This is a genomic window from Streptomyces sp. NPDC050508, assembly GCF_040655155.1.
Lineage (GTDB): Bacteria > Actinomycetota > Actinomycetes > Streptomycetales > Streptomycetaceae > Streptomyces.
The window spans coordinates 1-57671 of record NZ_JBFAJJ010000029.1 but is presented as its reverse complement, the minus strand read 5'-3'; the positions used below and the strand labels follow the sequence as shown (position 1 = coordinate 57671).

Below are 57671 nucleotides of genomic sequence, written 5' to 3'. Positions count from 1 at the left end.
CCCGGTGGGCCCGCTGTCGCCTCCGCCGGACACCGGTCGCGGTGGAGCAAGGTGCCAGAAGTCACCGTCTACTTCTGGATCATCAAGGTGCTGTGCACGACGGTCGGCGAGACCGCGGCCGCTTCGGCCCCACCAGGCCAAGGGCATGGGCGGACCTCGTCCTGGCTGTGCCGTGCCGTGCCGCGGGCGACCCGCCGGAAGGAGACCGGGCCGGGAAATCGGACCTGCGGAATCCGCCACCTCTGGAATGGTGAGGTCCGCGCGGACATGTATTCGCCCGGAGCGGGCACGTGACGTTCGTCCTGTTCCCCATTTAAGGCGGCATCGTGGCTTCCTCCGTGAACGCCCTCGACGCAACTGCTCCTGCCCGCACGGGAACATCCGAGGTCAGGGAAGACCTGCCGTGGATCGAGGACGGCGGCAAGGTCGCTCCCAAGGACGCGCGCGTGCTGTCCAGGCTGTTCCTGGACCGGCTGCGGGAGTTGGAGGAGGGCACCCGCGATTACCAGTACGCGCGGAACACGCTGATCGAGATGAACCTGTCCCTGGTGGCCTTCGCGGCCCGCCGGTTCCGCAACCGGGGCAGCGGCGACATGGAGGACATCATCCAGGTCGGCACGATCGGTCTGATCAAGGCCATCGACCGCTTCGACCTGTCGCGCGAGGTCGAGTTCACCTCGTACGCGATTCCCTACATCGTCGGCGAGATCAAGCGTTTCTTCCGCGACACCACCTGGGCCGTGCATGTGCCGCGACGCCTGCAGGAACTGCGCGTCGACCTCGCCAGGAGCAAGGAGTCCCTCTCCACGGAGCTGGACCGTATGCCCACGGTGAAGGAGCTCGCCGCCCACCTGGAGCTGACCGAGGACGAGGTCGTCGAGGGCCTCGTCGCCGCGAACGGCTATGTCGCCGGCTCCATCGACACCCCGGGCGACGATGAGACCGACGGCGCGCCGAAGTACGCGGACACCCTGGGCGATGTCGATCCGGCACTGGACCTGTTCGAGGACCTCCACTCGCTCGGCCCCCTGCTGCTCCAGCTCGAAGAACGGGAGCGGACCATCATCGAGATGCGCTTCGGCCAGGAGCTGACCCAGGCGGAGATCGGCCGCGAACTGAACCTGTCGCAGATGCACATCTCCCGCCTGCTGAACCGCACCCTCGCCAAGCTCCGCACCGGCCTCCTGCCCGCCTGATCCCCCGCCACCAGATACGAGCGCCGACCACGATCCACTGCACCAGGGGGGACGAGTCGGTCGCGGACAAACAGGGACGTGTCCGGCTGGTGGTCCCTGGGCGAGCCCAGGTATTCGTCGACGGTAGGTGGACGAGGAAGCGGTCTGTGAGGATGAGCCGCATGAGTCTGCGCGGCAGGAACCAGGTCACGGTGTCCGGCAAGGCCGGCGGGCCGGTGGTGGTACTGGCGCACGGGTTCGGGTGCGACCAGGACATGTGGCGGCTGGTGGTGCCGCTCCTGGAACGCGATGCCACCGTGGTGCTCTTCGACCACGTGGGAGCCGGACGTTCCGACCTGTCGCCGTGGAGCCGGGAGCGCTGCTCCACGCTGGACGGCCACACCGAGGATGTGCGGGAGATCTGCCGTGAGTCGCCCCTCGGCCCGGTGATGTTCGTCGGGCCGGCCGTCGGCCACCGCGGCGGGTTCGGCGCCGAGGACATCGACGAGCTCCTGGGATCGCTGGACGCGAACCACCTGGGCTGGTCGGGCACCATGGCGCCGATGATCATGGGCAATCCCGAGTGCCCGGAACTGGGGGAGGAGCTGACCAACAGCTTCCTCTCCGACAACCGCGACGACCTCGCCCACGTCACCGTGCCCACGCCGGCCGCACCGCGGGAAACGGCCGCCGCGATCGCCGACTTCGTCGGAGCCACCCGCTGATGCGCGGCACCGGCGACAGCGGGAGCGGCGACCGTCCACCACCCGGGAGACCTCCCGCGAAGCAACCAGGAGAACAGCCCGGTGACGACCACGCGGCGTTCTCCGCACTCCTGGAGGACAGCGTGGAGGACCTGTACGAACACGCGCCGTGCGGCTATCTCTCCACGCTGCTGGACGGCACCATCGCGAAGATCAACAGGACGCTGCTGGACTGGCTCGGCTACGACCACGGCGACCTGGTGGGCCGTAGGACCTTCTCCGACCTGCTCACCGTGGGCGGCCGTCTCCACCACGAGACCCACTTCGGTCCGCTGCTGCACCTGCAGGGTGAGGTCAGCGGGGTCGCCCTGGAACTGAAGGCGACCGACGGCAGTCGGCTGCCCGTGCTGGTGACCTCCACGGTCAAGAGCGGCGACGACGGCCGGCCGCTGCTCATCCGCACCACGGTCTTCGACGCCCGCGACCGCCGCGCCTACGAGACGGAACTGCTGCGCGCCCGACAGCAGGCGGATCGCGAACGCGAGGAACTGACCCGCCTCAACGTCACCCTGCAACAGACCCTGCTGCCCCCAACTCTGGTCAATGTGCCGGGACTTGACGTGGCCGCGTACTACCACATCGCCTCCACCGACAAGGTCGGCGGCGACTTCTACGATCTCTTCCCCCTCTCGGCCGGGACCTGGGGGCTGTTCCTGGGGGACGTGTGCGGCAAGGGAGCCGCGGCGGCGGCCGTCACCTCCCTGGCCCGCTACACGCTGCGCGCCGCCGCGGTCTACGACCCCGACCCGGCCGCCGTCCTGAGCAACCTCAACACGGTCCTCAACCACGAGTACAACGGCGACGACCCGCGGTTCTGCACCGTCATCTTCGGTCTGCTCACTCCCGACGGCGCGCACGGCGGCTTCCGCGTCACCCTGTCCGGCGGCGGCCATCCCCCGGCTCTGCTCCTGCGCGCGGACGGTAGCGCCGACCAACTGCCCACCCCCGGCGGACAGCTCATCGGCGTCCTGCCCGACCCGCACATCGCCACCGTCACCGTCCACCTGGAGGCGGGCGACACCCTGCTGCTCCACACGGACGGTCTCACCGAGGCCCGCCAGGCCCGGAACAGCAACGGCGACCGCTACGGGGACGAGGCCCTCCTCGACTTCGTCCGAGCGCTGGCCCCCACCACCGCGTCCGACGCCGTCGCCGCGATCCGCGACCTGCTCGACACGTTCGGCACGGGCATCGACGACGACACCGCCGTCCTCGCCATCAACGTGCCCCGACCCACCAGCGAAGAGCAGCAGTGACCCAACTCGCCGTCCAGACCCGAACCACCCCCACGGGGCCCGTCGTCGAACTGACCGGAGAGCTCGACTACGACAGCTTCTCCCAGGTACGCGACCTCCTGCCCGCCCTCGCACTCCAGGGCGGCCAGCAGCTCGTCGTCGATCTGACCGGGATCACCTTCTGCGACTCCAGCGGTATCACCGCCCTGCTCGCGGCCCGCAACCACGCGCTCGCGGCCCAGGCGGGCATCGCCCTCGTAGCGGTCCCGGCTCACCTCAGCCGTATCTTCCAGATGGTCGGGCTGGACCAGGTCTTCTCCACCCATCCCACCGCACAGGCGGCCGAAGCGGCCTGGACTCCGCCGGCCACGCGTCCCTGAGGCGTCAACGGGCGAGGTAGAAACGGACGGTCGTGCCGTCCGGAGCCGTATGGAGGCGCACGAGATCGGCGACGTAGTGCACCAGGAGGAGCCCGCGCCCGCCGGGCCGGTCGCGTGACGGTGGGAGGCGGCCGGCCAGCGGATCGGTCATCCGGCCGCGGTCGTGGACCTCGCAGACGATCTGCTCGCCCTCGACCCAGATCCGCAACGTCCCCGATCCGCCTCCGTGCAACACGCTGTTGGTGGTCAACTCCGCGACGGCCAGCGTCAGATCCTGCAGCCGTGCGCCTCCCAGCCCCAGCCGCTCGGCCTCCTGGACGGCGAAACCGCGGGTCCTGGGAAGCTCTTCCGTGTCGAACGAGAGGGTCGCCGCGCCCGGTGGATGGGCGAGCGGCTCGTTGTAGCGGGCGATCACCCGCTCCGGATCGTAGGTACCGCCGGCCAGTTCGCCGTGTCCGTCGATGACGACCGGGTGGGTGGCGTGGGCGTCGGCGAGCACCTCCGGCTCCAGGCGGTCCGCGTCGTACGGGCACAGGATCGTCACGGCACGATCCCCGAACACGGTGTTGATCAGCGCCTCGTGCTGGACGCACGCCGGGTACTCCACAGCGGTGCGACCGGGCCAGATCGGTTCCCCGATGATCCGTACCCGGCCCTCGGAGTGGGCGTCGGCGAAGGCCCGCAGCACGCCGGGGATGATCCGCCCCGGGTTGCGGCCGACCTCGGTCATGTCGAGGAACCGCACTCCGGTGGCGCTCGATCCGAGTCCGGCCCTGATCAGCTCCAGGTGGGCACCGGGAACGGCGACCGCGACGGCCTCTCCGGCGGCCAGACCTTCCCGGAGGAACGGCACCGTGCCCGCCGTGTACTGCTCCTCGCCCCGGTAGAACAGCGCGGGATGCGCGAACGGCGCGCTGTCGGTGGCCGTACTCATCGCACCGCCATCTCGCTCCTCGTCGGGCCGGGCCGGAACATGTCCAGGGCGCACGGCGACAGGGCGGACGGCGGGTCACCGCACCGGCAGTCTACGGGGGTAGCACGACGCGTGCCGATCAGGTGTGCGCCGTACGGCTGTTCAGTGATCGTCCCTGATCGTCCCCGCGCGATCAGGAACAGAAGTCCCTGATGGTGCCGGTGAGTATGTCCGTCAGCCGGTGCACGGAGGCGATGTCGGCCCACTCGACGGCCGCGTGTGCTCCTCCGCCGTCAACTCCGAACAGCAGACAGGGGATTCCGGCCCGGTGCAGGAGGGCGCAGTCGGTCCAGTACGGCTCGGCGCGGACGACGGGTGGATGCCCGAGGACGGACCGTGCGTGGCGGAGCAGCGTGCGGACGACGGGCTGGTCCGGGTCGGCCTCGAACGGCTCGCGGTGCAGGCCGCGTCGCAGGCGGTAGGAGAAGTCCGGGACTGTGACGGCGAGTTGGTCGAGGACGGCGGTCAACTCCGCCTGGACCGTGTCGGCGTCCTCGCCCGGTACGGTGCGCCGTTCGATGGTGATCCGGCACCGGGCGGGATAGGTCGAGGGCTCCTCACCGCCGTGGATGACGGAGGCGTGCACGGTTCCGGAGCCCAGCAGCGGGTGGGGTGCGGCCTCGGCGAGGCGCCGCCCCAACTCCTCGACGGCCACGAGGAAGTGACCGGCCTTGGCGATGGCGTCGATCCCCAGGTCGGGCCGTGACCCGTGGGCGGCACGCCCCCGCACGATCACGTCGAACCAGGCGAACCCCTTGTGGGCGAGGGTCACTTGGAGATGGCTCGGCTCGGTGACGATCGCCGCGTCGGCGGTGAACGACTCCAGCACCTCCTCGGTACCGGCACTCGCATGCTCCTCGTCGGCCACACAGGCGAGCAGCACATCACCGCGCAACGGTCCTCGCGCGGTGGCACGGGCCGCGGCGATCATCATGGCCGCGATACCGCCCTTCATGTCGAAGGCACCACGCCCGAAGATCTTCCCGTCCTCGATCCGAGGGCTGAGCGGATCGCCCTCGTAGTCGCCCAGGCCCACCGTGTCGAGATGCCCGTTGAGCATCAGCGACCGGCCGCCACCGGTGCCGTGGGCGACGGCGACGAGCGAAGGGCGTCCCGGGTTCCGCTCCAGCCGGTGGACGTCGAATCCGTGCGCCGTCAGCCAGTTGGTGCACAGGTCGGCGACGGCGGCTTCCCCCGCCCCCGAGGCCGCGAGACCGGGGTTGACCGAGTCGACGGCGATCAGGCGCTCCAGCAGACGTACCGGGTCGAGCTCCTCGGCGCCGGGGATCATCGCCGCTCCTCCGCCACCTGCTCCAGGTGGGGATTGGCGGCCGTGCCCTCGGTGCTGAGCAGGACGACGGTCGAGGCGGGACCGACGCCCAGGGCCCTACGGCGTACGGCGGCGCCCTCACCGGTGAGCGTGGCGCGGGCGCCCGCCAGCGAGGCCGCACCGCAGGGGCCCGAGGCGACACCGACGGCGGCGAGGTCGCGTGCGGCGCCCGCGCCGGCGGCGTCGGTGACCGCGACAGCGGCGTCCAGGCCGTCCCGCAGGAAGGGCCACGCCAGGCTGGAGACGGTGCCGCAGTTCAGACCGGCCATCGTGGTGGCGCCGGTCGGCACGCTGACCGGCTCCCGGCGGCCGAGGCTGGCCAGGACACACGCCGCCGTGACGGGCTCCACCGACAACAGCGCGGTCGCGGCGGCCTCGTCCCGCCGACTGCGGTAGTGGGTGACGGCGGCCTGCGCGAGCGATCCCACGCCCGCCGGGACGACCACCAGGCCCGGCGCCTCGCCGCCCGACTGCTCGTCGATCTCGGCGAACAGAGTGGAGTAGCCCTCCACGATCCAGCCGGGAATCCGCTCGTAGCCGGGCCAGCCGGTGTCCTGCACGAGCACCGAGTCCCGCCCACCCGCAGCCGCCTCGGCCGCCCGGCGCACGGCCTCGTCATAGGTGCCGGGAACGAGTACGACGTCGGCACCCTCGTCCTCGATGGCGGTCACGGCCGCCGGGTGGACGCCCCGCGGAACGAAGACCTGGGCACGCTGCCCGAACAGCCGCGCCATCCGGGCCACGGCCCGGCCGTGGTTGCCGTCGGTGGCCGTGACCAGCCGTACCGGGCCGCCACCCGCCCGCTGTGCCAGCACCCGGTGGATCGCCCAGGACGCCCCGAGGGCCTTGAACGCGGGCAGCCCCAGGCGCGCGGACTCGTCCTTGACGAACACCCGCCCGACCCCGAACTCCGCGGCCAGGGAGGGGAGTTCGGTCAGGGCGGTGGGCGCGTAGTCGGGCAGCCCGGCATGGAAGTCCCGCACCCCGACCGGAGGCGGGGCGCAGGTCCAGGTCCTGGCGACGGACCGGACGTACCACGGCAGACGGCGAGGGGTCGAGTTGCCGGAGAGGAGAGAGGTCTGGGACACGTGATCAGCATGTGATCAGCCATATGATTAGTCCAGCAAATGTTTTCGACCGGTATTCATCAGGAAAACCGACCGATGGAGGCGTCGGCGATGTTCGACCTGCATCGACTGCGCCTCCTGCGCGAGCTGAAGCACCGCGGCACGCTGGCGGCCGTCGCCGCCGCCCTGTCGTACAGCCCGTCCTCCGTCTCCCAGCAGCTCTCCCAGCTCGAATCCGAGGTCGGCGTCCCGCTCCTGGTGCCCGTGGGCCGCAGGGTGCGGCTCACCCCGCAGGCGGAGATCCTCGTCGCGCACACCGAGGCCGTGCTCAAGCGACTGGAGGAGGCCGAGGCGGACATCGCCACCTCCCTCACCGACCTCACCGGCACCCTGCGTATCGCGTCCTTCCAGACTGCGGCCCTCGCGCTGGTGCCGACCGCGCTGACGCTGCTGCGCGACGCCCACCCCCATCTGCGGGTCCATGTCACGCAGGCGGAACCGAGCGACGCGCTGCCGGCGCTCCTCGCCCGTGACTTCGACCTCGTCATCACCGAGGAGTACCCGGGCGACCCGCACCCCCGGCCCGCCGAACTCGAACATCAGCCCCTGTGCGAGGACCCCCTGCGCCTGGCCACACCGAGACCCACCGACGCCGGACCGACGCAGGAACTCCGCGCGCTGGCCGACCACCCCTGGGTCATGGAACCCGAGGGCACTCCCGCCCGGCGCTGGGCCACGGCCCTGTGCCGCACCGCGGGCTTCGAACCCGACGTGCGGTTCGAGTCCGCCGACCTCGTTCTGCACCTGCGGCTGGCCGAACTGGGCCACGCCGCCGCGCTGTTGCCCGACCTCGCCTGGACCGGCCGTCCACCCGCCGTCGCGCTACGACAGCTCCCCGACGGCCATCACACCCGCTCACTGTTCACGGCCGTACGCAGCGGCCGCGGCCACCACCCCGCCGTCCGGGCCTGCCGCCACGCACTCCGACAGGCGATCGGCCCTTAGGAACTCGCCTACGGAGCCGTCCTGTTCAGGTCGAGTCGTCCGACGCGGGCCACGTTCTCCCGGTCGTCGGCGTCCGCGCTCGCCTCGGCGGCGAACCAGGCGTCGAGGATCTCCTTGAGCAGCGGCTCGGAGGTCAGGCGCAGGCTGAGCGCCAGTACGTTGGCGTCGTTCCAACGGCGCGCGCCGTCCGCCGTGTACGCGTCCGTGCACAGGGCCGCCCGTACGCCCGGCACCTTGTTCGCGGCGATCGACGCGCCCGTGCCCGTCCAGCAGCACACGACCGCCTGGTCCGAGGCCCCACTGGCGACCTCGCGGGCCGCGGCCTCCGAACAGACCGCCCACCGCGGGTCGTCCCCGGGGCGCAGTGCCCCGTACGTCACCACCTCGTGGCCGCGGTCGCGCAACGCCGCGACGAGCGAGCGCGCCACAGGTTCGTCCATGTCCGAGGAAACAGAGATCCGCATGGCTCCGAGGCTACTCAGCCGATCAGCTCGATGCCATCGCCGAACGCGCGAACGGAACGGCCCCCACCGGGCCGCGGGCAGGACTGGGCCTACGACCCGGCGGGAGCCGACGAGGGTTACGACCGGCGCCAGATCTGGTTGGCGCCGCCGGTGCAGGTCCAGATCTCCAGTGCCGTGCTGTTGGCCGTGCCGTGGCCGACCGCGTCCAGGCACTTGCCGGAGCCGACGTTGACCACGCTGCCGTCGGAACGCACCCGCCACTGCTGGTTGGCGCCGCCGTTGCAGTCCCAGATCTCCACCGGGCTGCCGTCGGCGGTGGCGCCGCCGGTGACCTCAAGGCACTTGGAGTCGTAGACGGTCAGCTGGTTGGTGACGGTGGACGTCCAGGTCTGGTTCGTGCCGCCGGTGCAGTCCCACAGGGCGGGCGCGGTGCCGTTGGCCTGGTTGGCGCCCGGGACGTCGACGCAGCGGCCGGACTCCTGGCCCTTGAGGGGTGCCGAGACCGCGCCGCGCAGCCAGCTCTGGTTGGTGCCACCGGTACAGGTCCAGAGCTCCAGCAGGGTGCCTGGCGTGGTGCCTCCCGCCGTGGCGTCCAGGCACTTCCCCGAGGTGGGGTTGACCACCGTGCCGTCGCTGTTCACGGTCCACTTCTGGGCGGCGGAACCGTTGCAGTCGTAGATCTGCACCGGGGTGCCGTCGGTCGTGCCGCTGCCCTTGGCGTCCAGGCACTTCGCGCCGCCGTAGACGGTGAGTTGGCCTGCTGGTGTCAGGGTCCAGGACTGGTTCGTGGCGCCGGTGCAGTCCCAGAGCGCGAGCTGCGTGCCGTTGGTCTGGCTCGCCCCGGGTACGTCCGCGCACAGACCGGACTGGCGGCCCTTGAGGATGCCGCCGTGATTGCCCGGCGGGTTGGCGGTGACGGACAGGTTGTCGAACTGGTCGGTCTGGTAGCCCACCACACCGATCCCGATCTGCCCCGCGGCGTACGAACTGTCGCTGGTGGTACCGAGGTTGGCGCCGTCCGCACTGGCCGTGATCTGGTCGCCGGAGAAACCGAGGGCGAGCGTGTGCCACGTGTGTGTGCCGAGGGCCGCCCGGGTTCCGGAGGCCAGCGTGGTCAGGGTGCCGGCCGCCGAACTCCTGACGATGGACCAGGTACCGGTGTCGCTCACCCGCAGCAGGTAGGCGGCCTGGTGACTCTGCGGACGGTTCTGGGTGTTGGCGCGGCCCAACAGCTCGACGGTACCGGCCTGTTGGAGGTTCACGTCGGCCTTGACGGTGTAGTCGGTCCACGTCGGGTCACCGAGCAGCGAGAAGGCGTCGGAGTCGTCCTGCCACTCGATCGGCTTGACCGGCGTCACCTGCTGCACACACTGTCCGCTACGGCCGTCCGCGCACGCACGTGCCTCGAACGAGCCCTGCATGTCGGACAGATACGTGGCCTCCGTGCCGGAGACATCGTTGTCGAACGTGTCGCTGTAGGGCAGCGCGAGGGCGTGGGCGGCGGGCGCGGTGGCGGTGCCCTTGCCCTGGCCGGTGGTCGTGGTGACCGTGTAGATCCAACCCGGCTGCAGCGTCAGCGAGTACGCGCCCCCGGCCGGGGTGATGTCCTGCGTGTGCACGAAGTCGGTGGACGGGCTGGGGCTGTTGACCCGGGTCGCCCACACGTGCACCGCCCCGGTGGACAGGCCGCCCTGCACCTGCACGTTCACCGTTTGCGCGGCGGTGGCGGTGGTGGTCTCCAGGACCGTGGAGTAGTCGGAGCCGTTCGGCGACTTCAACGTCGCGTAGGTGCCGTTGGACTCGGTGCCGCCGAGGTAGCCCGACGCGGAGTCGATGAACTTCCAGCCCGGCTGGGCGAATTGGGTGACCTGCGCGGTCGCCCAGGTGTCCTCGCCGATCGAGTAGTTCCCGGACCACGGCGAGTTCGCGGTGGCCAGGCCGACCGTGCTGTAGGGCAGGTTGGAGTAAATGGCCGCCACCAGCGGCCAGTTGAGGTACGCGGTCATCCGCGCGTCCACGTAGCCGCGCACGATCGAGCGGATCAGCGCCGGGGCTCCGGCGTCCATGTCCAGCGAGCCGTTCTCCGACGCCCACAGCGGTTTGCCGTTGTTCTTCGCGGTGGTGGTGCTGGAGCAGGTGTCGGCGCTGCCGCCGTCACCGCCCGCGCAGGGGTAGTGGGCGCCGATGACCGACACGGCGTCGTTGAACGCGGAGTTGTTCGCCATGTCGTCCGCGACGCTCCAGCCCGAGTCGTCGCCGACGATCTGTACGGCGCCGTAGCCGGCGCTGTTGAGCGCGGACCTCAGCTGGATGTACCAGTTGACGTCGTGGCCCTTCTCGTTCCAGCCGCCGAGGTAACTGACCGGCAGGCCGTGCTGCTTGGCGCAACCCAGCCAGGAGATCAGGTAGTTGATGGTGTCGGTGGACCAGAACCCACCGCTGATCCAGCCCGGGGCGGCCCACGCCAGACCGTACAACTTGATGTTCGGGTTACGGGCCTTGGCCTGCTCGGCGAGCCAGAACTCGTAGCCGGCGTCGCAGTTGATCTGTCCCTTGGTGTGCTCGATGGACGGCTCGGAGCCGTCGGTGGAGTTGGCGTCTCCGCCGATCTCCAGTTTCAGCAACTGCAGGTTCGCGCCGTAGCCCGGCTTGAACAGGTAGTCCAGGATCTGTGACTGCTGGGCGGCCGGATAGTCGCGCAGCAGTCGGGAGTTGCCCCCGCCGCCGCTGATCGCGCCGATCCCGTCGAACGTCCGACCGCTCTGACCGCCGTCCACGGTGATCGAGGTGGCCGCCGCTGCCGCCTGGGCCGGCTGCACGCCGACCGAACAGAGGGCGGCGACAAGGGCTATGACCCATAAGGGCAGAAGGCATCTCAAGGCTCTTCGCACAGTGTCGTCCTTCTCCTGAGGGGGGTGAGGACAGCTCCGGAGAGCGCTCTCAAGAGCGGGCGCCGTCCTGACTGTCCGTGGAGGTTTGGGCGACAGTGTGGAGTCGTGTTGACTTATCGTCAAGGTCTAGGCCTGTTATGCCCCAAGGTCTAGGCCTGTTCTTACATGTGGGCGCCGGCTGCTTTCAGTTCTGTTCGTTCACGTCGAGGAGTGGTGTCCCGCCCGTTGACTCGGACGGCTCCCGGGGCATCGTCAGCGGACGACGTCGAGGACGTTCAACTGCAGACCGTTGGCGTACACGGCGTGCTCGACCAGCTTCAGCTTCTGGGTGTCCTTGTCGGTCGCGGGGAACAGACGCTTGCCGGCGCCGAGCAGCAGAGGGTAGACGAGCAGGTGGTAGCGGTCGACCAGGCCGGCGTCCGTGAGGCCGTGGTTGAGGGTGGCGCTGCCGTGCACGATGATCGGGCCGCCCTCGGTCTCCTTCAGGGCGGCGACCTCGTCGAGAGAGCGCAGGATGGTGGTCTCGCCCCAGTTCGAGACGAGCTTGTCGTCGGTGAGAGTGGCCGAGACGACGTACTTCGGCAGCGTCTTGTAGTGGGCGAACTCGTCCATGTCCGGCCACACCGGGCTGAACGCCTCGTAGCTCGCCCGGCCCAGCAGGATCGCGGTGGACTCCTGCTGCTCCCGCCCCTTGATGTCGTACGCCTCGGGCAGGAACTCGACGTCCTTGAAGGTCCATCCGGAGTTGCGGTAGCCGGGCTCGCCGCCCGGGCCCTCCATGACGCCGTCGAGGGAGATGAAGGCGGTGCTGATCAGGGTGCGCATGGGGATCTTCCTCGGGTGTCGGGTGTCGGGTGTCGGGTGTCTGGTTCTCGGTACTGCTCCAGAATCCATCCGACAAAAATAATTGTCAAGGCGATGAGAATTGTCGGTGAGTTGGCAGGAACGGGTACTACGTCACCGGACCCGGCGTTCCCTGACCGGGCCCACCGCTCCACTCCCGGTACGCGGCCACGGCCGTCGGGAGGGTGGGGAAGATGTGGTCCGTGCCGACGGACTCCACCAGCCCGTACGCCTCCAGGTCGTCCAGGAGGTCCTGTTTCACCCGGGCCAGGGCGAACACGACGCCGCGGTGGGTGAGTTCGCGGCGGAGTTCGTCGACCGCGTCGAGGGCGGTGATGTCCACCTCCACATTGGCCTCCGCGTTGAGGACGAACCACCGTACGGGGACGGCCTGTTGGGCGACGGCGGCCAGGGCGCGGCGGCGGAAGTCCTCCGCGTTGGCGAAGAAGAGCGGCGAGTCGTAGCGGTAGACCAACAGGCCGGGGATGGTGCGGGCCTGCGGGTAGTCGTCCACGTCGTGCATGCCGGCCACGCCGGGGACCAGGCCTTCGACGGCGTCGTGCGGGCGGGCCACCCGGGTGAGGAGTTCGGCCACCGACAGGCCTACGGCGACGATCACGCCGTAGAGGATGTCCAGGGCCAGTACCCCGGTCAGACAGCCGAGGGCCAGCAGGAGTTCGCGTCGGCGGAAGGCGGCCAGGCGGCGGAAGCCGGCGAGGTCGATCATGCGGACGGCCGCGTAGACGACGAGGGCGCCGAGTACCGCCGAAGGGGTGCGGGACAGCAGGGGGCTCAGGAACAGCAGGACCGCCAGGACCACCGCTCCGGCGACCAGGGAGTACGCCTGGCTGCGGGCGCCTGCCGAGGAGGCGAGCGCGGTGCGGCTGGCGCTGCTGCTGACCGGGAAGCCGTGGAGTACGCCGGCACCGAGGTTGGCCGCGCCCAGTGCCAGGAACTCCTGGTCGGCGTCGAGACCGGGGCCCTCGTCCTCGTCGCCGCCGGTGAACGCGCGTGCGGTGAGGATGAAGTCGGTGTAGGCGACGAGCAGGACTCCGAGCGCGGGCAGCACCAGGTGGGGGAGTTCGGTGAGGTCCGGCAGGCCGACGGTGGGAAGTCCCGCGGGGACGTGGCCGATGACCTTGATGCCGTAGCGGTCGTCGAGGTCGAGGACGGCCACGGCCGCCGTGCCCAGCACCACGGCCAGCAGCGGGCCGGGCACCATCCGGGACAGGTGCGTCACCGTGAACAGGAACGCGAGCGTGACGGCGGCGAACAGCAGGGTGGGCGCGTGGAGGTGACCCAAGTGGCGTAGGAACGACCAGAGTTGGGGGAAGAACGCCGAACCTGTCGTCGACACCCCGGTGAGCTTGGGGAGTTGGTCCACGATCATGATCAGGGCTACGCCCGCCAGATAGCCGATCAGGACCGGGCGGGAGAGGAGGTCGGCGACGAAGCCGAGGCGTACCGCCCACGCGACGAGACAGAGCAGGCCGACCGTGACCGCCAGGGCGGCGGCCAGCGTGGCGTAGCGGCTGGGGTTCCCCGCCGCGAGCGGGCCCACCACCGTCGCCGTCATGAGCGCGGTCGTCGACTCGGGGCCGACGGACAGCAGCCGGGACGAGCCCAGTACGGCGTACAGGGCGAGCGCGGGGAGGATCGCCCACAGGCCGGCGACCGGCGGGAGGCCGGCGACCCCGGCGTACGCCATCACCTGCGGGACGAGGTACGCGGCCACCGTGACACCGGCCAGCAGGTCGCCGCGCAGCCACGAACGCCGGTATCCGGCCAGCGCGGCGATTCCGGGCGTCAGGCGCCGCCACTTCAGGACGCGCCCGCCCGGGCTGGGGGACATGGTGCTCCTCGACCCGACCTGCTCAGAGGCTCGCCGCGTGGTCCGGGACGTAGGTCTGCAGGTCGCGCGGCGGGCGTTCGTAGCCGGTGGACGACGGGCGGGGCGGGAGTTCCAGGACCGGGGGTGACACCTCGTGGTAGGGGAGGGAGCCGAGGAGATGGGCGATCATGTTCAGCCGGGCTCTGCGCTTGTCGTCGCTCTCGACGACGGACCACGGGGCCTCGGAGATGTCGGTGTGCACCAGCATCTCGTCCTTGGCCCGGGAGTAGGCCTCCCAGTGGGTGATGGACTCCAGGTCCATCGGTGAGAGCTTCCAGCGGCGCAGCGGATCCTCCAGCCTGCGCCGGAACCGGTCCTGCTGCACGGAGTCGCTCACCGAGAACCAGTACTTGCGCAGTACGATCCCGTCCTCCACGAGCATCCGCTCGAAGATGGGGCACTGGCGCAGGAACAGCTGGTACTCCTCCTTGGTGCAGAAGCCCATCACGCGCTCGACACCGGCCCGGTTGTACCAGCTGCGGTCGAAGAGGACGATCTCCCCGGCGGCCGGCAGATGCTCGACGTACCGCTGGAAGTACCACTGGGTGCGCTGGCGGTCGGTCGGCTTCGGCAGTGCGGCGATACGGGCGACACGCGGGTTGAGATGCTCCGACACGCGTTTGATGGTGCCGCCCTTGCCCGCCGCGTCCCGGCCCTCGAAGACGATCACCAGCCGGGTGCCCTCGGCCCGTACCCACTCCTGGAGCTTCACCAACTCGGTCTGCAGGCGCAGCAGTTCGGTCTCGTACTTCGTGCGCGGCAGCTTTGTCGCCTTCTTGTCGGCCATGCTGCCTCAACCCCTCGATGACGTGCGCGGTTCCCCGTGTCCAAGGTCGAACACCTGGACAGCACCGTACTGACCGGCGGGGGAGCGCGCACCCCGGATGCCTGCTCTGCCGGGTTTGCGGTGGACGGCAGCGGCAACCCGGACCGTGTGACAGCGATGACCACGCAACAGGAACTCGTCCGGTTTCTGGAGGACCGCTTCGCCTGCGCACAGGCCTGCACCGAGTGTGCGCGGGCCTGTGTGCTGCGCGTCAGCCGCTCCGATCCGGACGCGACCGGCCACGAGGCCCTCGTACGGCACAAGGCGCTGCTGTGCGCGGAGGTGTGCGACGCGACCTGCCGGATGCCGGCCGGGCAGAACCTCCAGGACGAGGCCGCCCTCCGCCTCCAGGTCAAGTGGTGTCTGCTCGTCTGCCTGGAGTGCGCGCAGGTCTTCGACGCGCAGCCGGGCGCCGAGGCGGACGCGGAGGCGTGCCGGGACTGCGCCAGGGCGTGCACGGAGTTCATGGCCACGCTGAACTGACGGGCTCCTGTGCCGTCTTGACGGGTCCCTGTGCCGTTTTGACGGGACCCTGTGCTCTCTTGAGGGGGCATTACCGCCTCGCCATTCCCAATTTCTGGAACACGTTCTACGGTGTGCGCCGTCAGGACCGGCCTTGGGGAGCCTGGAGGCGCCGTGCATCTCGAATACACGCCCGAACAGCAGCGGCTGCGGACCGAACTGCGCGCCTACTTCGCCGAGTTGGTGCCCGACCACGCTTACTCCCGCTACGACGATCCGGCTGCCCAGAAGCGCTACTACCGCGAGACGATCCGCCGGCTCGGCACGGACGGGTGGCTCGGGGTCGGCTGGCCCGCGGAGTACGGCGGGCGCGGCCTGACGCCGATGGAGCAGTTCATCTTCTTCGACGAGGCCGCGCAGGCGGGCGTACCGCTGCCGTTGATGGCGCTGAACACCGTCGGCCCGACGATCATGCAGTTCGGCACCGACGAACAGAAGGCGTACTTCCTGCCGAAGATCCTCGCCGGTGAGATCGACTTCGCGATCGGCTACAGCGAGCCCGAGGCCGGCACGGATCTGGCCGCGCTCAAGACACGCGCCGTACGGGACGGCGAGGAGTACGTCGTCAACGGGCAGAAGATCTGGACGACCAACGGCGACACCGCCGACTGGGTCTGGCTCGCCGTGCGCACCGACCCCGAGGCCCCGCCGCACAAGGGCATCACCATGCTTCTGGTGCCGACCGCCGACCCGGGCTACTCCTGCACGGTCATCAACACCCTCGCCTCCCACGACACCACGGCGAGCTACTACGAGAACATCCGCGTCCCGGTCTCCCGCCGCGTCGGCAAGGAGAACCAGGGCTGGCGCCTGATCACCAACCAGCTCAACCACGAGCGCGTCACCCTCGCCGCCCACGGCACCATGGCGATCCGCGCCCTGCACGACGTCCAGCACTGGGCCATGGAGACCAAACTCGCCGACGGCCGCCGGGTCGTCGACCTCCCGTGGGTCCGCCGCCTCCTCGCCCGCACCCACGCGAGGCTCGACGCGATGAAACTCCTCAACTGGCAGATGGTGAACGCCGTCCAGGAAGGCACCCTCACCCCACAGGACGCCTCCGCCGTCAAGGTCTACGGCTCCGAGACCCGCCGCGACGCCTACGCCTGGCTCATGGAGACCGTCGCCGCGGCCGGCGCCCTGAAGGAGGGCTCCGCGGGCGCCGTCCTGCACGGCGAGTTGGAACGCGGCTACCGCTCCGCCGTCATCTTCACCTTCGGCGGCGGCAACAACGAGATCCAGCGGGAGATCATCTCGTGGATCGGGCTGGGGATGCCGAGGGTGCGGCGCTAGGGCGAACCCGAGGTCCGGCCGCTGACCGTTTGCTCTGGTGCTGCGGATCCGCGGCGTGCGCATGCCCGGGACCGTGCGGCAGCGCAGCGTTCCAGTAACTCCCTTGCCCGGATTCGGGGTTGCGGCGCGATGTGCGGGGGAGTCGTGAGGAGTTCTCGCATGGTTCCGGGGATCCCGTCACGGGAACGGAAGGGTCCGGGGGACTCACTCGGCGCTCGCGAACAGGTCGGGCGCCGTTCCATGCGATGGGAGACCGATCAACGATGTTCACTCCGGTACGGAGCAGAGTACGGACGGCCGCGCTCGCGCTCTCGGTCATTGCGGCCCTCGCCTTGGGGGCGACCGCCACGACCGATGCGACAGCGGCCCCCGCCGCCGCGAAACAGGGACCGACCTCGGTGGCGTACGTCGAGGTGAACAACAACAGCATGCTGAACGTCGGCAAGTACACCCTCTCCAACGGCGGCGCCAACGTCTTCGACATCGCCGTGATCTTCGCGGCGAACATCAACTACGACGCGGGCACGAAGGCGGGGACCCTCTACTTCAACCCGAACGTGCAAAGCGTCCTCGACAACGCCGCCACGCAGATACGGCCGTTGCAGCAGAAGGGCATCAAGGTCGTCCTCTCGGTGCTCGGCAACCACCAGGGCTCCGGCTTCGCCAACTTCCCGTCCCAGCAGGCGGCTTCGACGTTCGCGAAGCAACTGTCGGACACCGTGACCAAGTACGGCCTCGACGGCATCGACTTCGACGACGAGTACGCCGACTACGGCAACAACGGCACCAGCCAGCCCAACGCCAGCTCGTTCGTGTACCTGGTGTCGGCACTGCGCGCCGACATGCCGACCAAGATCATCAGCCTCTACAACATCGGCCCGGCCGCGTCACGCCTGTCCTACGGCGGCGTCGACGTCTCGTCCAAGTTCGACTACGCCTGGAACCCGTACTACGGCACTTGGCAGGTCCCCGGCATCGCACTCCCCAAGTCGAAGCTGTCGCCGGCGGCCGTCGAGATCGGCGGGACCTCGCAGAGCACGGCCGCCGCCCTCGCCAGCCGCACGGTCAGTGAGGGGTACGGCGTCTATCTGACGTACAACCTCGACGGCGCCGATCGCAGCGCCGACGTCTCCGCGTTCACCAGGCAGCTGTACGGCAGTGACGCCCACTACACGCCGTAGGCCGACCACGCTCCCCGGCGTCCGGTGCCCCCTCGGGGCTTGCCGCATCCCATAGGGCTGCGCCTCGGGCAGGCCGCGCCTTCGACAACGATGTCGGAGGCGTGGCCGCCCGCTCCGAAGCGCTCCGGCCCCTGATGAAACCGCCGGTCTCCCACGGTCTCGCGGACCCTGCTCCGATTCTGGACCTCCGCAGACGCTGCATGGGCGCGGCGGCGGAGGCGGTGCCGGCAGCGGTACAGGCCAGCATCGACTCCGCCTCGGGACCCCGCCCGGTGTGACGGGCGTCAGGCGACGCGGGCGACCGGCGTCCGCGATACGCGGACGGGTCCCGCGCCGGCGCCGTCGTACATACGGCTACGCCGGCAGTACGGACTCCCGGCGCGCGAAGTGCTCCGGCGGCGCGTGGCTCACCCGGCGTAGCCCTCCCTGCTGTCGTACGCCCATGAGCCGTACGGCGACCGGTCCCCGCGTCCGCGACCGTCACCCGCCGACTGCGCGCCACGCGCACCCTGCTGCGCTGTGTTCCCGCCCGTGCGCGCCGGCACCTCCCGCCCGGGCGCATCACCGTGCCGGGTCACGGCTGGGCCCCGGCACGCGCCCGGCCCCGTACAAAGTCGGACGATCGCTCGCCATACTGGACGAGCCAGGGGAGGGCGGGACGAACAGCGACGGGGGCGATGGCGCGAGATGGGGGACAGCAGGCTGATCCAGGGCCGCTACCGGCTGCTCGACCTGATCGGGCGCGGCGGCATGGGCGAGGTGTGGCGTGCGCGGGACGAGTCGCTGGGGCGTCATGTCGCCGTGAAGTGCCTCAAGCCGCTCGGTCCGCACCACGACCAGTCGTTCACCCGCGTCCTGCGCGAGCGGTTCCGGCGCGAGGCCCGGGTCGCCGCGGCTCTCCAGCACCGCGGGGTGACCGTCGTCCACGACTTCGGCGAGTCCGACGGCGTCCTCTACCTGGTGATGGAGCTTCTCGACGGCCGCAATCTCAGCCAGCTCCTGGAGGACAACGAGCAACGGCCGCTGCCCGTCGGTGACGTCGTCGAGATCGCCGAACAGGTCGCCTCCGCCCTCGCGTACTGCCACCAACAGGGCATCGTGCACCGGGACTTGAAGCCCGCGAACATCATGCGACTGACCGACGGCACGGTGAAGATCTGCGACTTCGGCATCGCCCGGCTCGGCGCCGACATCGGCTTCACCTCCCGGCTGACCGGCACCGGCATCGCGATGGGCACCCCGCACTACATGTCGCCGGAACAGATCAGCGGCTCCGAGGTCGACCAGCGCAGCGACCTCTACTCCTTCGGGTGCGTGCTCTACGAACTCGCCACCGGGGCACCGCCGTTCGACCTCGGCGACGCCTGGGCCATACTCATCGGCCACCGCGACACCCCACCCCGCCCGCCGCGCGCCCAACGCGCCGAAGTGCCCGAGTACCTGGAGAAGGTCATCCTCGACCTGCTGGCCAAACTCCCCGAACAACGCCCCCACGATGCACGGGAGTTGGGCCGACGCATCACCATGGGCCGTACGACACCCCTGTACGTACCGACAGTTGTGACCCCACAGCCCCAACTGCGCCCGTCCGCACCGGCGTCCGAGCCGGTCTCCCGTGAAGCACGCCTGCCGTCCTGGACGCGCGGGATGACCACCGGGCACAAGGCGACCGCCGCCGGACTGCGCGCCACCCCGCCCGACGCCGGAGCCGGACTCACCGGCGAATGGATCGCCCGCCCGACCACCGACCACGCCGGGGAACCCGCGCCGGAGTCCCCGTCCGCACCGCCCCCGGAGGTCCTCGACGCCCTGGCCGGACGCCACAACGCGGGCCTGAGCCTGGGGAGGTTGGGCCGCTGGGCGGAGGCCGGCGAGGTGCACCGCGCGGTCGCCGGCGAACGCGAGCACCTGCTGGGCCCGGACCACCCCGACACCCTCGCCAGCCGGTACGAACTCGGCTTCACCCTCAGCCGCACCGGCCGCGCCGCCGACGCCCTCCGCGAGTACACCCACGTCGCCCGCGCCAGGGAACGGGCGTTGGGCGCCGACCACGCCGACACACTCGCCGCCCGACAGGAAATGGCCTACGTCCTGGGGCAGTTGGGCCGGCACTTCGACGCACACCAGGTGTACACGTCCGTCCTCGCCGCCCGGGAACGCACGATGGGCCCCGACCACCCGGACACCCTGCGCTGCCGCCACAACCTCGCCTTCAACCTCAGCCGGCTCGGCCGCCTGGAGGACTCGTACCGCATGGCCCGCGAGGTCGCCGCCGCCCGCACCCGCGTGCTGGGCCCCGGCCATCCCGATACCCTGGTCACCCGCTACGAAGTGGCATACGCACTCGGCCAGTTGGGGCGCTGGCCCGAGGCCCTGCAGACCTACGGCGAGGTCGCCGAGGCCCGCGCCCAGGCACTCGGCCCCGACCACGCCGACACGCTCGCCGCCCGCTACGAGATCGGCATCAGCCTCGGCCGGCTCGGCCGCAGCGCCGACGCCCTCAAGCTGTACCGCGACCTGATCGACGACCGCACCCGCGTCCACGGCCCCGCCCACCCCGAGACCCTCCGCGCCCGGCACGGCCTCGGCGTCAACCTCGGGCGCCTCGGCCGCTGGGAGGAGGCCCTCGCCGAGTCCCGTGACGTGTGCGCCATCCGCGAGCGCGTCCTCGGCGCCGACCACACCGACACCCTGGTCAGCCGCCGCGAGGTCGCCGTAGGCCTCGGCTGGCTCGGCCGCTGGGCCGACGCCCTCACCGAGTACCGGCGCGTCGCCACCGCCCGCGAGCGCGTCCTCGGCCCGGACCACCCCGACACCCTCGCCAGCCGCAACGACGAGGCCCACTGCCTGGAACAACTCGGCCGCAACGCCGAAGCGGTCGAGCTGTACCGCCGGGTGGCGGTGCTACGGCAGCAGCGGGCGCCCGGCGGCCACTGAGGGCCGCACCGAGCAGTGCCCGCCCACCTCTGGCCGACCTAGATCACCTCGTGTTACCAAGAACCATGCCTGCACACGAGGGACACGGACACCGGACGTACGACGCCGTCATCGTCGGCGGCGGCCACAACGGGCTGGTCGCCGCCGCCTACCTGGCCCGGGCCGGGCGCTCCGTGCTCGTCCTGGAACGCCTCGACACCACCGGCGGTGCCGCAGTGTCGACGCGCCCGTTCGCCGGGGTCGACGCGCGGCTGTCCCGGTACTCGTACCTGGTCAGTCTGCTGCCCAAGAAGATCGTGCGGGACCTCGGCCTCGACTTCCGGGTCCGCGGGCGCACCATCTCGTCGTACACCCCCGTCGAACGCGACGGTCGCCCCACCGGACTCCTCGTCGGCGGCGGCGAGCGCCGCACCCGGGACGCCTTCGCCCGGCTGACCGGCGGCGACCGCGAGTACGCGGCCTGGCAGCGGCTCTACGGCACGACCGGACGCCTCGCGCAAAGGGTCTTCCCCACGCTCACCGAACCGCTCCCCGCCCGGGACGAACTGCGCCGGCGCGTCGACGACGAGGACGCCTGGCGGATGCTCTTCGAGGAGCCGATCGGCGTCGCCATCGAGGAGAACTTCACCGACGACCTGGTCCGGGGTGTCGTCCTCACCGACGCCCTCATCGGCACCTTCGCCGACGCCCACGACCCCTCCCTCGCCCAGAACCGCTGCTTCCTCTACCACGTCATCGGCGGCGGCACCGGCGCCTGGGACGTCCCGGTCGGCGGCATGGGCGCCCTCACCGACACCCTGGCCGCCACCGCGCGCGCCGCCGGCGCCGTACTCGCCACCGGTCACGAGGCCCTCCGTATCGACACGGACGGACGCGCCGCCGAGATCACCTACCGCACGGTCGACGGAGAGGGCGTCGTAGCCGCCCGGCACGTCCTCGTCGGCGCCTCGCCGCAGCAACTGGCCGCCCTCACCGGCGACGAGCCGCCCGCGCCCGCCGAGGGCGCCCAGCTCAAGGTGAACATGCTGCTCAAGCGGCTGCCCAGGCTGCGCGACAGCTCGGTCGACCCGCGCGAGGCGTTCGCCGGCACCTTCCACATCGCCGAGGGCTACGACCAACTGGCCGGGGCGTACGCGCAGGCCGCGGCGGGTTCGCTGCCCACCGCGCCGCCCTCCGAGATCTACTGCCACTCCCTCACCGACCCGACCATCCTCGGGCGGGACCTGGTCGAGGACGGCTATCAGACGCTCACCCTCTTCGGTCTGCACACACCGGCCCGCCTCTTCGAACGGGACAACGACGCCGCACGTGACGAGCTGCTGAAGGCGACGCTCGCCCAGCTGGACAACCACCTCGCCGAGCCGCTCGCCGACTGCCTGGCCACCGACGCGGACGGGCGACCCTGCATCGAGGCGAAGACCCCGCTCGACCTGGAGCGCGACCTCAGGCTCCCCGGCGGCAACATCTTCCACCGCGAGCTGACCTGGCCCTACGCCCAGGACGGCACCGGCCGCTGGGGCGTCGAGACCCGGCACGCGAACGTCCTGCTGTGCGGGGCGGGCGCGGTGCGCGGCGGGGGTGTGAGCGGAGTGCCGGGGCACAACGCGGCGATGGCGGTGCTGGAGGCGGGGGAGCGCTGACTTCCTGCTCACGGTGGATGGTGCTTTGCCGCGGAAGTGGTGCTTTTCTGGGAGTGGGGAGTGGACGAGAGGAGCGATCACCATGGATAGCGCACACATAGTGCCGGAGCACATGGAATCCGTCTCGGTGGAGATCAGCGGATGCAGCAAGGAGGACGCCCGGATCGTGTTCGACACGCTGTGCGCGTGCTACGGATCCGACCGGTGCGCGGACGACGTACCCCGGGACCACCACGACACCCGCCCCACGGTCTGGCTCGGCACCTTCGACGTCGCCGACGCCCACGAGGGTGCCTCCGGCGGCCCGGCCCGGCTCGCGGCGTCCGTCGACGCGGATGTGCAGGGCGGATATTGGGCCATCGAACAGTTCCGTACGACCCTGGACTCGCTGTTCACCGTGCACGACCTCGCCACCACCTCCGGCGACCAGGAGCGGGAACTGCACGTCCGGCTGGAAAGCCGCTGAAGAGAAAGGCGAAGGTGTCCTCGGTCCAGGACTTCTACGACGCGCTGGCCGCCGACTACCACCTGATCTTCCCGGACTGGGACGCGAGCATGGCCCGCCAGGCCGAGGCACTGGGCGGTGTTGTCCGGGCTCGGCTGGGTGCCGGGCCACACCGGGTGCTGGACTGTTCATGTGGGATCGGCACACAGGCGATCGGGCTGGCAGGGGTCGGACACCGGGTGGTCGGCAGCGATCTGAGCCCGGCCGCGGTCGCGCGGGCCGCCGCGGAAGCCGAGACCCGGGACCTCGGACTTCCGGTGACCGTGGCGGACATGCGGGCGCTGCCGTACCGGGCATCGACCTTCGACGTCGTGGTCTGTGCCGACAACTCGCTGCCGCATCTGCTCACGACCGACGACGTGCGTACGGCACTGGTCGGCATGGGCCGAGTCCTTCGCGACGACGGACTCCTTGTGCTGAGCGTCCGGGACTACGACGAGATCCGCGCCGCCCGTCCCACGTCCACGCCTCCGCAGGTGTCGACGACCGCCCAAGGCCGGGTGATCACCTTCCAGTTGTGGCACTGGTACGACGACGGCGAGCGCTACGACCTGGAGCACTTCCAGTTGGTGCCCGACGGTGACGGCTGGGAGGTGCGGGTCCGGCGTACCACGTACTGGGCTTTGACCCGGGGCCAGTTGAGCGACGCGGTGTCCGATGCGGGCTTCGCGGAGGTCGGTTGGCACGATCCGGGGGACGGCGGCTTCTACCAGCCGGTGCTCACGGCGCGACGGGTCCAGCGCGACCGAGAGTCCAGGAAAATCTGACGGATCATCAGAAAAGGCCTTCCGTCGTCCGGAGGACTGCGGCATTCTGCGCCCATGCAGACGGAGTTGAGCAAGAAACTGGGAATCGAGCACGCCATCTTCGGCTTCACGCCGTTCCCCGCCGTCGCCGCGGCCATCAGCCGGGCCGGCGGTTTCGGAGTGCTCGGCGCGGTCCGCTACACCGCCCCGGACGACCTGAAGCACGACCTCGACTGGCTGGAGGCCCACGTCGACGGGATGCCGTACGGCCTTGACGTCGTCATGCCCGCGAAGAAGGTCGAGGGCGTCACCGAGGCCGAGGTCGAGGCGATGATCCCGGAAGGGCACCGGCAGTTCGTCACCGAGACGTTGGCCAAGTACGGCGTGCCCGAACTCGCCGAGGGTGAGGTGTCCGGCTGGCGCATCACCGGCTGGATGGAACAGGTCGCCCGCAACCAGCTCGACGTCGCCTTCGACTACCCGATCAAGCTGCTTGCCAACGCGTTGGGCTCCCCACCGGCCGACGTCGTCGCCCGCGCCCATGACCAGGGTGTCCTCGTCGCCGCGCTCGCGGGCAGCGCCCGGCACGCCCGCAAGCACGCGGAGGGCGGCATCGACATCGTCGTGGCCCAGGGCTACGAGGCGGGCGGACACACCGGCGAGATCGCCTCCATGGTGCTCACGCCCGAGGTCGTCGACGCCGTCGACCCGCTGCCGGTCCTCGCCGCCGGCGGCATCGGCAGCGGACAGCAGGTGGCCGCCGCGCTCAGTCTCGGCGCCCAAGGTGTGTGGCTGGGCTCCATGTGGCTGACCACCACAGAGGCCGACATGCACTCGCCCGCCCTGACCCGCAAACTGCTCGCCGCCGGGTCCGGAGACACCGTCCGCTCGCGCGCCCTGACCGGGAAACCGGCCCGCCAACTGCGTACCGAGTGGACCGACGCCTGGGACGACGCGAGTGGACCGGGCACCCTCCCGATGCCGCTGCAGGGCCTGCTGGTCGCCGAGGCCGTCTCGCGTATCCAGAAGTACGAGATCGACCCGCTTCTCGGCACCCCCGTCGGCCAGATCGTCGGCCGGATGAACAGCGAACGCAGTGTCCAGGCCGTCTTCGACGACCTCACCCGCGGCTTCGAGCACGCCGTCGACCGCATCAACCGCATCGCCGGAAGGAGCGGCCAGTCGTGAGCACAGAGGGCGCAGGCACACAGGGTGCGACCACAGGTGGTGCGGCCACACAGAGCGCGGCCACACAGGGCGTCAGCACACCCCCCGCCGGTTTCTGGGCCCAGGCGGCTCAGGACCCCGACCGTGAGGTCCTCGTCGCACCCGACGGCGAGGTGTGGACGGCCGGCCGACTGCACGCCGCCGCCAACCAGCTCGTCCACGGGCTGCGCGCCGCCGGACTCGAACGCGGCGACGCCTTCGCCGTCGTCCTGCCCAACGGCGTCGAGTTCTTCACGGCCCATCTGGCCGCCACCCAGGCCGGGTTCTACCTCGTCCCCGTCAACCACCACTTCGTCGCACCCGAGATCGCCTGGATCGTCGCCGACTCCGGCGCCAAGGTGCTCATCGCACACGAACGGTTCGCCGACCCCGCCCGCCAGGCCGCCGACGAGGCCGGCCTGCCCGCCACCCACCGGTACGCGGTCGGCACGGTCGAGGGCTTCCGGCCGTACGCCGAACTCCTCGACGGACAACCGGAGTCGGCGCCCACGGACCGCACCCTCGGCTGGGTCATGAACTACACCTCGGGCACCACCGGCCGCCCCCGCGGCATCCGCCGCCCCCTGCCGGGCAAGCCACCCGAGTCGGCGTACCTCGGCGGATTCCTCGGCATCTTCGGCATCAAGCCGTTCGACGACAACGTGCACCTCGTCTGCTCGCCGCTCTACCACACGGCCGTCCTCCAGTTCGCGGGCGCGAGCCTGCACATAGGGCACCGCCTGGTCCTGATGGACAAGTGGACCCCGGAGGAGATGCTCCGCCTCATCGACCGCGAGAAATGCACCCACACCCATATGGTCCCGACCCAGTTCCACCGCCTCCTCGCCCTCCCGGAGGACATACGGGCGCGCTACGACGTCTCGTCCATGCGGCACGCCATCCACGGCGCCGCCCCGTGCCCCGACCATGTGAAGCGGGCGATGATCGACTGGTGGGGCCACTGTGTGGAGGAGTACTACGCGGCCAGCGAGGGCGGTGGTGCCTTCGCGACCGCCGAGGACTGGCTGAAGAAGCCCGGCACGGTCGGAAAGGCCTGGCCCATCAGCGAACTCGCGGTCTTCGACGACGACGGCAACCGGCTCCCGCCCGGTGAACTCGGCACGGTGTACATGAAGATGAGCACCGGCGGCTTCGCCTACCACAAGGACGAGGCCAAGACGAAGAAGAACCGCATCGGCGACTTCTTCACCGTCGGCGACCTCGGCATTCTCGACGAGGACGGCTATCTCTTCCTCCGTGACCGCAAGATCGACATGATCATCTCGGGCGGCGTCAACATCTACCCGGCCGAGATCGAGTCCGTGCTCCTCGCAAATCCCGCCGTCGCCGACGCCGCGGCCTTCGGGATCCCGCACGACGACTGGGGCGAGGCGGTCAAGGCCGTCGTCGAGCCGGCCCCCGGCCATGAGCCCGGCCCGGCCCTCGCCGCCGCCCTTCTCGACCACTGCGCCGAGCAACTCGCCGGCTACAAGCGGCCCAAGAGCATCGACTTCATCACCGAGATGCCCCGCGATCCCAACGGCAAGCTGTACAAGCGGCGGCTGAGGGACCCGTACTGGGAGGGACGCACACGACCTGTGTGAGTGCGGCACATGTGAGTGCGGCCGGCACTCGATAGGGGAAGGTGTGGTCCCGGCCCATGTGGAGCGGGACCATCCCGACCAGCCGGCTTGACCTGCCCGGGTGTCGGCCCGAGGATCATGTGTCATGACGCCCGGACACGGCAGCACGGTAGACGGGGTACTGCGCCGCAGTGCCCGGCGCACTCCCGCACGCGTGGCGGTGGACTACGGCGAGCGTTCCTGGACGTACGAGGAACTCGACGACGCCGTCTCCCGCGCGGCGAGCGTGCTCCTCGACCAGGGCCTCGCGCCGGGCGACCGGGTCGGCTCCTACGGCCACAACTCGGACGCCTACCTGATCGGCTTCCTCACCTGCGCCCGCACGGGCCTCGTCCACGTGCCGGTCAACCAGAACCTCACCGGCGACGACCTCGCGTACATCGTCGGCCAGTCCGGCAGCACCCTGGTGCTCACCGATCCCGGCCTCGCCGGTCAACTACCCGACGGCGTAAGGACGTTGCCGCTGCGGGACGCGGACGGCTCGCTGTTGGAGCGGCTGGCGTCCGCGCCGCCGTACGACGGTCCCGAGCCGCGTACCGAGGACCTGGTGCAGTTGCTCTACACCTCGGGCACGACCGCGCTGCCCAAGGGCGCGATGATGACCCACCGGGCCCTGGTGCACGAGTACTTGAGCGCGATCACCGCCCTGGACCTCAGTGCCGGGGACCGGCCGGTGCACTCGCTGCCGCTGTACCACTCGGCGCAGCTGCATGTGTTCCTGCTGCCGTACCTGGCGGTCGGGGCGACCAACACCATCCTCGACGCGCCCGACGGGGACCGGCTCTTCGACCTGGTCGAGGCCGGGCGCGTGGACAGCCTGTTCGCCCCGCCCACCGTGTGGATCGGTCTGGCGAACCGCCCCGACTTCGCGACGCGCGACCTGAGCGGGCTGCGCAAGGCCTACTACGGTGCGTCGATCATGCCGGTGCCCGTCCTGGAGCGGCTGCGCGAGCGGCTCCCGAAGCTGGCCTTCTACAACTGCTTCGGGCAGAGCGAGATCGGCCCGCTGGCCACCGTCCTGGGCCCCGACGAGCACAAGGGCCGCCTGGACTCGTGCGGGCGTCCCGTCCTGTTCGTGGACGCACGAGTGGTCGACGAGGACGGCAAGGAAGTACCCGACGGAACACAGGGCGAAGTCGTCTACCGCTCACCGCAGTTGTGCGAGGGCTACTGGGACAAGCCCGAGGAGACCGCCGCCGCCTTCCGCGACGGCTGGTTCCACTCCGGCGACCTCGCGGTACGGGACGCGCAGGGCTTCTTCACCGTCGTCGACCGGGTGAAGGACGTCATCAACTCCGGTGGCGTACTGGTCGCTTCACGTCAGGTCGAGGACGTGCTCTACACCCACGAGGGCGTCGCCGAGGTCGCCGTGATCGGCCTCCCCGACGACCGCTGGATCGAGGCCGTCACCGCGGTCGTCGTCCCGCGCGGCGAGGTCACCGAGGCTCAACTCATCGACCACGCCCGGGAGGAGCTCCCCCACTTCAAGGCACCGAAGCGGGTCGTGTTCGTGGACGAACTGCCACGCAACGCCAGCGGAAAGATCCTCAAGCGGGAGTTGCGGGAGCGGTTCGGCGACTGAGCCCTCTCACCCGGGAGCCGTGGCCGGGGCCGTGCGGGCCTCCGCTCCCGCGATCGTGTCCCGCAACACCTCGCGGGCCGCGGCGAGTTCGGCGGCACGGCGGTCGAGGTCACCCAACTGGGCACGCAGCGCGTCGAGTACACCCGGGCACGGCTGTACGGCGGCCTCGTCCGTCGTGCAGGGCAGCACCTGGCGGATGACCCGGGTGGGCAGCCCGGCCGCGAGGAGCGCGCGGATACGAAGTACGGCGGCGGTGTCCGAATCGGCGTACTCCCTGTAGCCGTTGGGCAGCCGCTCGGGTCGTAGCAGCCCCGCCCGTTCGTAATAGCGCAGCAGTCGCTCGCTGGTCCCCGTCCGCTCGGCCAGCTCTCCGATCAGCACGGACACGCGCTCCTCTCCCACTTGACCTTCCCACGGTGTCAGGGCTCAACACTGGCTCCCGCCGCCCGCATTCCGCCGGGTGGTCGGCACTCTCCGGGAGACGCGCGTGATTCTCGACGCCCACAGCCATGTCCACGACCCGCTCGACACCCACCTGTCAGCACTGGACGACGCGGGCGTGGACCGTACCGTCCTGTTCCCCACCCGGGCGCACCCGGAACGGGCCACCGATCTGGACTCCCTCCACCGCGAAATGGGCGCGCTGGAAAGGGCGTTGGCCGGCGGTTCCGGCGACGACGGTTTCGCCCTCGCGTTGCGGGAGTTGGACGAGGCCCTCGCCGCACACCCCGACCGGTTCCTCGGCTTCGGCTCCGTCCCCCTCGGCCGCGCCGACGCCGAGACCGCGGCCCGGGTGGAGCGCGAGGTGACCGGCCGCGGGCTGTACGGCATCGGGGAACTCACCCCACCCCCGAACCGGGCGGCCCTGATCGAGCCGGTGCTCCGCGCGGCCCACGACCACGCCGGACTCCCGGTGGTCGTCCACGGGGCCGCGCCCACAACTGCGGCGGACCTGCGCACACTTGCCGATCTGGCGGCCCGCCACCCGAAGGTGCCGCTGGTGATCAGCCAACTGGGCGGAGCCCACTGGATGGCGGCGATCGAACTGGCCCGGGCCACCCCCAACCTCCACCTCGAACTGTCCACGGCGAACATCGTCTTCGCCGTCCGCCTGGCCATCCGCGAACTCCCCACCCGCACCTTCTTCGGCTCGGACGCTCCCTACGGAGACCCGGTCCTCGCGCGCACGACGGTGGAACGGGTCACGTCTCCGGGCGAGGTCCGCGACCGGGTGCTGGGCGGGAACCTGGCCGAACTGCTGAGCCTGGGTTGATCGTTGATCAGGTGGGAGTGTTCGGCTGCGCTCCTACCGTGCGGGCAGCAGCGCTTCGCCGAGCGTGCGCCAGTACGGCATCGCGGACCGGCCCGGCTCGATCCCGATCACCTGCACGGCGACGTGGTCGGCGCCGGCCTCGACATGGCCCTGGAGCTTTCCCACGATGGTGTCCAGGTCGCCCCAGAACACGAAGTCGTCGACGAGCCGGTCGCTGCCGCCCCCGGTGATCTCCTCCTCGGAGTAGCCGAGGCGGCGGAACTTTGCGATGTTGTAAGGGGTGTTGAGATAGTCGTGCAGGTGCTCGCGTGCGACGGCGCGTGCCGTGTCGGGGTCCGACTCGAACAACACCGCGTGTTCCACGGCCAGGAAGGCGTCCGGACCGAGGATCTCCCGTGCCTGAGCGGTGTGTTGGACGTTGACGTGATAGGTCTTCGCGCTGCCGGTGCGGTCGCGGGCCAGCTCCAGCATCCTGGGCCCGTACGCGGCCAGGATGCGGTGCATGGGGGCCTTTGGCGCGGGGTTGGGTGTCTCCGTGGCCAGGGCGTCCATGGCGTCGAGGTACTCGGCCATGGCCGCCAGAGGCTTGATTTCCGGCTGAGGTTTCCCACCCAGTCCCAGGCCGAGCACATGCCGGTCCGGATAGGCGTCGGCGAGGAGGAGGCCGGCGCCGTACGCCCACCGAGCCTCGCGCGACGTGATGCGGGCGATGCCGTTGACGACGTGCATCCGCTCGGTGCAGGAGAGCAGATAACCGGCGTGCGTGAACGCGTCCCGACCGAGCAGCTCGGGAATCCACAGCGCCCGCCACCCCTGCTCCTCAAGACCCTGGACGGACTCGCGCAGCCGCGCCGCCGGCTGGTACTCGAAGTCGAACGTGTAGATCCCGAACCTGCCCAGCTCCAGGCCCTCGATACCGCCCATGGAACAACCCCTCGTGTGTGACTCGCGAACGACGCCGATCGGTACGCATCGAAATATCACAGAATCTCGATATGAGACGCAAGTGTGCGGCAAGTGACGGGAGTTGGGTGAACGACTAGAGAGCGCGTCCCAGTTCGGCGACCAGTCGGGCGATGCGCTGCTCGTCGCGCCGGTAGTGGGTCCACTTGCCGACCCGCGTCGCCCGCACCAGGCCGGCCCGCTGGAGTTCCGCCATATAGGCCGACACCGTCGACTGGGCCAGCCCGGCCCGTGCCTGGATGTGGGTCACGCACACACCCACCTCGACCGGGTCGGCTATCGCGCCCTCCAGGGAGAAGTGGCGCTCGGGCTCACGCAACCACTGCAGCAGCTGGAACCGCATCGGGTTCGACAGCGCCCGCAACGCGCCGACCAGGTCGGGATCGGGTGAGGTCGCAGTCTCCGCCATGGGTTCGGAGTATAGGTCGGCACCTACGATTCGAAGAATGTCGATGTGGGGCGAGGGGGTGGGGGAGGGCCGTGTCACGGCGTGCGCAGGTCCACGATGCGCCGGATCTTGCCCACGCTGCGCTCCAGGGACTCCGGTTCCACGATCTCGACGGTGACGGACACGCCGATGCCGTCCTTCACGGCCGCGGTGATGGCACGGGCCGCCGCCTCACGGGTCTCGGGGGTGGCGTCGGGGCGTGCCTCGGCCCGAACGGTGAGTGCGTCGAGGCGGCCCTCGCGGGTGAGCCGCAGTTGGAAGTGGGGCGCGACACCCGGGGTCCGCAGGACGATCTCCTCGATCTGGGTGGGGAAGAGGTTCACCCCGCGCAGGATCACCATGTCGTCACTGCGGCCGGTGACCTTCTCCATGCGCCGGAACACGCGGGCCGTGCCCGGGAGCAGTCGTGTCAGGTCCCGGGTGCGGTAACGGATCACCGGCATGGCCTCCTTGGTGAGCGAGGTGAACACCAGCTCACCCTTCTCGCCCTCCGGCAGCACCTCGCCCGTGATCGGGTCGACCACCTCCGGGAAGAAGTGGTCCTCCCAGACGTGCAGCCCGTCCTTCGTCTCCACGCACTCCTGCGCGACACCCGGACCGATCACCTCGGACAGGCCGTAGATGTCGACCGCGTCGATCGCGAACCGCTCCTCGATCTCCCGCCGCATCTGCTCGGTCCACGGCTCCGCCCCGAAGATGCCGACCCGCAGGGAGGTGCCGCGCGGATCGACGCCCTGCCGCTCGAACTCGTCGAGGAGAGTGAGCATGTAGGAGGGGGTCACCATGATGATCCCGGGCCGCAGATCCTGGATCAGCTGCACCTGGCGGACCGTCATCCCGCCGGACGCGGGGATGACCGTACAGCCCAGGCGCTCCGCACCATAGTGGGCGCCCAGGCCACCGGTGAACAGCCCATAGCCGTACGCCACATGCACCTTGTCGCCGGGCCGGCCGCCCGCGGCGCGGATGGATCGGGCCACCATGGCCGCCCACATGGAAAGGTCGTTCTCCGTGTAGCCGACCACTGTGGGGCGACCAGTGGTGCCGCTCGACGCGTGGATGCGGCGGATACGTTCCTCGGGGACGGCGAACATGCCGTACGGGTAGTTCTCGCGCAGGTCCACCTTGGTCGTGAAGGGGAAGCGGGCGAGGTCGGAGAGTGCGCGGCAGTCGTCCGGATGCACTCCGGCCGCGTCGAAGGAGCGCCGGTAGAACGGCACGTTCTCGTAGGCGTGGTGGAGCGAGGTCCGCAGCCGATCCAACTGCAGCGCCCTTAGTGCGTCCTGGTCGAGCCGTTCCCCCGAGTCGAGCAGCTCCGCCGCGTCCGCCATCGGTGCGCTCCCTCGTCAATCATGCCAATTCGGACGACCGATCATTCGGTCGCCGTGTGTGGGATCAGTAATCCAGGCCGTCACCCGCCGGGGCAAGAGGTCGGCCCGCACTTTCTCGGCGCGAGTAACGGAACTCAGCCGCGCAATAGAGCGGATTGAGCGTCTCTTGTACGGCGCGGACCGCGCCGCCGCAGAGGAGGCGGTCGCCGCATTCGGCGAGGCGACGGGGCATGACTACGCGGCGTCCGACTTCCTGGGATACGCCGGGCCGCGGACGCTGGAGGAGTTCGCCGTGGAAGCCACGCGACCGGCGTGTCCGCGGGTGCCCGACGTCACCCGCGACGAACTCGTCGCAGTCGTCCGCAGGATTCTGGCCGAGGACGCGGACACCGAGTACCACCTCCGGCTCTTCACAACGAACGTGGCGTACCCGGCGGCCTCGGACCTGATCTTTCATCCACCGTCCGGTCTCGCGGATGCCTCCGCCGAGCAGATCGTCGACGCGGCGCCGGCCCACCGACCCATCGCCCTCTGAGGACGTGAGGAACTGCCTTGCGAGCGGGGACGGTTGGCGGCGAGGATCGGCCGCATGCCGACCTTCACCGCCACCGACGGCACCGAACTCGCCTACCACGTCCGGGGTGCGGGCAAGCCCCTGGTCGTCCTGCCCGGCGGGCCCATGCGGGCCTCCGCGTACCTCGACGACCTGGGCGGACTGACCGCGCACCGCCGGCTGATCCTGCTCGACCTGCGGGGCACCGGTGACAGCGCGGTGCCGGCCGACCGGGCGACGTACCGCTGCGACCGACTGGTCGATGACGTGGAAGTGTTGCGCGCCCACATGGGGTTCGACCACATGGATCTCCTCGCGCACTCGGCGGGCGGCAGCCTCGCCCTGCTGTACGCGGCCCGGTATCCCGAACGGCTGGCCCGGCTGGCGCTCATCACCGCCACCCCATGGGCGCTCGACATGCCGGCCACGGCCGAGGACCGGCTCGCCGCCGCCCAACTACGGAAGGGCGAACCGTGGTTCGAGGACGCGTACCCGGTGTTCGAGGCATGGCTCGCGGGCACAGGGGACTTCGACCCGGCCTTCGAGCCCTTCTTCTACGGCCGGTGGGATGCCGTGGCCGCGGAACACTCCGCCCTCGCCGACGAGCAGTGCAACGACGAGGCCGCCGACCTGTACTTCGCAGAGGGCGCCTTCGACCCGCCCACCACCCGGACCGCCCTCGCCGCTCTGCCCGCACCCGTTCTGGTCCTCGCCGGTGAACTCGACGGCGGCCCCCGGCCCGACCTCGCCCGCCGCGCCGCCGACGTCTTCCGGAACGCCGAGTCGGCGATGCAGCCGGGTGCCGGGCACTATCCGTGGCTCGACGACCCGGAGTGGTTCGTGGACCGTGTCGCCGCGTTCCTCGACGGAAGCAGCCCGTCTCTGCCCTCGGCAGAGTAGGCGGACGGCTCGGCGGCCCAGCGGTTACGTTCCCGCCATGGACACCGAGACCCGCACCGTCAAGGCGAACGGCATCACCCTCGCCTGTCGCGCCCGGGGCCCCGAAGCGGCGCCGCCCGTTCTCCTGCTCCACTGCCGGGGCGCCGACGGCACCGACTGGACGCCGATCGCCGAGCGACTCGCCACCGGACCCGCTCCGTACCGCGTGTACGCCCCCGGCCTGCGCGGCCACGGGAGCAGCGACTGGCCCGGCACCGAGCCTGGAGCCACTGCGGAGGCGTACGCCTACGAGGCGATGCGGGACGACATGCTCGCCCTCCTCACCGCTCTCGGCATCGAACGCGTCGACGTCGTAGGGCACTCCCTGGGCGGCATCGTCGCGTACCTGCTCGCGCAGGAGGCGCCCGGCGTCGTACGACGGCTGGTTCTGGAGGACGTGCCCGCGCCGATCGCCTTCGATCCGCCACGGCCGCCCACCGAACGACCGGCTGGGGAGCTGCCGTTCGACTGGGCCATGATCGAGGCGACCGACGCCAGAGCGAACGATCCTGACCCCATGTGGTGGGACCACATGGGGCGGATCACCATGCCCACGCTGGTGATTGCGGGTGGCCCCACCAGCGGGGTTCCTCAGGACCGGGTTGCCGCGCTCGCCGAACGGATCCCCGACGCCCGCCTGGTGACCGTCGATGCCGGGCACCTCGTGCACGAGAACCGGCCGGAGGAGTTCCTGGCGCTGGTGGAACCGTTCCTGGCGGCGGGGCGCGTCGCCAGGGCGGAGGCCATCACTTCGCGTACGCCGTCATGAAGCGGTCCCGGAACTTGTCCATGCCCAACACCGGTGCGTTGTCGGCCGGCTTGAGCCCGTCCGTCCAGCCCCAGCTGGAGATCTTGTCCAGCACCTTCGGGTCGTGGGCCACGATGGTGATCGGCACGTCCCTGTCGGCGGTGCCCCCGGTGACCGTCGGGACGGGCTGGTGGTCGCCGAGGAAGACGAGGACGGTGTTCTTGTTGCCGTAGCGCTGGACCCACTGGGTCAGGCTGTCCACGGAGTACTGGATGGCCTTGCGGTACTCGGTCCGCACGCGCTTCGCGCTCTTCCAGACCTCCGTCGGGTTCGTGCCCTCCTTCTTGATCTGGTTGAAGATCGTGCCGTCCCCGAGCTGGTTCCAGGGGATCGTGTGGGCGATGGGGGACCAGGGGTTGTGGCTGGAGGCCAGGATGATCTCCGCCATGATCGGGTCGCGGTTCTTCTTGCCGTACTCCAGCTTCTCGAAGGACTCCAGGCTGAACTGGTCCGGCACCGGCGTCCAGCTGAAGTACGGGCCGTTGTAGCCGAGATGGGTGGAGTCGTAGATGTTGTCGAGGCCGAAGTACTTGCCCTCGGGCCAGGCCTTGCGCACGCCGGGGACGATGCCTACGGTGCGCCAGGCGCCGGTCTTCTGGAAGTAGCTGGTGAGGGTCGCGCGGGTGCTGGTCGTCACGGTCCGGTACCGCTGCTGGTTCTTGATCCACAGGCCGGACAGGAACGTCGAGTGGGCGAGCCAGCTGCCGGCACCCGTCACGGGCGACCTGAGCCAGGCGCTGCGCGACGAGAAGCCGGCCGACTTGAGCCTGGCGTCGCCCGCCGTGAGCGTCTTGTCCATTTCCGGTGCCATCGTCGGGTCGTCGAGCGCCACCCGGCCGTAGCTCTCGATGAAGGTGAACAGCACGTCCTTGCCGCGCAGTCCGGTCAGTAGCTGGTTGGGCGGGGTCTTCGCGAAGGCGTCGACGGTGAGCTGCTTCTTGAAGATGTCCGCGTCCCCCAGCCCCTCACGGACGTACTGCACGCGGTTGCTGAGGAACTGGCTGTAGCCCTTGGTGGCGAGCGTGACACCGCCGACCTGCACGCTCAGGGTGAAGCACATGATCCACACAACACCGAGGACAAGTGTGGTGCGTACGGCCATGGGGCGGTGCCTGGCCATCACATCCGCCAGCCGCACCATCGCGAGTGCGCTCGCGATGAGCACGGCGATCAGCAGGACGATCACGCCGATGATCGAGAGCACCTCGCCCGAGCGACCGAACGAGTCCTTCATCCAGTCCGCCGCGTCGCTCAACAGAACCCAGTCGAAGACCAGGTCGAACGGCCGCGCCAGGGTCTCGTAGAAGCCCATGTCGAGGCACTTCAGGACCGTGGACAGCCCGACGAACGCGCCCAGCACGACGGCCACGATCCGCCGTGCCTTCGGGGGCAGTACGAGCAGAACGATCGCGAAGAAGAGCAGCTCGACGGGGAAGCGGAGGAACGACTGGAGAGTGATCCGGTCGAGGCGGTCGGGCACGAGGAGCGCGGCGAACAGCAGCACACCGGCCAGGACCGTGGTGCCGACGGTCACGCCCCGGGCGACGCGCGGGTACTTGCGGCGCCAGCCGAACCAGCCCGCGCGGAGCGGGAGTTCGGACGGCTGCTCGGCGGAGTCGGCGGAGTCGGGGGATTCCGGTGACTCGTGCGGTTCGGCGGGCGAGTCGGGCGGTTCGAGTGAGGCGGGCTCGGTCGCCGTTACCGGGCCGACGTCCTCGGCGTCTTTCTGGTCCGGCAATTGACGAGAGCGCGTGAAGAGCGGCACCCGAACTTCCTTCCGTGCGAAACCCGGTGATGGCATGGCCGACCTGGTCCGGGTCACCAGGTCCGCCATCACCAGTACGGGCGCACGCTACCGCCAGTTCATCACGGCGTCCGCACTGGCTCACCGATCCGCGGTCACCGCCACCTCCCGCGCCCACCGGTAGTCCGCCTTGCCACTCGGGGACCGCTGGATGGACTCCGCGATCACCAGCTGGCGCGGGATCTTGTACCCCGCGAGATGGGAGCGGCAGTGCGTTTGAATGTCGTCCAGCGACGGCTGTACCGCACCCGCCCGAAGCTGTACGACGGCGGCCACATGGTTGCCCCACTTCGCGTCCGGCACCCCGGCCACCAGCGCGTCGTAGACGTCCGGATGCGACTTGAGCGCTTGCTCTACCTCCTCCGGATACACCTTCTCCCCACCGGTGTTGATGCACTGCGAGCCGCGACCGAGAACCGTGACGACACCCTCCTCGTCCACGGTCGCCATGTCACCGAGCAGGACCCACCGCTCACCGTCCTTCTCGAAGAAGGTCTCGGCGGTTTTCCTCGGATCGTTGTAGTAGCCGAGCGGTACGTGGCCGCACTGGGCGACCCGGCCGATCTCACCGACGGCGACCGGCTCGTACGTGGCCGGATCGACGACCTGGGTACGGGAGTTGACGCGGATGCGGAAAGACTGACCGGCCCCGGAGTCGGCCGTCGCCGTGCCGTTGAAGCCGGACTCGGACGAACCGTAGTTGTTCAGGAGCATCACGTTCGGGACGAGCGCCTGGAACTGTGCGCGCACCGTCTCCGACAGGATCGCGCCCGACGAGGAGACACTGAACATCGACGAGCAGTCCGTGCCCTTCATCGGCCCGTTGAGGGCGTCGATCAGCGGACGCACCATGGCGTCGCCGACCAGGGACATGCTGGTGACCTTCTCCTTCTCCACGGTCCGCAGCACGTCTTCCGGCACGAACTTGCGGTGGATCACAATGCGTTGGCCGAAGTTGAAGCCGATGAACGCCGTGAGCGTGGAGGTGCCGTGCATCAGCGGGGGAGTGGGGAAGAACGTGATCCCCGCCCCGCCGGCCGCGACCCGCTCGGCCAACTCCTGCGGTTTCTTTACGGGTTCACCGGTCGGCGCACCACCGCCGAGCCCCGAGAAGAACAGGTCCTCCTGGCGCCACATCACGCCCTTGGGCATCCCGGTCGTGCCGCCGGTGTAGATGATGAACTGGTCGTCCGCCGACCGCGCCGGGAATCCGCGCCCGGGAGACCCGGTGGCCTCGGCGTCCGCGAAGGCCACGGCGGGCAGGTCCGCTGCACCCGCCTGCGGTGTCCCCACCCGTACCAGGTGCCGCAGTCGCTCCACCCGGGGCAGCGCGGCGGCCACCCGCTCGGTGAACTCCGTGTCGAAGACCAGCGCCACCAGATCGGCGTCCCGGTAGAGGTACACCAACTCCTCTTCGACATACCGGTAGTTGACGTTGACCGGCACGACCCGCGCCTTCAGGCAGCCCAGCACCGTCTGCAAGTACTCGACGCCGTTGTAGAGATGGAGCCCGAGGTGCTCGCCCGGGCGTATCCCGGTGTCGATCAGATGATGGGCGATGCGGTTCGCGGCGGCGTCCAACTCCGCGTAGGTCAGGCGGCGTTCCGCGCCCGTGCCCGGGTGGTCGATGTACACGAGCGCCTCGCGGTCGGGGACCACGTCGACGACCGACTCGAACAGGTCGGCAATGTTGTACTCCACCACTCCTCCTGACGTCGGTTCGCCGGTCATCAGAGCAAAGGGCGCGGCAACTGTGAAGGGTCCGCGCAGAAGAAATCTGACTGAGTGTCAGAAACCCCTTGTACTGGCAGGGCCCCTCCTGCAACCTGTTCTCGTTCCGGAGGCGGTACGGCGACGGGAGGACGGCAATGGGCGGTACGGAACACCTGACCGTGCGGCGCGAGGGCGCCACACTGGTGCTCACGCTCAACAGGCCCGAGGCCAAGAACGCGCTCTCGCTGCCGATGCTGGTCGGCCTGTACGACGGCTGGATCGAGGCCGACGCGGACGACACGATCCGCTCGATCGTGCTGACCGGCGCGGGCGGCGCGTTCTGCGCGGGCATGGACCTCAAGGCCCTGGCCGGAAAGGGCATGGAAGGTCAGCAGTACCGGGATCGGCTCACGGCTGACCCGGATCTGCACTGGAAGGCGATGCTGCGGCACCATCGGCCTCGGAAGCCGGTGATCGCTGCGGTTGAGGGGTACTGCGTGGCCGGCGGCACGGAGATCCTCCAGGGCACCGATATCCGGGTCGCGGGGGAGTCCGCGACCTTTGGGTTGTTCGAGGTCAAACGTGGGTTGTTCCCGATCGGCGGGTCAACCGTGCGGCTCCAGCGGCAGATTCCGCGTACGCATGCGCTGGAGATGCTGCTGACCGGGCGGCCGTACAGCGCGCGGGAGGCGGCGGACGTCGGTCTCGTCGGACATGTCGTGCCGGACGGTTCGGCGCTTGCCAAGGCGCTGGAGATCGCCGAACTCGTCAATGGGTGTGGGCCGTTGGCGGTCGAGGCGGTCAAGGCGTCGGTGTATGAGACGGCCGAGCTGACCGAGACGGAGGGGCTCGCCGCTGAGCTGAAGAGGGGCTGGCCGATCTTCGACACCGCTGACGCGAAGGAGGGGGCTCGTGCCTTTGCGGAGAAACGTGCGCCTGTCTACAAGCGGGCGTAGACGTTCCGCTGGTCGGCCGGTTTGCGTCTGCGGGTTCGTTGTGGCTGGTCGCGCAGTTCCCCGCGCCCCTAGGGAAATCCGTGCAACCTCGTTTGTTCAGTGAGGAGATGCTGTGCCCGAAGTGCTTAAAGCCCCCCTCGTCCTCGAATTTCCCTTCACTCGCTCCCTCGGGCCCGTTCAGAGTGCCTTTCTCACCGGGTTGCGCGAGCGCGTCGTCCTCGGGGTGAAGGCCGGTGACGGGCGGACCCTCGTGCCTCCCGTCGAGTACGACCCCGTCACCGCCGAGGAGATCCGCGATCTCGTCGAGGTCGCCGCCACCGGTACCGTCACCACCTGGGCCTGGAACCACGAACCCCGGCGCGGCCAGCCCCTCGGCACCCCCTTCGCCTGGGTCCTGGTCCGGCTCGACGGTGCCGACACCGCCCTCCTGCATGCCCTGGACGCACCCGGCCCCGACGCCGTCCGCACCGGTATGCGCGTGCGCGTCCGCTGGGCCGAGGAACGCACCGGTGCCATCACGGACATCGCCTGCTTCGAGCCGTACGACGGTGAAGAGGGACATCAACCCGCTCCCCACAGCGGCCAGTTCGAGAACATGGTCACCGGCATCGTGGCCCCCGCCCGCCTCGACTACGTCTACTCGCCCGGCCGCGCCCAGACGGACTACATCCACGCGCTCTCCGAACAACGCACCGTCGGCGAACGCTGCCCCTCCTGTCGCAAGGTGTACGTCCCGCCGAGGGGTGCGTGCCCCACATGTGGTGTCGCCACATCGGAACATGTCGAAGTGGGTCCGCGCGGCACAGTCACCACGTTCTGCATCGTCAACATCAAGGCGAAGAACCTCGACATCGAGGTGCCGTACGTCTACGCCCACATCGCCCTCGACGGCGCCGACCTCGCGTTGCACGGACGCATCGGCGGGATTCCGTATGACCAGGTGCGCATGGGGTTGCGCGTCGAGGCGGTGTGGAGCGAGGGGGGCCGTTATCCGGATCACTACCGGCCGACCGGCGAGCCCGACGCGGACTACGACGTCTACAAGGAGCTGCTGTGATGCAAGAAGCTGCTGGTATGCGTGAGATCGCGGTCGTCGCCTTCGCACAGACCGACCACCGGCGCACCACGGAGGAGCTCTCCGAGGTGGAGATGCTCATGCCGGTACTCCACGGCGTACTGGCACAGACCGGGCTGAAGACCGCCGACATCGACTTCACCTGCTCCGGCTCCAGTGACTACCTCGCCGGCCGCGCCTTCTCCTTCACCCTTGCCCTCGACGGCGTCGGCGCCTGGCCGCCGATCTCCGAGTCGCACGTCGAGATGGACGGCGCCTGGGCGCTCTACGAGGCGTGGACCAAGCTCCTGACCGGCGACGCGGACACCGCGCTCGTCTATGCGTACGGCAAGTCGTCCCCCGGCTCCGTACGAGACGTCCTGACCCGACAGCTCGACCCGTACTACGTCGCCCCCCTGTGGCCGGACTCCGTCGCCCTGGCCGCCCTCCAGGCGCAGGCACTCATCGACGCGGGCGACACCGACGAACCCGCACTCGCCGCCGTCGCGGCCCGCAGCCGGACGGACGCGAGCGCCAACTCCCATGCGCAGGTGCGGGGTTCGGTGCCGCAGGGCGACTATGTCGCACGACCGCTGCGCACCGGCGACTGTCCGCCGGTCGGTGACGGCGCCGCCGCCGTGATCCTCGCGGCCGGAGATCGGGCCCGCGAACTGTGCGAACGGCCCGCCTGGATCAAGGGGATCGACCACCGCATCGAGGCACATGGCCTGGGCGTACGGGAGTTGACCGACTCGCCGTCCACGCGGCTCGCCGCAGAGAAGGCCGGCGTCTTCGAACGGCCCGTAGACACCGCCGAGTTGCACGCCCCGTTCACCGCGCAGGAGGTCGTCCTGCGCAAGGCGTTGCGCCTCGGCGACGACGTGCGTGTGAACCCGTCCGGCGGTGCCCTCGCCGCGAACCCCGTCATGGCCGCCGGGCTCATCCGTATCGGCGAGGCCGCCGCCCGGATCCACCGGGGCGAGTCGGACCGGGCCCTCGCCCACGCCACTTCGGGCCCCTGTCTGCAACAGAACCTGGTCGCCGTACTCGAAGGGGATCCGCGATGAGCAAGGAGCCCGTGGCCGTCGTAGGGATCGGCCAGACCAAGCACGTCGCCGCGCGCCGGGACGTGTCGATCGCGGGGCTGGTGCGAGAGGCGGCCCGACGTGCCCTGGACGACGCCGAGTTGACGTGGGCCGACATCGACGCCGTCGTCATCGGGAAGGCGCCCGACTTCTTCGAGGGCGTCATGATGCCCGAGCTGTACCTCGCCGACGCGCTGGGAGCCGTAGGGAAGCCCATGCTGCGGGTGCACACCGCCGGGTCGGTGGGTGGGTCGACCGCGCTCGTCGCCGCGAATCTCGTCGCGGCCCGTGTGCACGGCACGGTCCTCACGCTGGCCTTCGAGAAGCAGTCCGAGTCGAACGCCATGTGGGGACTGTCCCTGCCGATTCCCTTCCAGCAACCGCTGCTTGCCGGTGCGGGCGGGTTCTTCGCCCCCCACGTGCGTGCCTATATGCGGCGCACCGGAGCGCCCGACACGGTCGGCTCCCTGGTGGCGTACAAGGACCGGCGCAACGCGCTGAAGAACCCGTACGCGCATCTCCACGAGCACGACATCACCCTGGAGAAGGTGCAGGCCTCGCCGATGCTCTGGGACCCGATCCGCTACTCGGAGACCTGCCCCTCCTCGGACGGCGCCTGCGCGATGGTCCTCACCGACCGCGCGGGAGCGGCCCGTGCACCACGTCCGGCGGCCTGGATGCATGGGGGCGCCATGCGTAGCGAGCCCACACTGTTCGCCGGAAAGGACTGTGTGTCGCCACAGGCCGGCAAGGACTGCGCGGCCGACGTGTACCGACAGGCGGGGATCGCCGACCCGCGCAGGGACATCGACGCCGTCGAGATGTACGTGCCGTTCTCGTGGTACGAGCCCATGTGGCTGGAGAACCTCGGATTCGCCGAGGAGGGGGAGGGGTGGAAGCTCACCGAATCGGGGGTGACCGAGTTGGACGGCGACCTTCCCGTGAACATGTCAGGAGGGGTGCTTTCCACCAATCCGATCGGCGCCTCGGGCATGATCCGCTTCGCGGAGGCCGCCCTCCAGGTTCGCGGCCAGGCCGGAGAACACCAGCTGGAAGGCGCTCGGCGGGTTCTCGGGCACGCCTACGGCGGCGGATCGCAGTTCTTCTCGATGTGGCTCGTGGGCAGCGAACCACCCGCCTCCTGAAAGGTCCCCCTCACGTGGCCTGTTGGCATCAGAAACCGATCGCTAGGCTGACCGCGGACGACGAATCGGGAGGAGCACGGACGTGGCCGAGAGCACCATCCAGCAGCACCCGCTTGCGGGCTGGGACAAGCCGGAGCTGGACCTCAGTGACGCCGATTGGCACTCAGGCAGCCGTGGACTGGGGGATGTCCAGATCGCTTTTGTCGAGGGATTCATCGCGATGCGCAACAGCGGCCGCCCGGAAAGTCCTTCCTTGATCTTCACGCCCGCGGAATGGGGCGCGTTCGTGTCGGGGGCGCGGGAGGGGGAGTTCGACCTCACCTGAAGGGTGTTCCACCTGCGCCTGAAGGGTGTTCCACCTGTTTTTCCGGACACGCGACCTTGAGATCCCTTCTGGAGCCGACGCCTGAGCCAGGCTGGCCCCAGAGGGGAAAGGCCCCGTAACTCCGGAGGTGAGGAACCCATGAGCACCCTGCCGGTCATCGCGGCGGTCGACGGTTCGGACGACAGCCTGCGCGCCCTGGACTGGGCCCTCGACGCCGCCCGTGGACGCGGGGCGCCGCTGCGGGTCGTTCATGTGTGGCAGTACACCGCCGCCTGGACCCCGCCCGGCGTCCTGGTCGACGGACCGCCGAACGGGGACGAGGACGCGGTGCTCGACCAGGTCCGTACGTATCTCGAAGGGCGTGCCGACCGCCCGGTCATGGAGTACCTCGGGCTGCAGGGCGCGCCCGCTGTCGTGCTGCCCGAACTGGGCCCCACCGCACAGCTGTTGGTACTCGGCTCCCGGGGCCGCGGCGGCTTCGCGAGCCTGCTGCTCGGCTCCAACGGCATGGCCGCCGCCCGCGAAGCCGACTGCCCCGTCGTCGTGGTGCCGCGACCCGGACGCGAGGTACACGGCGACACTCCCGCCGAACCCGGACCCCGAGTGGTCGTCGGCCTGCACGTGGACAGTCCCGACGAGACCACCCTCGCCTTCGCCTTCGCCGAGGCCGCCCTGCGCGGAGCCCGCCTCCAGGTCGTCGCCGCCTACCCGTGGCCGCCCCAGACCTGGGCGTCCGCCGGTGAACTCGTCCCGCCGGTCATCGACCAGGAAACCGTCGAGAGCGAGACCCGCATCCTCACCGAGGGACTCCTCGCCCCGCACCGCACACACCACCCGGACGTCCGCACCGAGCCGTACGTCGCACCGGGCGACGCGGCCGGCCACCTCGTCGCCACCTCCCAGGACGCCGACCTCGTCGTCGTGGGCCGCCATCGCCGACGCCTGCTGGCGCCGGCGCGACTGATCGGTTCGGTCACCCAGGCAGTCCTGCTGCACGCGGCCTGCCCGGTCGCGGTGGTGCCGCCGACGGCATTGGAAGAGTGAGGAAGTCCCGTTTCCCTACGGCGACTTGCCGGGCGGAAGCCGCGTCGGCCGCGCAGAGTGGGCGTCCGCCGGGCGCGGACGTGTCACCGTCGCCGGGGCGGCAGCCGGACCACGCTCGACGGGCAAGTCGCCCTGGCCGCAGCGCCGTTCCGCCTCAGCCGCGCGAAGTGCCGGACCGTGAAGGCGCGTTGCCCATCACGGCCACAGCAACTGCTTGCGCCAGCCCTCTCGCTCTCCCTCTCCCTCTCCCTCGCGGACGTACACGAGCCGTGTGTGCCGTCGTTCCTTGTCGCCCTGCCAGAACTCGACCGACTCCGGGCGCACGGTGTGCAGCGTCCAGCCCGGCGCGACGAGGTCCGGCTCGTCCTTGAGCCGCTCCAGCGATTCCTTGATGGCGGCATCCCGTTCGGCGAGATCCGCGAGCGGCTGCGACTGGCGGCCGAGGAGTGCCTCCGCGCGGGCGCCGGTGCTCCGCGCCAGGAAGTCCGCCGCGCTCTCCTTCGGGCCCGCCGCCACGACGGGACCGCGCACCCGGACCTGGCGGGCGAGCGGCGACCAGTAGAACGTCAGTGCCGCGAAGGGCCGTTGGGCGAGATCGCGGGCCTTGACGCTGCCGCCGTCCGACGCGAACCGCCAGCCGTCGGGCCCAATGCCCTTGAGGATCAGGGTCCGTGCCGTCGGGTTCCCGTCGGCGCCGGCCGTCGAGACCGTCATCGCGTGCGGCTCGCGCACACCGGCGTCCAGCGCCCCGAGCAGCCACTCCGTGAACAACTCGGACGGTGTGTCCGGAGCGGCCAAAGGGTCGAAAACCGGCAGTTCACCCGCGAAGACCTCCAGGTCACGCAGTACCTGCCGCAACTCCTCCATGGACTTTCCCCTCCCAGCCCGAATCACCGACGACTCAGGAAAACCGGCCAGTACGCCTTCGCCGACTACCGGGTCGCTGCACCCTGGGGAAGCGTACGCTGAGGTCCCTGTAGCTCACGGTGCGCGTTCGCTCCCCGCGCGGGCGCACCACCGTGGCAGGGGGTATGGCATGGGGCAGCGGAGCGCACGCAGCAGAAGGACACTTTTCGAACGGGAGAGTGAACTCGCCGCTGTCGACGACGCGTTGGGCGAGCTCACCGGCCTGCGTACGGACGGTGCCGAGCCGGGCCAGCGGCCTCGCGGTGCCCTGCTCGCCTTCGCGGGACGAGCCGGCATCGGCAAGACCACCCTTCTCACCGAGGTGCGCCGCCGTGCCGCCGCACAGGGTTGCACCGTGCTGTCCGCGCGGGGCGGCGACCAGGAACAGCGCGTCGCCTTCCACGTCGCCCGCCAGCTGCTGCAGCCGCAGTTCGCCGGCTCGGCCGACGCCGATCTCCGTGCCTCGCTGGGCAGTTGGTACGACATCGTCGGCCCCGCTCTCGGCCTGTGCGCGCCCACCCAGGGTTCCCCGCCCGACCAGCAGGGCCTGCGCGACGGCCTCGACTGGGTGCTCACCCACCTCGCGGTGAAGCGGGCCCCGATGGTCCTCGTCCTCGACGACGCGCACTGGGCCGACCCCGAATCCCTGGGCTGGCTGGCCGCGTTCGCACCCCGCGCCGAACAACTCCCGCTGCTGGTCGTCGTCGCCTACCGCCCCGATGAACTCCCCGACCACGCCGAGTCGTTCAGGGGACTGCCCGGCCGGGCCGGCGGACGCCCCCTCGACCTGGAACCGCTCAGCGCCGTCGCCGTGGCCGACCTGGTGCGGGAGACCCTCGGCGAGCACGCCGACGACGCGTTCTGCCGCGAGTGCTGGGCCGTCACCGCAGGGAACCCGTTCGAGACCGTGGAACTCACCGCCAAGGTCCACGACCGGGGCCTGAACCCCACCGAGGCCGGGGCCTACCTGCTGCGCGACCTCGCCGCCGCCGTCAAGGGCAGCGGCCTCGTCATCCGCCTCGAACGCCTCGGCACCTCGACCGTCCGATTCGCCTGGGCCTGCGCGGTCCTCGGCACCGAGACCCACCCGATGCTCGCCGCCGCCGTCGCCGGACTCGGCCACGAGGAGGCCGCCGACGCGGCCGACGCGTTGCGCGACGCCCGTATCCTCACCAGCACGCCGACCGCCGAGGGCACGCTCGAATTCGTCCACCCGCTCATCGCGACCGCCGTCTACCGGGCCATCCCCGCAGGCGTCCGCGTGGCCCTGCACGGCCAGGCCGCCTGGTGCGTCATCAACGACGGACAGGGCCCCTCCGTCGCCGCCCGCCACCTCATGGAGACCCACCCCGACGGCGACAACTGGGTCGTCCAGCAACTCCGCGCCGCCGCCGGTGAAACCCTGCGGGCCGGCGCGCCCGACGCGGCCCGCAGCTATCTCGCCCGCGCCCTGCGCGAACCCCCGCCCTTCGATGACCGGGCCGCCGTCCTGTACGAACTGGGCAGCGCCTCCCTGCTCACCGAACCGGCGACCACCGTCAACCATCTGCGGGCCGCCCTCGAAGAACCGATCAGCGACGCCGGCCTGCGGCAGAACATCGTCTATCGCCTGTCCCAGGTCCTCGCCCACAGCGACCGCCTCGCCGAGGCCTCCGACACGCTCGCCCGCGAGATCCACGTCACCGGCGACGCCCGGGTCAAACTGCGCATGCTCTCCGAGCAGTTCATGTGGGACGCGTTCCGCGCCGACGAACCCGACCACCCCTCGCGCTCCCGCCGCCTCACCAAACTCGCCGACCGCCTCAAGGGCCGCGACCTCACCGAGCGGTACATCATCGGCCTGCGGACCTGGGACGCCGTACTCCGTGGTGAACCCGCACATGTGGCCCTGCACCATGCCGAACGCGCATTGAGTGGTGGCCTCGGCTGGGCGGAGGCCGACCGCGGCTTCGAGGTGCCCGTGCTGGTCGCCCTCGCCTTCATGTACTGCGACCGACCGGGCCGTGCGGAGGAACTGTTCGCCACCGGCATCGCCGACTTCGAGCAGCAGGGCTGGCGCGGCGCCCACCTGTCGTTCGGCTACACCTTCCTCGGCTACCTCCGCTACCGGCGCGGCCGGCTGGCGGAGGCCGAGGACTTCGCCCGCGCGGGCCTGCGCCTCGCCGAACGGGTCGGGCCCGGCACCCCGGTCTACTGGTACGGCACCGGCATCCTCATCGAGGTCCTGCTCGCCCGCGGCCGGGTCGCCGAGGCCACCCAGCTCGCCGAGGACCACGCCTTCGCGGAGCCCTTCCCGGCCGCCGTCGTCTTCCCGGACGCCCAGACCGTGTACGGCGAACTCCTGCTGGCCCGCGGCCTCACCAAGGACGCGGCCGAGGAACTGGCCTCCGCGGGCCGCCGCCTCGACCCGCGCGGCATCCGCAACCCCGCCTGGTGCCCCTGGCAGCTCCACCTCGCCCGCGCCGAGAGCCACGACACCCCCGAGCGCGCCGTCGCCACCGCCCACGAAGCGGTCGCCCGCGCCCGCCAGTTCGGCACCCCGTCCGCCATCGGCCAGGCCCTGCGCATCGCCGCCGAGGTCTCCTCCGGCTCGGCCCGCGCCAAGCTCCTGGAGGAGTCCGTCGCCCACCTGGAACGCTCCCCGGCCGCCTACGAACTGGCCTGCGCCCTGGTCGCCCTGGGCACCGAACTCCGCCGCACCGGCCGGGCCAGGGAAGCCGGCGACTACCTCTACCGAGGCCTCGACGCAGCTGTCCAGTGCGGCGCCGACGGCCTGGCGGACACGACCCGCGCCGAACTCGCCGCGGCAGGCCTACGCCCCCGCCGCCTCCACAGCACCGAAACAGACACCCTCACGACCCAGGAACGCGCCGCCGCAACCCTGGCCGCCCACGGCAGCACCGAGCACGAGATCGCCGTAGACCTCGACACGGACGAACAAACGGCAGTACGCCTACTCTCAGCGGCCTACAGAAAACTGGGCACAGACCGCACAGGCCTAGAAACGGCACTGATCAAACCAGCGTAAGGCCGAGTTCCCCAGGGGCGCGGGGAACTGCGCGACCAGCCCCCACGAACCCGCACCCGAAAGACGAACCGCACCCGGCACATGACCACGGCCCCATCGCCGAACGGCACCCCGTACCATTGCGACATGTCGTTCCTCCGCCGCCGCAGCGCCACCCCCGCCGGCCCCGAATTCGATGTGCTGGCCATGGACCCGGGCGACTGGCCCGGTAACCTCGGCGCGGGCCTGCTGCCCGCTCCCGACGGCAGCTGCCAGGGTGTCTTCCTGCGCTACGACCTGTTCGGCGGCCGGGGCCCCGCGATGGTCATCGGCAATCTGCCGGAGGGCTCCCCGGCCCGTGACATCGCCGAGGACGAGGTCCCGTTCGAGGTCGCCCAACTGCTCCTCGCGCTGGAGAACGACGAGGAGGTGACCGTCGTGGACACCGAGGACATGCCGGTGATGCAGGGCGACAACCTGCTGATCGTGCGCCGCCTCAAGCTCTCCGAGAGCCGGATCTCCTGCGTCCAGTTCGACCGCAGCGACAATGTGCTGGTCACCATCGCCGCCTGGGACCGCCCCATCACCGACGACCTCTACGCCCTGCTGAAACCGCTCCCGGCGGAACTGTTCCAACAGGGCTGAGGCACGGCTACCGGCCCGACCGCTCCACCGTCACGTCCGCGGCCCGCACGAACTCCACGCGGTGGCCGTACTGGATCTCGTAGTAGAGATCCTGTCCTACGACGACCTTGTGCGAGTCGGTGGTGAAGGTGACCGCGTAGTAGTACTCACCGGGCACCTTGTCACCGACCACGTACTTCTGGCCCTTGAGCAGCTTGTACGGCAGTGGAGACATCGCCTGGACGGGCACTCCCGTCGGATAGGCCGAGGCCTCCGGGTAGGCGCGGCCGTACACCGGGACGCTGTCCGCACCCTCCTTCGGTGTCACCACCAGACCGGCCGCCTTCACCGCGGTCGGGTGCTTCTTCGGGTTCTCGAACCAGGCCTCCTGGCCCAGGTACCAGATCGCCGTCCAGTCGCCGGAGCGGTCGGCCACCGCGTACTGCTGCCCGGTCGACACGCGTGAGGAGAGGTCGTTGACCCCGGTGGTCGGCGTCGTGCCGAGGCCGATGTCCTTGATCAGGGGGTAGGTCTCGCCGGGCCCGGAGTACAGCCGGACCTCGCTCGACCCGTGCACGGCGCACGGCACGCCCTTGGTCACGCAGCCCGTGTACACCGGCTGGTTGGTGGCGTAGTCGGGGCGGATCGTCACCAGGCCGCCGCTCTTCCTGGCGGTCTGCTTGAAGGGGTGGCCGAGCAGGTCGAAGTAGTGCGCCCAGTCCCAGTACGGGCCCGGGTCCGTGTGCATCCCGGGGATCGTGGACGTGGTCGGACCCGGCACGGTGTCGTGGCCGAGGATGTGCTGCCGGTCCAGGGGGATGCCGTACTTCCTGGTCAGGTACTTCACCAGGCGCGCCGAGGAGCGGTACATCGCCTCCGTGTACCAGGCGTCCGGCGCGGCGAGGAAGCCCTCGTGCTCGATGCCGATCGACTTGGCGTTGATGTACCAGTTGCCCGCGTGCCAGGCCACGTCCTTGGCCTTCACATGCTGGGCGATGAGACCGTCGGTGGAGCGGATCGTGTAGTTCCAGGACACATAGGTGGGGTCCTGGACGAGGTTCAGGACGCCCTCCCACTGGCCTTCCGTGTCATGGACGACGATGTACTTGATGCTCTGCGACGCGGGCCGGTCACCGAGGTCGTGGTTGCCGTAGTCGTTGTCCCCGAACTGGGAGTACGGGGCCGGGATCCACTCGCAGGACACCTTCTTGGGGCACTCCGTGCCGTCGGCCGAGACCGTGCGCAGGCCCGTCTGCTTCAACTGCGCGGTGTCGGGCGCGAGGTCCGGCTGAGCGGCCAGGGCGACCAGCTGCCCGGCGTCCGTGGTGCGCTCCTCGCCGGTGTGGATCACGTCGTAGACATCGTTGGCATACGCCGCCGCGGTCGCCGTGTCGTCCGCGCCGGAGAAGCGGGCGATCGCGCCGTACCAGTCGGCCGGGTCCGCGCTCAGCGGCTTGCCCAGGTCCTGCTGCGCGTCGGCGAGCAGCGCGGCGCCGCCGTCCACATTCGCGGTCTCGTCGGTACGCAGGTCCGCCGCCGGAAGTCCGGTCAGCTCGGCCGCCTTCGTCAACGTCTTGAGCCTGGCCGGGAGTTGGGAGTCCGCCGGGATCTGCGCGGTCGGGTGCAGGGCCGTGCGGGCGCTGTCGCCGCGGGCGTCCTCGGTGCCCTCGCTGAGGTGCTCCGTCGCGGCGAGTGCGGTGCGCGCGTCCGTGAGGTGCATCGGGCCGTAGCCGCCGGTCACGCTGGGCGCTCCGCCGTGGGTGTCCCAGCGGGACTGGAGGTAGGAGACGGCCAGCAGCACCGTCTGCGGCACGTGGTACTCGGCGGACGCCGACGCGAACGCCCGCTGGAGGGTGGCGGTGGAGGAGTCGGTCGCGCTGTCCGACGGGGCCGCGCCCAGCAGGGGCAGCAGCAGGGCGGCGGTGGCGAGCGCACCCGCGGATCTTCGCGTGCGTCTGTGTCCGGGAGAGCGGTTCGGGTCGGTCGAGGATCCTCGCAATGCAGCCTCCTGGGACGGTGGGACGTGATGAACCGTGCGGGGCCGGGCGTGCGTCAGTGGTACCGGCTGGCCGACGATCCGTCAATCATGCCCAGAGGAAGGCGATTTCCCATGTCAACGGGGGATGCGAGGAGTTTCGTGGCGGTGGTGTTCGGGCCTGCGGGGCGTCAGTGGAGTACACCAATGGGGGAGTGCGGCGAGGCCCGGGCATTCCTGTGTGGGCCGGAGACATAGAGGTCGGCCATATGTGGGCCGGACACACGAAGGTCCGCGGTGCGCCGCTGCAGGGCGCACCGCGGACCTTCGTCCCCGTCAGCGAGTGCCGACCGCCGCACGCACGGCCCGTCGGGCCAACTGGCAGTCGTCGTGCAGCCGCCTCAGCAGCAGCCGCTGTTCCTCGCCGGACGGCGCAGCACCCGGGTGGGCCACCACTCCCGGTGCCGCCGGGGTCGTGTCGTGCATCGAACGCTGCACGGCCATCTCGTAGGTACGGATCTCCCGGGTCAGCACCAGCATCAGGTTCACCAGGAACGCGTCACGCGAGGCCGGTCCCGCCGACTGCGCGATCTGACTGATCTGCCGCCGGGCCACCGGCGCGTCCCCGAGGACCGCCCACAGTGTCGCCAGGTCGTAGCCCGGCAGATACCAGCCCGCGTGCTCCCAGTCCACCAGCACTGGACCGGCCGGTGAGAGGAGGATGTTGGACAGCAGGGCGTCGCCGTGACAGAACTGGCCCATCCCGCCGCGGCCCGCCGAGTGCGCGATGCCGTGCAGCAGCTTCTGCAGGTCTCCCATGTCCCGGTCGGTGAGCAGCCCCAGCTCGTGAAAGCGGGAGATACGGGCCGCGTAGTCCAGCGGGGCGTCGAAGGTGCCGGCCGGCGGACGCCAGGCGTTCAGTCGGCAGATCGCGCCGAGCGCCGCCCTGATGTCCGCCCGCGGCGGGGCCTCCGCCGGGTGCCGGTGCAGCGCCGCCACCCGGCCGGGCATCCGCTCGATGACGAGCGTGCAGTTGTCCGGATCCGCCGCGATCAGCCGCGGCACCCGCACCGGCGGGCGGTGCCGGACGAACGAGCGGTACGCCGCTATCTCGTGCCGGATCCGCTCGGCCCACGCGGGGGAGTGGTCCAGTAAACACTTCGCAACGGCCGTGCTGCGTCCGGTCGTTCCGACCAGGAGCACGGAACGCCCGTTGCGGCGTAGCACCTGCACCGGAGCGAACTCCGGACAGATCCGGTGCACCGACGCGATCGCCGTACGCAGCTGGGCGCCCTGAGGGCCGGACAAGTCGAGTCTCCCGCTGAGCGGTTGGGTGCCGAGCCCCGGAACGCGCCGCGGCCTGCCCGCACCGAGCACGGGGCCGGCCGCCGGGCGCGCCGGGTCGAGGTAGGGGCCGCCGGCGCCCGGACGGGGGTGCAGCGACCGGGGCGGGGCGGACACGGAGGACGATGCTGTGTACATGGGAGATACAGATCCCTTCGTGTGCCTGCAGTGCCTGTCCAAGCAAGCGCGCTACCCGGCCCGGTCCCACGGGTGCACCCTGGGGAATGTCCCTCGGTGACCGGGTCGGGGTGGCGCGTTCCTACCTGACACCAGATGCGCAGTGGCACACCATCTGGCGCACCCTGGCGAACCCTGGCGAATAGTCGCCCGGCAACCCGCACCGGGCTATGTTCAAGTCAGCCGAGAACCTGGGGGCTTGATGTGAACGGACAACCCAACTCCCGTCTCTCGGACCTGTTCGGCCTCGCCGGCTGGTCCAAGGGCGAACTCGCGCGGTTGGTCAACAGACAGGCGGCGGCCATGGGCCACCCCCAGCTGTCGACCGACACCTCGCGGGTACGGCGGTGGATCGACACGGGAGAGATCCCGCGCGATCCGGTGCCACGGGTGCTGGCGGCTCTGTTCACCGAGCGTCTCGGCCGTGTCGTGACCATCGAGGACCTCGGTCTGGTCCGGCACGGGCGTGCGGGGAAACGGCCCGACGACGGGAGTGTGGAACATCCCGACGGTGTGCCGTGGGCGCCCGAACGGACTGCTGCGGTCCTCACCGAATTCACGGGAATGGACCTCATGCTCAACCGACGCGGCCTGGTGGGCGCGGGCGCCGCGCTCGCCGCAGGCTCCGCACTCAGCAGCGCCATGTACGACTGGCTGCACTCCGATCCGACTCTTTCCGCCGACGCTCCCCGATTCGACGATCCCCTGCATGCCGACCCCGCTGGGTTCGACCGCTACGAGGCCGCCCCCATCGGGTTTCAGGAGATCGAGGAACTGGAGGCTTCCGTCGAGGTGTTCCGAGCCTGGGACGCGGCCCGCGGCGGCGGGCTGCAGCGCAAGGCTGTGGTGGGACAGCTCAACGAGGTGGGCGGCATGCTCGCCTACCGCCACCCCGACCATCTGCAGCGGCGCCTGTGGGGCGTCGCCGCCAATCTCGCCGTACTCGCGGGCTGGATGTCGCACGACGTCGGCCTGGAGCCCACGGCCCAGAAGTACTTCGTCATCGCCGCCCACGCGGCCCGTGAGGGCGGCGACCGGCCCCGCGCCGGGGAGGCGCTCTCACGGGCGGCTCGCCAGATGGTGCACCTGGGCCGGCCCGACGACGCACTCGATCTCATGAAGCTCGCCAAGACCGGTTCCGGTGACGAGGTGCTGCCGCGCACCCGGGCGATGCTCTACACCATCGAGGCCTGGGCACAGGCGTCGATGGGCAAGGGCCAGGCCATGCGCCGCACCCTCGGACAGGCGGAGGACCTCTTCGTCTCCGACCGCAGCGACGTACCGTCACCGAGCTGGATGCAGACGTTCAAGGAGGAGGACCTCTACGGCATGCAGGCCCTGGCCTACCGCACGCTGGCCGAGTACGAGCCGGGAGCGGCCGTGCACGCCCAGTACTTCGCGGAGAAGGCCCTGGCACTGCGGGTCGACGGACGGCAGCGGTCGAAGATCTTCGACTTCCTGTCGATGGCCTCGGCCTGCTTCATCGCCGACGACCCCGAACAGGCGGACAGGTACGCGCGGTTGGCCCTGGTGTCGATGGGATCGAACTCCTCCCACCGCACCTGGGACCGGTTGCGCGAGATGTACCGGCTCACCGCCCAGTACGCCGGCTATCCGAAGATCCACGAACTCCGGGAGGAGATCAAACTCGCCCTGCCGAAGACACAGTCGAGGAACCCGAGGGCCAGGGGCGGCAACAGCGCGCAGGCATAAGGGGTTTGTGCCGCTGATTCGCTCTCAGGTCGTCCTGGCGACGAGCACGCAGGCGTCGTCCGCGCGCTCGGTGTCGCCGAACTCCTCCACGACCATCCGTACACAGTCCTGTGCGGTGCGCGCCTCGCCGAACCGGGGGGCCAGGTCCAGGAGTTGGTGCACGGCGGACGCTCCACTGTGCCCGGGCACCAGTCCGTCCGTGTGCAGCAGGAGTACGTCGCCGGCTTCGAGGGTCTCCTCGGCCTGTCCGTAGGTCGCTCCCGAGGTGGCGCCGAGCAGGACGCCGTCCGGTGCGCTCAGCACGCGCCCCGTCCCGTCGCGGAACAGCAGCGGGGCGGGGTGTCCTGCCTGCGCCCAGGCCAGGGTGCGGGTCTCGGGCCGGTAGCGGCAGCACACCGCGCTGCCCAGGGCCGGTTGCACGGTGGCGTCCAGTAACTGGTTGAGCCAGGACATCAGTTGGCCGGGCTCGGTGCCCGCCATCGCCATGCCGCGCAGGGCACCGAGCAGCATCGCCATGCCCGAGGTCACGGCGACACCGTGTCCGGTGAGGTCGCCGACGCTCAACAGCGTTGCGCCGTCGGAGAGTTGGAGCGCGTCGTACCAGTCGCCGCCGATCAGCGCGCTCGTCGACGAGGGCAGATAGCGGGCGGCCAGGTCCAGTGTCTCCGGCCCCTGGTGCGGGAGCCGCAGGGAACCGCGCCACGGCGGCAGCACGGCCTCCTGCAGCTCGACCGCGAGCCGGCGCTCGGTCTGCGCGTGGTGCCGGTGACGCTGCAGCGAGTCACGGGTCTCGCTCACCGTCCGCTGGCTGCGGCGCAGTTCGCTGACGTCCCGCAGCACGGCCCACATCGAGGCGGTGCCGCCGTCGGCGTCGAGCACGGGCTCGCCCATCATGTGCACGGTCCGTACGGCGCCGTCGGGCCGTACGATGCGGAACTCGCCGTCGATGGGCTTGGCGTCGACCAGGCAGTCCGTGACCATCGCCGTCAGCCCGGGCCGGTCCTCGTCGAGGATCAGGGACGGCAGTTCGTCGAGGGTGAGCGGCGGAGCGGCCGGATCGCGGCCGAGGATCTGGTACAGCTCCCCGGACCAACTGGCCTCGTCCGTCAGTAGATTCCACTCGGCGCTGCCGACCCGGCTGAGGAGCGAGTCCTGTCGAGGCGCGTCCGATACGGCAGTTGGGGCGAGCGGCGCGTCGACGGTCGCCGGCACAGGTGGTGGCCCGTCCCGCAACTGGGCCAAGTGCTCGTCGAGGTCGTTGAGTTGATGCAGCGCCAGATCGCACAGCGCGCGCTGCCACCGCTCCTGCGGGTCCGAACCGTCCTGCTGCGCGTCCCGTCGTACGGCGTCCACGTCGCCCATGAGCCGCCGGGCCTGCGATATCAGCGCGTCGACCGAGCCGCGCGCGGGCGGCTGGGCGGCTGGGCGGTCCGCAGAGAGATGGGACGGCATGACGCACTCCGATGCGGGGACGGTTCGACCAAGGCGGATGGAGGGACCGGTTACGACTGTCGCACAGCCTGCGACGCCCTGTAAGGGATTTGGCAACACACGATCCGGTGGTGCTTCTGGCATATGCCAGCGTCTTCGCGGGCGGCTGGTGCCGTGCTCGTGGCGTAGCTGGCCTGGTAGGGCAAGTCGTAGACGCCGTACGCGAGTTGAGGGATTGATTACCCCTCAGGCCCGTCATTCAATCACCTGTTCGACGGCCTGATGTTCCCGCGTGGCGCCGGCGCCCGGCGTGAGGCCGAAAAGTGTCGCTCAAGCGAGTGATCCGCAGTACGCAACAGTCATTTTGAGCCGTTGCCTTGTTATAGCCATGACAATTCTGTGGACGTGATGCCACGCTGCTGAGCACCACGCTCACCGAGCGTTCACTTCCTCCTCACCCTTCCTCCTCGCACCCGCGCGCCGCCGGACGGCCGTATCCCGGCCCGACCCGCTCTCCAGGACTCCACCGAGTCCGAACACCCCACATAAGGAGAACGCCTTGACCCGGCATGACCGTTATCCGCACCACCCCAGATACACCGCCGCCCTGGTACTCACCGCGGTAGGCACCCTGCTGGCGGCCGGTATGCAGACCGGCGCCGCCTCCGCCGTCCCCGGCGGCAGTCACGGCCAGGCGAAGATCCTGGCCACCCCCCGGGCCGGAGCGGCCCCGGCCGCGCTGTCGCCGGCGAAGCACGCCGCCCTCCTCAAGAACGCGGGCGCGGCCGTGCGGAGCACGGCGAAGACCCTCGGCCTCGGGGCCAAGGAGAAGCTCGTCGTCAAGGACGTCACGCAGGACGCCGACGGCACGACCCACACCCGCTACGAGCGGACGTACGCCGGACTGCCCGTCCTCGGCGGCGACCTGGTCGTCCACGCCAAGAGCGGCCGCCTCACGGTCACGAAGGCCGCGAAGGCCGACCTGAGCCTGCCGGACATCACCCCGAACGTGACGTCGGCGACGGTGAAGACGAAGGCGCTCGCGGCAGCGTCCAAGGCGGGCGGCGAGAAGGCCGAGCTCGACGGCGCCCCGCGGCTCGTCGTCTGGGCCGCCGGAGCCAAGCCCGTCCTCGCCTGGGAGGCCGTGGTCGGCGGCTTCCAGGACGACGGCACGCCCAGCGAGCTCCACGTGATCACCGACGCCGACTCGGGCAAGGCCGTCTTCCAGTACCAGGGCGTCGAAACGGGCACCGGCACCGGCCAGTTCAACGGAACGGTCCCGCTCGGCACCACGCTCTCCGGCTCGACGTACCAACTCGTCGACGGCGACCGCGCCGGACACCGCACCTACGACCTGAACCAGGGCACCTCCGGCACCGGCACCCTCTTCACCGATGACAACGATGTCTGGGGTGACGGAACCCAGGCCAACCGCCAGACCGCGGGCGTGGACGTCGCGTTCGGCGCGTCGGCGACCTGGGACTACTACAAGGACGTCTTCGGCCGCAACGGCATACGCAACGACGGAGTCGCCGCCTACAGCAGGGCCCACTACGGCAACAACTACGTCAACGCGTTCTGGGACGACACCTGCTTCTGCATGACCTACGGCGACGGCTCGGGCAACACGCACCCGCTGACCGCGCTGGACGTGGCCGCTCACGAGATGACCCACGGCGTCACCTCCGCGACCGCCGGCCTCACCTACTCCGGGGAGTCGGGCGGCCTCAACGAGGCCACCTCGGACATCTTCGCCGCCGCGGTGGAGTTCCACGCCAACCTGCCCGCCGACGTCCCCGACTACATGGTCGGCGAGAAGATCGACATCAACGGCAACGGCACACCGCTGCGTTACATGGACAAGCCCTCCAAGGACGGTGCGTCCCGCGACTACTGGAGCTCGACGCTCGGCAGTGTCGACGTCCACTACTCCTCGGGTCCGGCGAACCACCTCTTCTACCTGCTGTCCGAGGGCAGCGGCGCGAAGACCGTCAACGGGGTCGCCTACGACAGTCCCACCTACGACGGCGTACCCGTCGCCGGGATCGGCATCGACAACGCCCAGAAGGTCTGGTACCGGGCGCTCACCACGTACATGACTTCGTCCACCAACTACGCGGGCGCCCGCACCGCGACACTGCAGGCCGCCGCGGACCTCTTCGGCGCCTACAGCCCCACGTACCTCGCCGTGGCCGACGCGTGGGCCGCGATCAACGTCGGCAACCGGATCGCACTCGGCGTCAACGTGGCCCCGGTAGCCGCCCAGATCAGCGGAGTCGGCCAGGCCGTGTCCCTGCAGACGGACGCGTACACCACCAACTCCGGTGCGGGCCTGACCTATTCGGCCACCGGACTGCCGGACGGACTGACCATCAGCAGTACCGGCCTGATCTCCGGCATCCCGACCACCCTCGGGAGCAGTGACGTCACGGTGACCGTCACCGACGACACGGGTGCGACCGCCACCGTCGCCTTCACCTGGCGGGTCGCCAACATCTACGCGAGCGCCACCCACGTCGACATCCCCGACAACGCCGCCGCCGTGGAGTCCCCGATCACGGTCACCGGCCGCGACGGCAACGCGTCGGCCACCACCCAGGTCTACGTCAAGATCGTCCACACCTACCGGGGCGACCTGACCGTCGACCTCGTGGGCCCGAACGGAACCGTCTACTCCCTGCTGAACCGCTCCGGCGGCTCCGCCGACAACGTCGACCAGACCTTCACCGTCGACGCCTCCGCCCAACCCGTCAACGGCACCTGGAAGTTGAGGGTGCAGGACCACGCGGCGATCGACGTCGGCTACATCGAGCAGTGGCAGCTGACTCCCTGAACCGGCCGGGTCGGCCCCGATTTCGGGGCCACGTGGCCGAAGTACCGCTTCACGGAGGAGTGCAGGATCCAGATCGTGCCGAGCGCGGCGGCGACCTCCGGCAGCATCATCTGCCAGGTGC

Annotated in this window: 47 protein-coding genes; 29 read left to right on the top strand and 18 right to left on the bottom strand. The window is 70.2% G+C overall.

Annotation, left to right across the window (positions count from 1 at the left end; all coding sequences use genetic code 11):
- Positions 1-338: 338 nt before the first annotated feature.
- The 4 genes from AB0I69_RS45285 (at position 339) to AB0I69_RS45270 (ending at position 3554) form a co-directional block, all read left to right on the top strand.
- Positions 339-1196, top strand: a complete 858-nt coding sequence (locus tag AB0I69_RS45285) for an RNA polymerase sigma factor SigF (protein WP_363101716.1) — start codon at positions 339-341, stop codon at positions 1194-1196.
- A gap of 161 nt (positions 1197-1357) precedes the next feature.
- A complete protein-coding gene (locus AB0I69_RS45280; protein WP_363101715.1) occupies positions 1358-1900 on the top strand; it encodes an alpha/beta fold hydrolase in 543 nt (180 codons plus the stop codon).
- Positions 1900-3195, top strand: a complete 1296-nt coding sequence (locus tag AB0I69_RS45275; RefSeq protein ID WP_363101689.1) for a SpoIIE family protein phosphatase — start codon at positions 1900-1902, stop codon at positions 3193-3195. The genes AB0I69_RS45280 and AB0I69_RS45275 overlap by 1 nt, the downstream gene beginning before the upstream one ends.
- Positions 3192-3554, top strand: coding sequence for an STAS domain-containing protein (locus tag AB0I69_RS45270; RefSeq protein WP_363101688.1), 363 nt, complete (start codon positions 3192-3194; stop codon positions 3552-3554). Before AB0I69_RS45275 ends, AB0I69_RS45270 begins: the two co-directional genes overlap by 4 nt.
- Before the next feature lie 4 nt (positions 3555-3558).
- On the opposite strand, the gene AB0I69_RS45265 is transcribed toward AB0I69_RS45270, so the two are convergent.
- The 3 genes from AB0I69_RS45265 to AB0I69_RS45255 all read right to left on the bottom strand — a co-directional run bounded on the left by AB0I69_RS45265 (position 3559) and on the right by AB0I69_RS45255 (position 6945).
- Entirely contained in the window at positions 3559-4488 is a 930-nt protein-coding gene (locus AB0I69_RS45265) for a sensor histidine kinase (protein ID WP_363101687.1), read from the bottom strand.
- 172 nt (positions 4489-4660) lie between these two features.
- Positions 4661-5818, bottom strand: a complete 1158-nt coding sequence (locus tag AB0I69_RS45260; protein WP_363101686.1) for an ArgE/DapE family deacylase — start codon at positions 5816-5818, stop codon at positions 4661-4663.
- On the bottom strand, positions 5815-6945 hold the full coding sequence (locus AB0I69_RS45255; RefSeq protein ID WP_363101685.1) for a diaminopropionate ammonia-lyase: 1131 nt from the start codon (positions 6943-6945) through the stop codon (positions 5815-5817). Before AB0I69_RS45255 ends, AB0I69_RS45260 begins: the two co-directional genes overlap by 4 nt.
- A gap of 90 nt (positions 6946-7035) precedes the next feature.
- On the opposite strand from AB0I69_RS45255, the gene AB0I69_RS45250 reads away from it, so the two are divergent.
- Entirely contained in the window at positions 7036-7929 is an 894-nt protein-coding gene (locus tag AB0I69_RS45250; RefSeq protein ID WP_363101684.1) for a LysR family transcriptional regulator, read from the top strand.
- An 8-nt stretch (positions 7930-7937) separates the two neighbouring features.
- On the opposite strand, the gene AB0I69_RS45245 is transcribed toward AB0I69_RS45250, so the two are convergent.
- The 5 genes from AB0I69_RS45245 to ppk2 all read right to left on the bottom strand — a co-directional run bounded on the left by AB0I69_RS45245 (position 7938) and on the right by ppk2 (position 14805).
- A complete protein-coding gene (locus AB0I69_RS45245; RefSeq protein WP_363101683.1) occupies positions 7938-8393 on the bottom strand; it encodes an RpiB/LacA/LacB family sugar-phosphate isomerase in 456 nt (151 codons plus the stop codon).
- Positions 8394-8509: 116 nt separating this feature from the next.
- Entirely contained in the window at positions 8510-11212 is a 2703-nt protein-coding gene (locus AB0I69_RS45240) for a ricin-type beta-trefoil lectin domain protein (RefSeq protein WP_363101682.1), read from the bottom strand.
- Between the two features lie 324 nt (positions 11213-11536).
- Positions 11537-12109 carry a dihydrofolate reductase family protein gene (locus tag AB0I69_RS45235; RefSeq protein WP_363101681.1) on the bottom strand — a complete coding sequence of 191 codons (573 nt, stop codon included), beginning with the start codon at positions 12107-12109 and terminating at the stop codon, positions 11537-11539.
- A gap of 127 nt (positions 12110-12236) precedes the next feature.
- Positions 12237-13979: a sulfate permease gene (gene sulP / locus AB0I69_RS45230; RefSeq protein WP_363101680.1), complete on the bottom strand. Its 1743-nt coding sequence runs from the start codon at positions 13977-13979 to the stop codon at positions 12237-12239.
- A 22-nt stretch (positions 13980-14001) separates the two neighbouring features.
- Positions 14002-14805, bottom strand: coding sequence for a polyphosphate kinase 2 (gene ppk2, locus AB0I69_RS45225; RefSeq protein ID WP_363101679.1), 804 nt, complete (start codon positions 14803-14805; stop codon positions 14002-14004).
- Between the two features lie 156 nt (positions 14806-14961).
- Here ppk2 and AB0I69_RS45220 point away from each other — a divergent pair, with 156 nt between their 5' ends.
- The 10 genes from AB0I69_RS45220 (at position 14962) to AB0I69_RS45175 (ending at position 28099) form a co-directional block, all read left to right on the top strand.
- Positions 14962-15327: a ferredoxin gene (locus AB0I69_RS45220; protein WP_363101714.1), complete on the top strand. Its 366-nt coding sequence runs from the start codon at positions 14962-14964 to the stop codon at positions 15325-15327.
- A gap of 153 nt (positions 15328-15480) precedes the next feature.
- Entirely contained in the window at positions 15481-16659 is a 1179-nt protein-coding gene (locus tag AB0I69_RS45215; protein ID WP_363101678.1) for an acyl-CoA dehydrogenase family protein, read from the top strand.
- Positions 16660-16922: 263 nt separating this feature from the next.
- Positions 16923-17840, top strand: a complete 918-nt coding sequence (locus AB0I69_RS45210; RefSeq protein WP_363101677.1) for an endo-beta-N-acetylglucosaminidase H — start codon at positions 16923-16925, stop codon at positions 17838-17840.
- 687 nt (positions 17841-18527) lie between these two features.
- A complete protein-coding gene (locus AB0I69_RS45205; RefSeq protein WP_363101676.1) occupies positions 18528-20777 on the top strand; it encodes a serine/threonine-protein kinase in 2250 nt (749 codons plus the stop codon).
- A 65-nt stretch (positions 20778-20842) separates the two neighbouring features.
- Positions 20843-22417 carry an NAD(P)/FAD-dependent oxidoreductase gene (locus AB0I69_RS45200; protein ID WP_363101675.1) on the top strand — a complete coding sequence of 525 codons (1575 nt, stop codon included), beginning with the start codon at positions 20843-20845 and terminating at the stop codon, positions 22415-22417.
- A gap of 82 nt (positions 22418-22499) precedes the next feature.
- Positions 22500-22883: a hypothetical protein gene (locus tag AB0I69_RS45195; protein WP_363101674.1), complete on the top strand. Its 384-nt coding sequence runs from the start codon at positions 22500-22502 to the stop codon at positions 22881-22883.
- Positions 22884-22897: 14 nt separating this feature from the next.
- A complete protein-coding gene (locus tag AB0I69_RS45190; protein WP_363101673.1) occupies positions 22898-23689 on the top strand; it encodes a class I SAM-dependent methyltransferase in 792 nt (263 codons plus the stop codon).
- Positions 23690-23743: 54 nt separating this feature from the next.
- Entirely contained in the window at positions 23744-24856 is a 1113-nt protein-coding gene (locus AB0I69_RS45185) for a nitronate monooxygenase family protein (RefSeq protein WP_363101672.1), read from the top strand.
- The gene (locus tag AB0I69_RS45180) at positions 24853-26478 is read left to right on the top strand and encodes an acyl-CoA synthetase (RefSeq protein WP_363101671.1); all 1626 of its coding nucleotides are present in this window, start codon (positions 24853-24855) and stop codon (positions 26476-26478) included. Before AB0I69_RS45185 ends, AB0I69_RS45180 begins: the two co-directional genes overlap by 4 nt.
- A gap of 124 nt (positions 26479-26602) precedes the next feature.
- On the top strand, positions 26603-28099 hold the full coding sequence (locus tag AB0I69_RS45175) for an acyl-CoA synthetase (protein WP_363101670.1): 1497 nt from the start codon (positions 26603-26605) through the stop codon (positions 28097-28099).
- A gap of 6 nt (positions 28100-28105) precedes the next feature.
- On the opposite strand, the gene AB0I69_RS45170 is transcribed toward AB0I69_RS45175, so the two are convergent.
- Positions 28106-28480, bottom strand: a complete 375-nt coding sequence (locus AB0I69_RS45170) for a MerR family transcriptional regulator (protein ID WP_363101713.1) — start codon at positions 28478-28480, stop codon at positions 28106-28108.
- Between the two features lie 106 nt (positions 28481-28586).
- Here AB0I69_RS45170 and AB0I69_RS45165 point away from each other — a divergent pair, with 106 nt between their 5' ends.
- Complete coding sequence (locus tag AB0I69_RS45165; protein WP_363101669.1) at positions 28587-29372, top strand: amidohydrolase family protein; 786 nt, start codon at positions 28587-28589, stop codon at positions 29370-29372.
- Positions 29373-29405: 33 nt separating this feature from the next.
- Here the strand turns inward: AB0I69_RS45165 and AB0I69_RS45160 are convergent, their stop codons facing one another.
- From AB0I69_RS45160 to paaK, 3 genes are all read right to left on the bottom strand, one after another.
- Entirely contained in the window at positions 29406-30296 is an 891-nt protein-coding gene (locus AB0I69_RS45160) for a TIGR03620 family F420-dependent LLM class oxidoreductase (protein WP_363101668.1), read from the bottom strand.
- 115 nt (positions 30297-30411) lie between these two features.
- Entirely contained in the window at positions 30412-30744 is a 333-nt protein-coding gene (locus AB0I69_RS45155) for a transcriptional regulator (protein ID WP_363101667.1), read from the bottom strand.
- A gap of 74 nt (positions 30745-30818) precedes the next feature.
- On the bottom strand, positions 30819-32114 hold the full coding sequence (gene paaK, locus AB0I69_RS45150; RefSeq protein WP_363101666.1) for a phenylacetate--CoA ligase PaaK: 1296 nt from the start codon (positions 32112-32114) through the stop codon (positions 30819-30821).
- Between the two features lie 166 nt (positions 32115-32280).
- Here paaK and AB0I69_RS45145 point away from each other — a divergent pair, with 166 nt between their 5' ends.
- Genes AB0I69_RS45145 through AB0I69_RS45135 form a run of 3 tightly spaced genes read left to right on the top strand, consistent with a single transcriptional unit; the run spans position 32281 to position 34375 of the window.
- Positions 32281-32649, top strand: a complete 369-nt coding sequence (locus AB0I69_RS45145; RefSeq protein ID WP_363101665.1) for a hypothetical protein — start codon at positions 32281-32283, stop codon at positions 32647-32649.
- A gap of 54 nt (positions 32650-32703) precedes the next feature.
- Positions 32704-33567 carry an alpha/beta hydrolase gene (locus tag AB0I69_RS45140; protein ID WP_363101664.1) on the top strand — a complete coding sequence of 288 codons (864 nt, stop codon included), beginning with the start codon at positions 32704-32706 and terminating at the stop codon, positions 33565-33567.
- A gap of 37 nt (positions 33568-33604) precedes the next feature.
- Positions 33605-34375 carry an alpha/beta hydrolase gene (locus AB0I69_RS45135; RefSeq protein ID WP_363101663.1) on the top strand — a complete coding sequence of 257 codons (771 nt, stop codon included), beginning with the start codon at positions 33605-33607 and terminating at the stop codon, positions 34373-34375.
- Here the strand turns inward: AB0I69_RS45135 and AB0I69_RS45130 are convergent.
- Both AB0I69_RS45130 and AB0I69_RS45125 read right to left on the bottom strand, forming a co-directional pair.
- Positions 34353-36152, bottom strand: coding sequence for a sulfatase (locus tag AB0I69_RS45130; RefSeq protein ID WP_363101662.1), 1800 nt, complete (start codon positions 36150-36152; stop codon positions 34353-34355). The two genes, AB0I69_RS45135 and AB0I69_RS45130, sit on opposite strands and share 23 nt — an antisense overlap.
- Positions 36153-36299: 147 nt before the next feature.
- A complete protein-coding gene (locus AB0I69_RS45125) occupies positions 36300-37919 on the bottom strand; it encodes an acyl-CoA synthetase (protein ID WP_363101661.1) in 1620 nt (539 codons plus the stop codon).
- Between the two features lie 167 nt (positions 37920-38086).
- On the opposite strand from AB0I69_RS45125, the gene AB0I69_RS45120 reads away from it, so the two are divergent.
- The 6 genes from AB0I69_RS45120 (at position 38087) to AB0I69_RS45095 (ending at position 43540) form a co-directional block, all read left to right on the top strand.
- A complete protein-coding gene (locus AB0I69_RS45120; RefSeq protein ID WP_363101660.1) occupies positions 38087-38887 on the top strand; it encodes a crotonase/enoyl-CoA hydratase family protein in 801 nt (266 codons plus the stop codon).
- 112 nt (positions 38888-38999) lie between these two features.
- Complete coding sequence (locus tag AB0I69_RS45115; RefSeq protein WP_363101659.1) at positions 39000-39944, top strand: OB-fold domain-containing protein; 945 nt, start codon at positions 39000-39002, stop codon at positions 39942-39944.
- Between the two features lie 17 nt (positions 39945-39961).
- On the top strand, positions 39962-41008 hold the full coding sequence (locus AB0I69_RS45110) for a thiolase domain-containing protein (protein WP_363101658.1): 1047 nt from the start codon (positions 39962-39964) through the stop codon (positions 41006-41008).
- Complete coding sequence (locus AB0I69_RS45105; RefSeq protein ID WP_363101657.1) at positions 41005-42171, top strand: thiolase domain-containing protein; 1167 nt, start codon at positions 41005-41007, stop codon at positions 42169-42171. The genes AB0I69_RS45110 and AB0I69_RS45105 overlap by 4 nt, the downstream gene beginning before the upstream one ends.
- Before the next feature lie 82 nt (positions 42172-42253).
- A complete protein-coding gene (locus AB0I69_RS45100) occupies positions 42254-42496 on the top strand; it encodes a DUF397 domain-containing protein (RefSeq protein WP_019057879.1) in 243 nt (80 codons plus the stop codon).
- Between the two features lie 138 nt (positions 42497-42634).
- Positions 42635-43540 (top strand): universal stress protein, encoded by a 906-nt coding sequence (locus AB0I69_RS45095; RefSeq protein ID WP_363101656.1) that lies wholly within the window; start codon positions 42635-42637, stop codon positions 43538-43540.
- Between the two features lie 195 nt (positions 43541-43735).
- Here the strand turns inward: AB0I69_RS45095 and AB0I69_RS45090 are convergent, their stop codons facing one another.
- A complete protein-coding gene (locus AB0I69_RS45090) occupies positions 43736-44407 on the bottom strand; it encodes a pyridoxal 5'-phosphate synthase (protein WP_363101655.1) in 672 nt (223 codons plus the stop codon).
- 169 nt (positions 44408-44576) lie between these two features.
- On the opposite strand from AB0I69_RS45090, the gene AB0I69_RS45085 reads away from it, so the two are divergent.
- Both AB0I69_RS45085 and AB0I69_RS45080 read left to right on the top strand, forming a co-directional pair.
- On the top strand, positions 44577-47474 hold the full coding sequence (locus AB0I69_RS45085; RefSeq protein WP_363101654.1) for an AAA family ATPase: 2898 nt from the start codon (positions 44577-44579) through the stop codon (positions 47472-47474).
- Between the two features lie 126 nt (positions 47475-47600).
- Complete coding sequence (locus AB0I69_RS45080) at positions 47601-48098, top strand: hypothetical protein (protein ID WP_363101653.1); 498 nt, start codon at positions 47601-47603, stop codon at positions 48096-48098.
- A gap of 7 nt (positions 48099-48105) precedes the next feature.
- Here AB0I69_RS45080 and AB0I69_RS45075 read toward each other — a convergent pair whose 3' ends face one another.
- The gene (locus AB0I69_RS45075; protein ID WP_363101652.1) at positions 48106-50076 is read right to left on the bottom strand and encodes a peptidoglycan recognition family protein; all 1971 of its coding nucleotides are present in this window, start codon (positions 50074-50076) and stop codon (positions 48106-48108) included.
- Positions 50077-50388: 312 nt separating this feature from the next.
- Complete coding sequence (locus AB0I69_RS45070) at positions 50389-51534, bottom strand: aminoglycoside phosphotransferase family protein (protein ID WP_363101651.1); 1146 nt, start codon at positions 51532-51534, stop codon at positions 50389-50391.
- A 243-nt stretch (positions 51535-51777) separates the two neighbouring features.
- Between AB0I69_RS45070 and AB0I69_RS45065 the strand changes: the two genes are divergently transcribed.
- Positions 51778-53286 (top strand): hypothetical protein, encoded by a 1509-nt coding sequence (locus AB0I69_RS45065; protein WP_363101650.1) that lies wholly within the window; start codon positions 51778-51780, stop codon positions 53284-53286.
- Between the two features lie 24 nt (positions 53287-53310).
- Here AB0I69_RS45065 and AB0I69_RS45060 read toward each other — a convergent pair whose 3' ends face one another.
- Positions 53311-54738: a SpoIIE family protein phosphatase gene (locus tag AB0I69_RS45060; protein WP_363101649.1), complete on the bottom strand. Its 1428-nt coding sequence runs from the start codon at positions 54736-54738 to the stop codon at positions 53311-53313.
- A 538-nt stretch (positions 54739-55276) separates the two neighbouring features.
- Between AB0I69_RS45060 and AB0I69_RS45055 the strand changes: the two genes are divergently transcribed.
- Positions 55277-57550, top strand: a complete 2274-nt coding sequence (locus AB0I69_RS45055; protein WP_363101648.1) for a M4 family metallopeptidase — start codon at positions 55277-55279, stop codon at positions 57548-57550.
- The last annotated feature ends 121 nt before the right edge of the window (positions 57551-57671 follow it).

Bases quoted from the DNA above. Each gene is read 5' to 3' on its own strand.
- AB0I69_RS45280 (WP_363101715.1), top strand. From the start codon at position 1,358: ATGAGTCTGCGCGGCAGGAACCAGGTCACGGTGTCCGGCAAGGCCGGC.
- AB0I69_RS45275 (WP_363101689.1), top strand. From the start codon at position 1,900: ATGCGCGGCACCGGCGACAGCGGGAGCGGCGACCGTCCACCACCCGGG.
- AB0I69_RS45265 (WP_363101687.1), bottom strand. From the start codon at position 4,488: ATGAGTACGGCCACCGACAGCGCGCCGTTCGCGCATCCCGCGCTGTTC.
- AB0I69_RS45260 (WP_363101686.1), bottom strand. From the start codon at position 5,818: ATGATCCCCGGCGCCGAGGAGCTCGACCCGGTACGTCTGCTGGAGCGC.
- AB0I69_RS45250 (WP_363101684.1), top strand. From the start codon at position 7,036: ATGTTCGACCTGCATCGACTGCGCCTCCTGCGCGAGCTGAAGCACCGC.
- AB0I69_RS45245 (WP_363101683.1), bottom strand. From the start codon at position 8,393: ATGCGGATCTCTGTTTCCTCGGACATGGACGAACCTGTGGCGCGCTCG.
- AB0I69_RS45235 (WP_363101681.1), bottom strand. From the start codon at position 12,109: ATGCGCACCCTGATCAGCACCGCCTTCATCTCCCTCGACGGCGTCATG.
- sulP (WP_363101680.1), bottom strand. From the start codon at position 13,979: ATGTCCCCCAGCCCGGGCGGGCGCGTCCTGAAGTGGCGGCGCCTGACG.
- ppk2 (WP_363101679.1), bottom strand. From the start codon at position 14,805: ATGGCCGACAAGAAGGCGACAAAGCTGCCGCGCACGAAGTACGAGACC.
- AB0I69_RS45220 (WP_363101714.1), top strand. From the start codon at position 14,962: ATGACCACGCAACAGGAACTCGTCCGGTTTCTGGAGGACCGCTTCGCC.
- AB0I69_RS45210 (WP_363101677.1), top strand. From the start codon at position 16,923: ATGTTCACTCCGGTACGGAGCAGAGTACGGACGGCCGCGCTCGCGCTC.
- AB0I69_RS45205 (WP_363101676.1), top strand. From the start codon at position 18,528: ATGGGGGACAGCAGGCTGATCCAGGGCCGCTACCGGCTGCTCGACCTG.
- AB0I69_RS45200 (WP_363101675.1), top strand. From the start codon at position 20,843: ATGCCTGCACACGAGGGACACGGACACCGGACGTACGACGCCGTCATC.
- AB0I69_RS45195 (WP_363101674.1), top strand. From the start codon at position 22,500: ATGGATAGCGCACACATAGTGCCGGAGCACATGGAATCCGTCTCGGTG.
- AB0I69_RS45185 (WP_363101672.1), top strand. From the start codon at position 23,744: ATGCAGACGGAGTTGAGCAAGAAACTGGGAATCGAGCACGCCATCTTC.
- AB0I69_RS45175 (WP_363101670.1), top strand. From the start codon at position 26,603: ATGACGCCCGGACACGGCAGCACGGTAGACGGGGTACTGCGCCGCAGT.
- AB0I69_RS45160 (WP_363101668.1), bottom strand. From the start codon at position 30,296: ATGGGCGGTATCGAGGGCCTGGAGCTGGGCAGGTTCGGGATCTACACG.
- AB0I69_RS45155 (WP_363101667.1), bottom strand. From the start codon at position 30,744: ATGGCGGAGACTGCGACCTCACCCGATCCCGACCTGGTCGGCGCGTTG.
- paaK (WP_363101666.1), bottom strand. From the start codon at position 32,114: ATGGCGGACGCGGCGGAGCTGCTCGACTCGGGGGAACGGCTCGACCAG.
- AB0I69_RS45140 (WP_363101664.1), top strand. From the start codon at position 32,704: ATGCCGACCTTCACCGCCACCGACGGCACCGAACTCGCCTACCACGTC.
- AB0I69_RS45135 (WP_363101663.1), top strand. From the start codon at position 33,605: ATGGACACCGAGACCCGCACCGTCAAGGCGAACGGCATCACCCTCGCC.
- AB0I69_RS45120 (WP_363101660.1), top strand. From the start codon at position 38,087: ATGGGCGGTACGGAACACCTGACCGTGCGGCGCGAGGGCGCCACACTG.
- AB0I69_RS45110 (WP_363101658.1), top strand. From the start codon at position 39,962: ATGCGTGAGATCGCGGTCGTCGCCTTCGCACAGACCGACCACCGGCGC.
- AB0I69_RS45105 (WP_363101657.1), top strand. From the start codon at position 41,005: ATGAGCAAGGAGCCCGTGGCCGTCGTAGGGATCGGCCAGACCAAGCAC.
- AB0I69_RS45095 (WP_363101656.1), top strand. From the start codon at position 42,635: ATGAGCACCCTGCCGGTCATCGCGGCGGTCGACGGTTCGGACGACAGC.
- AB0I69_RS45090 (WP_363101655.1), bottom strand. From the start codon at position 44,407: ATGGAGGAGTTGCGGCAGGTACTGCGTGACCTGGAGGTCTTCGCGGGT.
- AB0I69_RS45085 (WP_363101654.1), top strand. From the start codon at position 44,577: ATGGGGCAGCGGAGCGCACGCAGCAGAAGGACACTTTTCGAACGGGAG.
- AB0I69_RS45080 (WP_363101653.1), top strand. From the start codon at position 47,601: ATGTCGTTCCTCCGCCGCCGCAGCGCCACCCCCGCCGGCCCCGAATTC.
- AB0I69_RS45070 (WP_363101651.1), bottom strand. From the start codon at position 51,534: ATGTACACAGCATCGTCCTCCGTGTCCGCCCCGCCCCGGTCGCTGCAC.
- AB0I69_RS45060 (WP_363101649.1), bottom strand. From the start codon at position 54,738: ATGCCGTCCCATCTCTCTGCGGACCGCCCAGCCGCCCAGCCGCCCGCG.